The sequence below is a fragment of the Leptolyngbya sp. AS-A5 genome, assembly GCF_039962495.1.
Taxonomy (GTDB): Bacteria; Cyanobacteriota; Cyanobacteriia; order Leptolyngbyales; family Leptolyngbyaceae; genus Leptolyngbya.
Window position 1 is genome coordinate 115,343 of the sequence record NZ_JAMPLL010000009.1, and the last position, 57,183, is coordinate 172,525.

The window sequence follows — 57,183 nt, forward strand, 5'->3', positions numbered from 1 at the left end:
TTCGCCACAGTTTTCGCCACAGTGCCGAGCTTCGAGCCGTAAGCCATCGACGGATTCAGCCGCATCGACGGATTGGGAATTGCGATTGAGATACTCGATCGTGAATGCCTCTGGTGGCAGTCCCGCACAGTTGAGATAGATCAAATCAGAGAATGCAGAACGATTTTCGATGTTGATCGTGAAGGTAACGGAGCGACCAGGGCGCAATAGACAAGGCATTTCAGCCGTCGTCCCTGGATCGATCGTCACGTTTAGCGTTTCTTGCTGGGGCTGAATGGACGGGACTTCAAACTGAAGCGGATGGCGAATTGTTTTGTTGATGTGTTGCTCAGATTTGTAGGCGATCGTGTAGTGATAAATGCCCGGAGCCGCATGAGCGGGAATATCAAAGTTGAGCGTGATAGTTTTGATTTCTCCCGGTGCGATGGCAGTTGGCGATGTCGGTGAGAAGGAATGCCATTCCAGCAGGGAAAAGAAGCTAGGTTCGGTGACTTCTAGCCAATAGTGAATTGCTACGTATTTTGCATTTGGCGCTGTGTTAGCGATCGTGAAACTTTGACAGAACCGAATGCCTCGATCTGTCTCAATTCTTTGCATGTCAGAGCGCGTTTCAATTTGCATCAAGTGTTCTCTTCGACTCCAACCCGTTCCATATTGTGACGCAACTTATTCGCTTCTGAAAGCACTTCAAACAAAAAACATAAACCGTAGACCTATAGCGATCCCGTTTGAGTCGTGAACGCTAAAAGGAGTAGGAATAGGGAGTAGGGAGACATTTTCATTTAATGCAGCAGCGCTCTGTGGAAGGCTCTGAGAACCTTTGGCGAGATATCCGGCATGAAGTTAGGACAAGACGACGGAGTTTAAAGTTGGGCAATGAAAAAGCTAGATCGCGATCGCGCTGGATTAGCTCAAACGAGAACTTGAAGCAATCGCTTCGCTCCATGAAGTGACCGCCCAGAGTCGAACCAGGGTCGAACGTTCTCTATTTCTATTTATTCAAAGTAATTATTTCTGTTGAAGATGAACGAGGAGAATGCAAATAACAAGAAAAATTTGATTTTTGATAGAGTAAATTCGTTCTATCTCTGCGTCAAGAGGGAGGCAGACGAAGATTTTGGCGCGACTTCTCGTACTCGGTGAGGATTTCCTGATGTCGGGCATTCGGTAATCTAACAATCGTGGGCACTCTCAAAGCTTCCGCAAAATGATTAACTAAAGACAGTCAATCCTTAAGAGCTTGTTGTTACAATACTTTATAATTCTTGCCTCCGGTGTCGATCGATGAATGTAACCTCTCCTTCCTCTATTGCTGCTGAAGCGCCTCAACCTACGGACACTCTTCCCTTTATTCGCACCGAGAACGGCATGATCACATCGGAGTTAGCATTGGTTCCGAATCAAGCCGATATGACAACGCTGCGCTATGACCCTGATTTGATTGCAGCCTATTATCGGACGCGATCGCTCAAAGTTTGGCAGCGCACGCTGGGAATTTTTCTACCGTTTCTCTTCTTTGCAGCGCGGCTGTGGTGGGATCGCATTACCGGAAGAACGATTGAAAGTCAGCCCAAACAGGCGATACATCTGCGCGAGATGTTGACGAATTTAGGTCCTGCATTTATCAAAATTGGGCAGGCACTGTCTACGCGACCGGATTTAGTGCCGCCGACTTATCTGGAAGAATTAACCAAACTTCAAGATCAGCTTCCTCCATTTCCAAACGAAGTTGCATTCCAATTTATTCGCGAAGAGTTAGGCAAAACCCCGGATCAGATCTACGAAGAATTGAGTCCGATGCCGATCGCCGCTGCCTCTTTAGGTCAGGTCTACAAAGGCAAGCTGAAAACAGGCGAAACCGTTGCGGTCAAAGTTCAGCGTCCGGGACTGGCGCGAAGCATTGCTCTGGATATGTTCATTCTGCGGCGTTTGGCAGGGTGGGCGATGAAAAACATCAAGCAAATCCGGAGTAACTTGATTGCGATCGCTGATGAATTAGCGACTCGCATCTTTGAAGAAATGGACTACACCCATGAGGGACATAACGCCGAGCGATTCCAAGAACTCTACGGACACCTGCCAGAGATCTACGTTCCTAAGATCTACTGGGAATATACGGGACGGCGAGTTCTGACAATGGAATGGATTACCGGAAACAAGTTGACGCAACTCGAAGCGATCCGCGCTCAGGGCATTGATGCAACTCACCTGATTGATGTTGGGGTGCAATGTTCGCTCCGACAGCTTCTAGAGCATGGATTCTTTCACGCCGATCCACATCCTGGGAACTTACTGGCAATGCCCGATGGACGCTTAGCGTATCTCGATTTCGGCATGATGAGCCAGGTTGAACCTTATCAGCGATATGGACTGATTGAAGCGATCGTCCACCTGGTAAACCGGGATTTTGAGGGCTTAGCTCAAGATTATGTCAATCTGGGATTTCTATCGCCCACGATGGATCTGACTCCGATCATTCCGGCATTCGCGGAAGTATTCAACGAAGCATTAGGTGCTTCTGTTGCCGAAATCAACATCAAAAGCATCACCGATAAATTATCGGCGCTGATGTATGAATATCCTTTTCAAGTGCCTGCATTTTTCGCGTTAATTATCCGATCTCTGGTCACGCTTGAAGGAATTGCGATTAATGTCGATCCGAGTTTCAAAGTTCTCAGCAAAGCCTATCCTTATGTATCAAAGCGGCTCTTAACTGATCCGGCTCCAGAACTGCGGGCATCGCTGCGCGATCTCTTGTTCAAAGATGGAAGTTTTCGCTGGAATCGGTTAGAGAACTTGCTGAAGAATGCGCGAGACAATTCAGACTACAACTTAGATCAAGCGCTCGATCAGGCAGCTGATTATCTATTTAGCGATCGGGGTGAATTTATTCGCGCAAACTTAGTCGATGAAATTGCGAAAGCATTAGATTCACTGAGCCAAACCGCTTGGAAAACCCTGTCTTATGGTTTTCGCGAACGAGTGGGTTTAGCGGTCGAACGATCGCCTTTACCGCCTGAAAACCAAGCTACTTTAGACCATCTCAAGCGGGTGTGGAATATTCTGAGAGAAACACGCGGCTTCAATCAGACGAAAATGATTGCATTAATCCCGCGTTTATTAGCGAAACCTGAAACTCAGAAGATGGGGCAGCAAATCATCAGCGATCTGTCTCAGCGACTCGCAGCGCGATTGATTCGAGAAGTGTTACTCAAAGAAGAGGTAAGTCGTCCAGTGCAGCCCACCTCGGCTTTAACCGTAGTTCGATAACCTGAAAAAGCAATTAGCGTTCGGATTTCTGCCCATCCCGGCGACCCAGTTCATAAACACCGCAGCCCATACAGGCAAGCACTCCAACGCTAATTGCCCAACTTCTTCCCAAACCAATCTCCACCCCAAAATTGCACAGCGCCCCGATGCCCAAAAACGGGAAAATACTCAGAATCGAAGCATAAAACGCATTCTGAGCTTCTCGCGCCGATCGGGTGCGCTCAAACTCTTCGATCGATGAATAGAGCGATCGCTCCGCATAGTTAAACCAGCGATTCAGTTGCTCCATCACCCAATCGCTTGCAGGCGAGAACCCCAAATAGAGCGCCAATGCCCAGAGACAAGCGCCTGCTATCGCGCTTGGATCAACCGTGATCCTAAAGACAAGTAAATCGATCGACATCTTTGCAAAAGGACAAACGTTGTCCTCAAAGATAACGAATGCCTCGCGTAAAAATCAATCACTCACTCATCGGTGAATAAATCAGCCTGCAACTCAAATCCAGGTAAAACTGTTTCTCCAGATAATTGTGTCGGCAGGGATTTGACCTCTTTATCCTGACCTTGTCGATAAATTTCGACCTGCTGATCCTGTGGATTAAACAGCCAACCCAGCCGAACACCGCTATCGAGATATTCCTGCATCTTTTCTTGCAAATCGCTCAGACTATCGGTTCGAGAGCGCAGTTCAATCACAAAATCAGGCGCGATCGGCGGAAACTTTTGGCGTTGTTCTGGGGTGAGTGCCAGCCAGCGTGATCGTTCAACCCATGCTGCATCGGGCGAGCGCTCGCCCCCACCAGGGAGCCTAAACAATGTTGAGGAACTGAATACTTCTCCAAGATTTGTTTGGCGATTCCAGATTCCTAAATCGATGATATAGTTAGCCTCTCTCTTGCCACTATCTCCGCCAACCGGGGGCATAACGATTAACACTCCTTCCGTGTTCCGTTCAATGTTCAACTCAGGATTACGAATGCAGAGTTGATAAAACTGCTCATCACTGAGATGAACATGATCCAGATTCAACTTGAGGGGAAGCGACAGTTCCATCTTTTAACTCCCACTGCTGGCTTGAATACGCTCCTTCATTATTGCCTAAGGGGACAGACGATCGATGACCCATTGCCCATCGTGAAGCTGATAGCGTAGTCGATCGTGCAAGCGACTCGATCGCCCTTGCCAAAACTCAATCTCACGCGGAATCACTCGAAATCCTCCCCAGTGCGGCGGGCGCGGCACTTCTTGATTCTCGTATTCAAGCTTCAATGCCGCTAACTTTTGCTCTAACACCTCACGGTTCGGAATCACCTCGCTTTGCTCGGATGCCCAAGCTCCCAAGCGGCTATTGTGTGGACGACTAGAAAAATATCCATCCGATTCTTCCGGTGAAACCTTCTCGACCGCGCCCACAATTCGCACTTGGCGCTCTAACTCTGTCCACAGAAACACCAGTGCGGCTTGAGGATTGGTTTCTAGCTCTTTGCCCTTGGTGCTGTTGTAGTTCGTGAAAAAGGTAAAGCCCCGATCGTCCACCGCTTTAAGCAAGACAATTCGGGCATCGGGAATGCCGTCTTGCGATGCGGTCGCTACGGTCATCGCGTTGGGTTCGGGTAGTTCTGCCTTCACCGCTTGATCAAACCAGCGACGAAACTGCTCGAAAGGATTTGAATCAACATCTGTTTCGTTGAGCGTTTCTCTGGTGTAGTCTTTTCTGAGGTCTGCGATCGAGGAAGTAGCCATCGTTTTTATCTATCTTTGTCCTAATTGCATTCTTTGTCCTAATTGCATTGTATTAAAGACACAGAGTAGATTACTGAAGACTTGCACGATCGGAGGACGACAACGAATGACGCTGTTACTTGCTGGCGATATTGGGGGAACGAAAACGATTCTACGTCTGGTGGAAGCGGAAGCAGATCATATAGAAACCGCCCGAAACAACCGATTTGAGAAACGCTATTCCAGCCGTGAATTCCCAGATCTCGTACCAATGGTGCAGACGTTTCTCAAGCAAGCGCAAGAAGAAACCGGACAGACGTTTCAGCCGCAAAAAGCCTGTTTTGGCATCGCAGGGCCTGTGGTAGACAACACAAGCAAGGTTACTAATGTTGGCTGGACACTGGAAGCCGATCGTTTATCGGAACAGCTATCCATCCCACAGATTTCGCTAATCAATGATTTTGCGGCGGTTGGTTATGGGCTTTTAGCGCTAGATGAATCGGATTTGCAAACACTACAAGTTGGCAAGCGCGAACCGAGTGCGCCGATCGCGCTGATTGGTGCAGGCACAGGATTAGGGCAGGGATATCTGATTCACAACGGCAAAGAGTATCAAGTCTTTGGTTCAGAAGGTGGGCATACAGATTTCTCTGCACGCACCGAACTAGAGTTTCAACTATCGCACTATCTATTAGAGAAGCTTGATATCGAGCGAGTGTCCGCCGAGCGTATCGTTTCTGGACAGGGCATTGTGTCAATTTATCAGTTTCTGCGCGATCGCCACTTCGCAGCCGAATCTCCTGAAATTGCAAAGCTGATGCAGGTCTGGGAATCGGAAATCGGCAAGAGTGAGAAAACGGTTGATCCGGCAGCCGCAATCTCGCAAGCGGCACTGGAGAAGCGCGATCGGCTTTCAGAAAAAACGATGCAGATCTTCATTGAAGCCTACGGTGCAGAAGCAGGAAATCTGTCGCTGAAACTGCTTTCGTATGGCGGATTGTACATTGCAGGTGGAATTGCAGCAAAGATTTTGCCATTGATGGAAGAAGGCAGCTTTTTACGATCGTTTGCGCTAAAGGGCAGAATGCGATCGTTGATGGAACGGATTCCTGTTCAGGTTGTGTTGAATCCACAAGTTGGACTGATTGGAGCCGCGCTCTGTGCATCTCGCTTGTGATCATCTTGTGTGATCATCTTGATTGTGCAGAGGCTAATTTTGTGTAGAAACACGATAGAGCAAGCCTAGTCGATTTGTGAACGCATCGCGTTTCAGCCCTAACCCTAACCCTCTCCCTAGGGAGAGGGAACAAGAGACCTCTGGCTCCTTGATACTAAGCATCAAATTGTTCTTCAATTGAGCCAGTTCAACACCCGATCGCTACATCACGGGTTCAATCACAAACAAATTCGCCCCAATCGATCGCGCTTTCAGTAAAAACATTAGTCAACTTCCCTGTGTACGTATAGCTAAAGATGTGGTAGTTCACCATCTCATGAACTACAGGAATTATTTCGGGGCAGCGTTTAATGTTTGGGACTTCGCTAGCCATCGACTCAGTGATACGGATGCTGAATATTCACTCGGTCGCGATCTATCGAACAAACAGTACAATGGGCAGACTGAATAAAAATGCTTCTATTTCAGACCTGTTCTAGATCCTAGACGGAGTGGCATAGATTACCTATGTCAAAAATTTTCACAGATTGACTTATAAAGTAAAGAGGAATTCCCGATGCAATCTTTTCTCTCGATCGACGATCTCGAATGTATTTCACAAGAAACGCTCCGCTTAATGGAAGTTCGTCAAGACATTCAACAGCGATTAGAACAATACTGTGTTCGCCTAGAAGAACTCAAGCAGGGCTTTGACCAAAAAGGCATCCTCGAAAGTGATACTCAAGCGCAAGCAACTTACGAACAACTATCTACTGCTATCCGGCACTATCGCACGCAGATACAGCATGACTTACCGGAGCTATCTCGCCGCTTAATCGAAGCGCGTCAGTCTTTAGCGGACAATGGGGAAAGCACGGCTGACATTGACCTGATCAAACAAATCATCGAAGAGCGACGAGAAGAACAGGCGCAGCGCGAATACGAAGCGCAGATGAGTAAGCATCAAGCCGAAAGATTAACGCAGGAGCGGCATGAAACCGCAGAACAACTGCTCGATCGCATTCGCGAACAGACGAATTATTATGATGCGTCGTACTTAGCCATGGATGTCTATCACTACCGCGAAGATTTAAAAGGAGTCAATCGCTTAGATGAAGTCGTAGAGTTTTTGTATAACCGAGTTCAAGCACTCAGCGAGAAGCCGATTACGATTCAAGGGACTGCGATCCAGAGGCTTAAAATCATGGATGCTCATGCCCGTAAGCTTTGGTCGCAATCGCAATCTGAACCAAGACCAATTAGCGAAAAACGATCGAAGCCTGCGCCGTCTGACAGTGAATCCGACAGTGAAACTGAGGAAAAAGAATCCTACACCCATCTACGGGGAAAAGTAGTCGTGTTTGGCGGACACACAACGACGCGAACCTATGTAAAGGAGAAATTGCCCAAGGTTTATTTTGTCTGGTCTACCGTGGAAGATGGATTGCTGATTGTGGATCAAGCGGTGCAGCAGATTCAGACAGCCGATGTGGTCTTATTGCTCACCGATGATACAAGCCATGCGGTCACGCGCAAAGCCATGACCGAACTGCGACGATTGAAAAAGCAACCGATCGAACTCCATCATGAAGGTGTGAATACGATCGTGGAGAAAATCGCCTGGAAACTCATGTTTAAGTCTTGTTAGAGGATGCTTGTAATACTTAGCTGGAATACTTAGCAAATTCTTGTATCTGTCCTAGCCCAACTCGTCAAAGAATCGCTAATTTGGTATTGGTGTGATAGTCTAGTCGCCTGTTGACAGCCTTGCGTATGCTGCAATCTGGCATTCACAGATCGAGGATAGAGGCGCATGGCTGAGCCGTTAATTGAACTTAGAGAAGTCAGCAAAACGTTTGGGGAAAACAAAGTCCTCGATCGAGTGAATCTGACGATCTATCCGGGAGAAGCACTGGCGGTGATCGGCCCATCGGGGACGGGAAAATCAACAGTGTTGCGGATTATTGCAGGACTGCTGGCTCCCGATCAGGGAGAAATTCACGTCGGCGGCAAACGGCGCAAAGGATTAATCGAGGATGCTCCCGACCCCTTACTCATCAGCATGGTGTTTCAGCAAGCGGCGCTATTTGATTCACTCACCGTTGAAGAAAATGTCGGGTTTCTCCTGTATCAGCATTCCCGGCTGTCTCGTCGCCAGATTCGGCAACTGGTGGAGGAGCGCTTAGAGATGGTGGGACTGTCGGGAATCGGGCAGCGCTATCCAGCAGAGTTATCCGGCGGCATGAGAAAACGGGTGAGCTTTGCGCGAGCGATCATGGTGAACCCTGAGAATCCTGAAGATACGCCTGCTGTGCTACTTTATGATGAACCAACAGCGGGCCTTGATCCGATCGCTTCGACGGTGATTGAGGATCTGGTGCGAGTGCTGCAAGATCCGCAGCGGGGCTGTCAAAGTTATGTGATGGTGACACACCAAGAGAGTACAATCCGACGGACTGCCGATCGCGTATTATTTCTCCATCAGGGGCAGGTGCAGTGGGAAGGCAAGGTACATGAACTCGATACGACAGACGAGCCGTTAATTCGGCAGTTTTTGAGTGGCAGTGTGGATGGGCCGATTCAGGTATTAAGGTAGGAGTTATGCGATCGCGAACGGTTCGAGAAGGTTCAGTCGGGTTGATGATTTTAGCAGGCGTGGGTCTGTTTGGCGGCTTGGTGCTATGGATTAAGGGGCTGAATCCTGCGAATCAAAGTTTCACGGTCTATGCGGATTTTGCCGCAATTAATGGGGTGCAGACGGGGTCTGCGGTGCGCTACCGTGGCGTGAACGTGGGCAGAATTGAAAATATCGTTCCAGGGCCGAATGGGGTCGAGGTAAGGCTAGAGATTACACGGTCGGATCTCGCGATTCCGAAAGATTCAGACCTGAGCGTGAATCAAACAGGCTTACTCGGTGAAACGGTGCTAGATATTACGCCACGTCGAGCGATTCCTGAGACAGCGGTTTCGGCGGGGCCTCGCGATCGTAACTGCGATCGCGAACTAATTCTCTGCCAAAATTCCCGCATCAGAGGCGTAATTGGGATTAGCACCGATGAGTTGATTCGGGCGACGATTCGCTTTGCAGATACCTATAGCAATCCTCAATTTACTGGCAATATCAATACCCTGACGAAAAATAGCAGCGAGGCAGCCTCTGAGATTGCCCGACTCAGCCGCGAAGTCACCGGATTGGTGAGAACGGCACGAACTGAAGTGAGAACTTTTTCATCTACGGCACGATCGATCGCAAATACGGCAGATCAAGCCACGTTAACGATCGCGCAAATCAATGAGCTCATTACAGCGAATCGATCGACCTTGGTTTCGACGTTGGATAACTTGAGTGCGACAAGCACTGAACTCCGCGGCAGTGTAGCGCGGTTCAGTCCGTTGCTAAATCAAGTTGAGGGGAGCAATTTGCTCCGCAACTTAGAAACACTGTCAGCAAATGCGGCTCAAACTTCCGCAAATCTCCGGGATGTTTCAGCCACGCTGAACAATCCGACAACGGTGACTATGCTGCAACAGACTTTAGATTCTGCTAGAGCAACCTTTGAGAATACGCAAAAGATCACTTCAGATTTAGATGAGCTAACGGGCGATCCAAAGCTGCGCGATAATTTGAGGCGATTAATTAACGGATTAAGCGGCTTGGTGTCTTCGACGCAACAGCTCCAGCAACAAGCCGAGATTGCTCAGATTCTAGCTGCACCAACCGCACAGCCTGTACCCCCTCAATCCGCAGCAAAACCGATCGACACGGGTTCATCAACACCCTAGAACGCTGATCAAACTGTCTTGAAAGTTGACGATGAATTAGGGGACTTGTTCAAGACGATCAATCATTGTCGTCTTTATCAGACGATTGATTCTTGTCGTCGTCATCGTCTTTACCAGGCGATTGATTCTTGTCGTCGTCATCTTGGGCTTGATTCTTGTCGTCATCATCTTGGGCTTGATTCTGGTTTTGTTGCTGCTGATTGGCTGGTTGGTTCACGGCTTCCTGTGGCGCTTGCGATTCTGGTTTTTTCTCAGCTTCAGGTTGTCCGCAGCTTGTCAGTAAAACGCTCCCAGTCAGCAGTGAAGCACTGATCAGTAACGCTCCCAAAGTTTTCGTTCCTAAGCTTGTCATAATCACCATCTATTATTTAATCTTCTTTCAAGAATCTAGCGAACAGAAGTCCTAATAGCGTTCTAAATTTTCTATAGGTATGATTCTTCAACCTCAATGGATACTTCTGCTCGATCGCTAGAACCAGCGCTTCGGATACCCTTTTCCTGTAGCGAAATGGCTGAACGCCGCAGTACAACCAACCATGATCAGCGATCCGGCTAATACGGGAGTGAAGAGAAAGTCCCAAGATGCGCTATTCATCACGCCGACTAAGGCAACCGCGCCGCCCGGAGGATGGATCGTTTTGGTTAATTGCATCAGCTTGATAGCTGTAGCAACCGATAGCGCCATCACCCAAGGAGCCGTCCCAAAGTAGTGAACCGAGAGAATGCAGACGATCGCGCCAATACAGTTTCCTAAAATCACGTTGCGGGGTTGAGCAAGCGGACTGTCGGGGAGGGTGGAGAGAATGACGGCAGTTGCACCAAAGGGAGCCGCAATCAGCGGATGGTGAGTGTGTACTGAAAGATAAGCCAGCGTTGCAATACTGAGGAAACTTCCGAGCCAACAGAGCAGAATTTGACTGTAAGAGAACTGAGGTTGGTTGGTAGTTCCAAAGTGCTGTAAGAAATATCGCAGCGATCGTACCGTTGATCGAGATCGAGTCAAGGTTTCAGCGTGGCTTTCGGAAAAGAGCTTTCTCATAACAGCACTCAATAGTTGAACTAAAGTTGAACTATTGTCAGAATACCGTAACAATTATGCTCGAAACAGAGAAACTGTGCCTTTCACTACAGTTTTTTCTTATCAAGCCTATATGAGTTCGTCTACAGATTTGAGCAGGATTTCGATCAGTCCGCGCAAGAATTTGATTTCACTGCCGAGGATACACCTCCTAAAGTCTGAGTATTGCAGTGAATACGGGAGTGTTGGCAATGAAATTACAAATTGTGGATGCAGTTGATCTAAATCGAATTGCAGGCTTGGGGAGTTGTGCGAGTGCTGGCTATGGCAGTGGCGACAGTGGGAGACGATCTCATTAATTCTGTTTCTGTTCTGCAATGCTCATTGTCTCCCACCAGCGATTCAGCGGGAAGTAAACCACAGGTGCCCACAAGCTGCTGAGAATGGCAGAGCTCAGCGCAATAAATTGGTGATACGTCCAGATGTCGGAGAGCGATCGACCGCCTGAAACGCTAAATTGTAGCGCCGTGATCGTCTCCGAAACCACTGCCATCAAGAAAACAATCAGCGCCACTGAAATAAAATCTTCTTGGACATAGCGCTGCTTTTGCAGCTTTGCGGTCAGCGCCCCCACCACAATCAATCCAAGCGCATGAGTAGGATGGGATGAAGACATTCCATCTTGTAGTAACCCTAAAATTAATCCTGCCATCGCCCCTTGCCAGACGACGCGCTTAACACTCCATGCCACAACCCAAATTAAAAGCCAGTTCGGGCTAATTCCCGCTAATTCCATTCCAGGCAATCGTAGCGGGAGCAACAGCAGACATAACCAGACCGATCCCACCGTGATCGCGCCGTTGAGGAGTGGGCGAGCGATCGGATAGGTATCCGTGAATTTTGCGATCGCACGAAGAGTCATGGCGTAGGGCTGGGTAAGGCGGTTGGAGAAGGCGAAGCGGAAGATCCCTCAGGTGCAATCGTTGCCTCTGGCAAGGGTGATGCTGCGGGTTGTGGAGCAGGTTGAGAAGTTGCAAGGGCGGGTGTATGTGGATAAATGATTGCCCACTCTAAATAGTTGATTGGAGCAGCTAGCTCGATCGTGGCTTCAGGAGCAGGGCTTTTGGTGAGATCAACCGATTCCACTCGTCCAACTGGAATTCCTGCTGGAAACAACTGGCTAAACGAAGAAGTAGTAACCACATCGTCTTTGCGAACATCGGGGACTTTTTCAAAAAATTCCACCACTGCCCGATTTCCCGTTTTACCGCGCAGGTATCCCATAAATCGACTGCGGCTAATTACCACACCCACATGACTTGATGGATCGCTCAGCAGAAGAACGCGGCTTGTACTCGCGGTCGTCTGCGTCACTCGCCCAACAAGTCCTCCTGGACTCAGAACAACAGCCCCTTTTTTGACTCCATCATTTGTGCCGCGTCCAAGCGTCACTTGTTGCCACCAGTGGTCTGCGCTACGCCCGATCACAGGTGCCGGAATCCCTTTCACTGGCTTCGATCGAGCCAGTCCCAGTAATTCTTCTAATTTCTGATTTTTGCTCTCTAGCTCAATCAACCGCTGGCGCAGTTCGTTATTTTGAGCGGTGGCTAATTGTTCGGGTAAAACAGGCTTGGACTGAAATGGCCGGGTAAACCATTGATAGGTTTCCATCACAAAGCCAGCTTGAGTCTGCCGAACTAAGAGTGCCGTTCCTAGTCCCAGGGTAGCAAGAGTAAATGGGACTCCAAAGCGATCCCACCAGCGGCGCAATTCGTACATTCAGCATTCTCAAGGGATAGACTGCATAGCAAACTGAGTCTTACCAATGCAAGACTTTACACAATTTCCACGCTTTGATGCGCCCGATCAGGACAACTAGCGGGGCGGACGAGTGCTGAAGACGCGCTCTAATTGCTTAAAGTTTTCTAACACGCGACCTGTCCCCAGCACAACACAACTGAGCGGATCGGCGGCAACGTGAACCACAATTCCGGTTTCGTGACTGATTAGGGTATCTAGTCCTTTGAGCAATGCGCCACCCCCTGCCAGCATGATTCCTCGATCGATAATGTCTGCGGCAAGTTCCGGGGGGGTTCGCTCTAGCGTGCGCTTGACGGCATCGACAATCACCGAAAGCGGCTCTGACATACTCTCGCGAATTTCAGGTCCTTTAATCGTCACGGTTCGCGGCAGCCCAGACAGCAAGTGCAAGCCCCGGACTTCCATCACTTCTTCATCAGCAGCACTCGGGTAGGCAGAACCAATTTGAATTTTGATTTCTTCGGCGGTGCGTTCCCCGATCACCAGGTTGTGAACCTTTTTCATGTACTGAACGATCGCATCGCTCAATTCATCCCCTGCGACTCGTACCGACTCGCTCAAGACTGTTCCTTGCAAACTCAGAACCGCAACTTCAGTCGTGCCTCCACCGATATCGATGATCATGTTTCCGGTCGGTTCTGCTACGGGTAATCCCGCCCCGATCGCGGCAGCAACAGGTTCATCGATCAAATACACTTCACGCGCTCCGGCTTGTGAGGCTGCTTCCATGACCGCACGACGCTCGACTCCAGTGACTCCACTGGGAATACCGATCACAATGCGGGGCGAAACGAGCGCTTTGCCTTCGTGGACGCGCTGAATGAAGTGCTTCAGCATCAGCTCAGCCGTATCAAAGTCAGCAATTACACCGTCACGGAGGGGGCGCAGAGCGACTACGTTTCCGGGTGTGCGACCCAGCATGCGTTTGGCATCTTCACCTACGGCTAGTGGAACTTTATCGGTTTGGTCGATCGCGACAACGGACGGTTCAGATAAAACAATGCCTTTGCCAGATACGTAGACTAGGGTGTTAGCGGTACCGAGATCGATACCCATGTCCCGCGAGAGGGAGAAGCGACTGAAAAGACCCACTAGATTCCTGCCTCTTAAAGTGTAATGAGTATGCTGAAGATTGCAATGCTACGCAATGATGTCAGTCGATAGTGGATCTTATTATAGTTTCCACCCTGAGTCTAGGGGCATTTCCGAAGAATTACCTAGCCGTGAGATGAAATTCACCAAAAGCGATCAAGTCTTCGTTTAGGCAGCAAAATCGATTAACATAGAGGCGATCGGTAAATAGAGTACAGGTGAACTATGAGCTTAAATGTCGTGACGCTGGTTGGACGGGTTGGCGGGGAACCTGATGTCAAGTATTTTGAGTCGGGCAGCGTTAAATGTCGCTTGACGCTGGCGGTGAATCGACAAACAAAAAATAGTGACCAGCCCGATTGGTTTAATTTGGAGCTTTGGGGCAAGCAAGCGGATGTGGCAGCAAATTATGTTCGCAAAGGCAGCTTGATTGGAGTTAAAGGATCGCTGAAGCTGGATACCTGGACAGACAAAAACACGGGAGCCGCCCGATCGAGTCCTGTGGTTTTGGTTGATCGTTTGCAGCTTCTCGGCTCAAAGCGCGACAACGAAGGTGGAGATACTTCCGCTTACGAAGAAGATTTCTAGAATCTCTGGGCGGGGAGTCTTCCCCGCTAAATCCCTGGAGATCGTCCCGGTAATCGGTCTCGCAGTTCTCCTCTACGTTTGTCCATGCGCTCCGCAAATTTCTGCCGCTGCTCTATACTCAGCACATTTCGGATCTCTAACATGCTGTTGAACTGAGCATCTGCGACCTTGGCTCTCAGATCTTTGACTTGACGATATTTTTCTTGGATCTGAGCATCGGTTGCAGTTCCCGCCATCAGAGCGCGGAGTTCTTGCTGTGCTTGGCGAGCAGCGTTTCGATCGTTACTTAACTCATCCCGATAGCGCGATCGGATCTGCTGAATCTTGGTCATTTGATCGGCTGAAAGATTCAGTTCACGCATCAATCCTCCGTCGCCTCTACCGGGACGATCGCGCATTGAACGATCGGGAACTTGGGCAATCGTTTCGGTGAGACGATCTTGTCGGAAATCTACCGCCCGTAATACTGCTGCACTTCCAACTAATACTAAAACTGATGAAGTTGCAATCAGGGCAACACGACGCAACATAGTACTGAACTCCTAATTAGTAGAATCGACCAGCGCAAGGTAATCAGAATTGGTATCGCTAGTTCCGTCTAAAACCGTTGACCAGCTACTTTCCATAAAGGCTTCCAGGGTTGCAGCATCGGGTGAAGGCGATCGAACAGGTTGAGCAATCATCACACCAATAAAACTTGCTGCAATTCCCGCAGTAAATAAGATGAGCGGACGAGAAACGCGACGCTTTGGCAAAGATTGAATAATTCGATCTTCTAAATCCGGTGCTGCAGCAGGCGGTGAAGATCGATGCTGCCGAAGAAACTGAGCGAGATCCTCGTCATCTTGGGAAAATGGCTTCATAGTTGGACTCCTTGACGATCGAGAAATTGGCGCATTGCCCCACGTGCATGAAATAACCTTGATTTCACTGTACCAACCGGAATTTCTAAAATATCAGCGACTTCTTTTTGCGGCATTCCTTCCAAGTCATGCAGCACTAGAATCGTGCGATGGTCGAAGCTCAATTCCTTCAAGCCGCGCATGACAATATCTTCGTAGTGCATCTGCATCAGATCGGGGGCATCTTGCTGGGTGGGGGCGTGTTGGGTCAGGACTTCGAGGCGCGATCGGCTTTTTGCTGCCGCTTGGCGGTAATCGGATGCCACATTCCAGACAATTCGATACAGCCAAGTGGAGAACTGGGAATTTTGGCGAAACTTGGGTAAGCCTTTCCAAACCCGCAAGAATACTTCTTGAACCAAATCATCGATCGCGTGAGGGTCGCACAGTTGGTAGAGCAATGCCCGGACGCGATTTTGATAGCGTCTGTAGAGGCGGCGAAAGCTTTGAGTATTTCCCGCAATGCTGTCTTTGATCAGTTCGCGATCGCCCTGATCGGCAAAATTTGAGGGAGAATCGTCTGCTTGCACCGGGAATATAGAACCTATCCAAGAAATTTCTGCCGTAGTCACTGACCGAGTGCCATCTATTCAAGATACTGTTTAGACGGCAACGGGTTTAGAAAGGTTCAATTAACCATTGCTGACTCAAATTGAAATGAGTAATCTTGTACAAGAAATAGTTTTGGCAGGATTTTGGTCGCGGCGTATTGATGAGACCCATCACTTAGTTTATGCAGTATTTATGCAGTAGATGACGAGCCTTTAACCGTAATTTCTTGCCGATATTACTACGCCGATTGAGAAGTTCTAATAACTCTGCTGCTCGGATTGATTCAGATAGCATAGGATCGATGAGAAGAAATCACTCCTTTTGCTTATGTCTGCGTCGTCTCAAGTCGTTTTAATTACGGGTGCATCGGCGGGAATCGGAGCCGCACTCGCGCAAACGTTAGCCGATCGCTTGCCCAACGTCCGATTGATTCTGGCGGCTCGGAGCATCGATAAATTAGAAAAAATCGCCGATCGTATTCGTCAGTCTGGAGTTGAAGTTCTCGTTGTCGCAACGGACATGGGACAACCGGATCAGGTCAAGGCGCTGGCACAAACGGCGATCGACAAGTTTGGGCGCGTAGATGTACTGGTGAATAATGCGGGTTACGGACAGATGGGGCCTGTTGAGTTGATTCCGATCGAATCCGTTCAGCGACAGTTTCAGGTAAATGTGATCGGGGCGATCGGACTGATTCAAGCCTTAATTCCGGTGATGCGCGATCACGGCGGCGGCAAAATTATTAATGTCAGTTCGCTCGGAGGTCGGATTGCGTTTCCGTTTGGTGGATTGTATAGTGCTTCTAAGTTTGCGCTGGAATCGCTGAGTGACAGTCTGCGGCGAGAATTAGAGCCGTTTAACATTCGAGTCAGCGTGATCGAACCGGGACCGGTCAGCACAGAATTTTTTGATGTGGTCGAGCGTGAAGTTCATAGCACTATCCCCGATGGGAAAAATACACCCTATCGAGCCGCATTTGAGCAACTGAAAAACTTAGATAAAATTACAAAACGTCAGGCTTGGAGTTCAGAGCGGGTCGCGACTGTGATCGCGAAGGCGATCGTTGCCAAATCTCCCCGCTCTCGATACATCGCAGCCACTGCGGGCGGCTTGACTATATTTATGATGACAAAGGCACTTCCCACATGGATCGTCGATCGCTTTTGGCAAAGATTCTACGGCATCGATCGCGTTGCCAAGGAATGGAAAACTCGTCACCGTCAGCCCTCCCTGTAATGGATCTCCTCGAATATCAAGCCAAAGATTTGTTCCGCGAAGTCGGCATTCCGGTGCTGCCTTCGCAATGTATCGAGCGTCCGACCGATCTCAAAGCGCTGAAAATCCCGTATCCGATCGCGCTCAAATCTCAAGTCTATGTGGGTGAGCGTGGACGGGTTGGGGGGGTGCGGTTTGTGTCGAATACGATCGACGCGATCGCAGCGGCGTATTCAATTTTTAATCTGCCAATTATGGGGGAATATCCCAAAGTCTTGTTGGCAGAAGCAAAGTATGAGGCGCAGCAGGAGCTTTATCTCGCCGTTGTTCTCAATCAATCAATTCGACGACCTGTGATTCTGGGATCGACAAAAGGGGGAATCGATGTGCAAACGGCGATCGACGAAATGCAGCACGTCATCATTGATCAAGAATTCTCCTCGTTTTATGCGCGACGCTTAGCGCTGAAAATGGGACTACAAGGGAACCTCATTAACGCTTTCAGTGAGATTGTTGAGCGACTGTATCGCCTGTTCATCGACAAAGACTTAGATTTAGTTGAAATTAATCCACTCGGCGTAAGTGCGACAGGTGAGCTAATGGCACTCGACGGGAAAATCACCGTCAATGATGCCGCTTTGGGTCGTCATCCTGCGTTAGCTGCTCTCGATCCCCGTCCTCGCAAGTTTGGCATCGATCGCTTACCAGAGTCGTTAACGACGATCGATCCAGAGGGACAGATTGCGATTTTGTGCAACGGAGCCGCTTTGACAATGACAACGATGGATATGATCGCTCAAGCAGGCGGAAAATTACTGCACTATGTCAATATCGGCAGTGACACGCACCACAACTGGCAACCCGAAACGCTGTGCGATCGACTAGAGCAAGGTTTATCGTTGCTATCAAGAAATAAGCAAGTTAAAGCGATATTAATCAACATGGTGAGCGGAACGGTCAAGAGCGACCAAGTTGCAACCGCGATCGTTCGCTTTCTGCGTCCGCCTGCGCCGACAAGAGCCCTTAGTAACAAAGAAGATCTTAGAATCAGTCGGGGCGCTCCATCACCAAAGTTGGTTGTGCGGCTATTGGGTACGAACCTAACCGAAGCAAAAGAGCAACTCTCGGTCACTCCAGCCATTCTGATCGATGATTTGGATAGTGCGATCGCGCAGTTAATTGCTCTTGCGAAAAAACGAGAGAGTTAAGCGCTCTTATCTATTCTTAGCCAAAATATAATCAGGTAATTCTACTGATTTTTCTAGACAAAATTAAGTTGCATTTGTTGATTTTGGCAAATCTAAGGATTTCCAATCTCGCTGCGCCTTCTATAATTTGAGAAATAGCCAAAGTTTGCCTGTTCTAGCACTCGGCAAAAAGATAGATTCAAATTCAATTTGCTCACTGTTCGGTAAGTCTTACAAAAGACGAATACGTACCCGCTCGTTTCAACAATTTGGGCAGGTTGCATTCGTCGAAACTGACCGTTTATATTCCTAGCAAAAGGCTCACTTTGAACAGTAACCAACGTCATCCCTCGGAATGATTTATTTATCCCTTGCTTACCTACCTTCTTATGAATTTTACGCCAGCTAGCAAAGTCATTGTGCAGGGCATCCTAGAGCCATTGGGAAAACTCTATGCACCACTCATGCAGCAGTATGGCACACAAATTGTCGCAGGTGTGAGTCCGGGTCATGGTGGGCAGACGCTTGCAGGGATTCCAGTGTTCGATATGCTCGAACAGGCATTACCAAAGGTCGGTGGGGCAGATACAACAGTAATTTTTTCGCCACCTTATGCCGCGTTGGATGCAGCGCTCGAAGCAATCTCGGTTGGCATCCGTCAGATTGTTCTCGTCAGTCACGGAATCCCCCCACTTGATATGGTACATCTGATCCGCAAAGCTGAGGCAACTGAAACCTTGATTGTGGGTCCAAATAGTCCGGGTGTGATTGTACCGGGACAAGTGCTGCTAGGGATTCATCCGCCAGAGTTTTACCGACCGGGTGAGATCGGGCTTGTGAGCCGCAATGGAACGCTCACGTATGAAGTGGCTTGGACGCTGACACAGGCGGGGTATGGACAATCGATCGCAGTGAGCTTAGGAGGTGATCAGATCGCTGGTTCCACGTTTCCGCAGTGGCTTCAGATCTTGGACGAAGATGATCAGACTGATGTGATTGTGCTGGTTGGGGAAATTGGCGGGGACTTTGAAGAAACCGCAGCCCGATATATTGCAGAAGCGATCGACAAACCTGTGATTGCGTATGTAGCTGGTCGTAGCGCTCCCCGAAATCGCCGCATGGGACACGCGGGCGCAATTATTGATTTACAGGCTGCGAATGTTGGGCCTGATTTGGGAACCGCAGAAAGCAAGGTTGCAGCCTTTAAACGTGCAGGAATCCCAGTGGCTGAACGCCCTTCTGAGATTCCTGAAATCATGAAACGAATTTTGAAAACGCCTGTGCGAGAAGTAATCTAGCGAAATTATGCCTCGGTTGCTTTTGCCAGTTCCGCGGGTTTTACAAATCCCGCATAAGCCGCGAGTACAGCCGTTAGAGCGTTAAACCAAACGTTGTTACCGTAGATTGGCATCAGACCAAAGGTGGTATTAGTTGCAGGAATCAAGCCGAACAGCACGATCGCGGTGTAAGCGATTGCAAAACCTTGGTTATAGACAAGCGAACCGCTGAAGCTAGTTGCTGCGGCAAGTCCCAACAAACCAACAACGATATGCACTGCATTATGCACATAGTTGGTCGGGAACAATCCAAATAAGTGACCGTAACCATCCGAAGAAGACAGGCGAGGAATATAGACATCACCCGTTACAGGGGCACTTCCAGGTAGTGCCATGAATTGAGGAAGAAATCCAGCGATTCCGATCGTTAGAAAAGTAATGCCAAGAATGAGGGCAACTACCTTTTCTAGGTCTGCTAGGCTTTTGAAGGAGATTTTAAATTTGTCTTGCATGATAGTGTTGTGGGTTCGATGAGTAGTCGTAAGCAAAAATGTTGCTTATAGTTTTCATTGAACTATGTTCTACATGAAAGAAATCTGCCGAAAGACTATTACTTTCACAAAACCTGCTGAATACGAAAAAACTGCTTTCATCTGTCTCAAGCAGCATTCTGAATTTTTTCATTTCCGACATAATAGAGCGCAAATTGAAGGTTTGCTGGGCTATGAATGACGGGATTGAGTTACTGCGATCGCATCGAGATCGGCTATTTGAATTAATCGATCGATTTTCTGAAGCGACTGTATTAGTGGTCGGAGATTTGACGCTGGATGAATTTCTCAATGGGGAAGTCGAACGAGTATCACGGGAAGCTCCGGTGCTGATTCTGCGCCACGAAGAAACGCAGCAAATTCCGGGCGGCGGCGCGAATGCAATCTATAATTTTGCCCGATTGGGAGCGACAGTTAAAGCAGTGGGACTCCTCGGAAAAGACATTCAAGGGCAAGCACTAGCACAACTGTTAGAAGCAGCAGGAGTCGATATAGAAGGGGTTGTTTGGGAGGTCGATCGACCCACTGTAACCAAAACTCGAATTACAGGACACTCGCGCCAATCGGTCACTCAGCAGATTGTGAGAATTGATCGTAAATCGAATGCGTTACCCGCGCTTGAACTTCAGCAGCAGTTAGCCGCTTATATTCGCGATCAGATTGATCACGTTGATGCGATCGTCTGCTCTGATTACGGCGATGGGACGCTAACGCAACCGGTGATCGAAGCAGCATTAGAGCATTCAAGAACGATCATTGATTCGCAAAAGCAGATTCCGCGTTATCAGGATGCAATGATTTTTACGCCTAACTTACCCGAAGCAGAGTTAGCCGTTGGATATGCGATCAGTGATGCTGCATCGCTGTCTAGAGCAGGGCGAGATTTACTACGATTAACGCACGCGCAATACATTCTGATCACCCGTGGTGAACAAGGGATGACATTGTTCGATCGTTCCGGCAACGAACAGCATATTCCCGCTTTCAATCGCACAAAGGTTTTTGATGTGACTGGAGCCGGAGATACGGTGGTCGCTGCGTTAACACTCGGATTAATTGCAGGCGCAACGGTCTGGGAAGCAGTGGTGTTAGGCAATTTAGCAGCAAGTATTGTGGTGAGACGATTCGGAACGACAACGACAACGACAACGGAGATGAAAACGGCATTAGAAACGCTGATTGAGAGATCGGAGCTTGAAGTCGTAGCATTCAACAATTACTAAATCTCGCGTAATAAGGGAATATCGAAGCATCGTTTGGTGCAGTTGTGACTTGTTCGATCTTTTAACATCAATTCGCCTTATTAGGGTTAGAGGATTGTTGAAGGTTAGAGTTCTCATTCTCATTGGGGTCAAAAATTTCATCGTCAATCGCGCCTCGCACCGAAAAAGCTTGTTGCGGAATGGCGATCGAGATTCCTGCCGCATCCAGCGCTCGCTTTAATCGCTTCCGAAATTCGCGCCCCACATACCATTGCTGCAACGGTTGAGTTTTAATCCAAATTCGGATTGTGACTCCTTCATTGCTGATATTTTCAACTCCTAAGACTTGGGGTGTTTCTAATATTTTGGTTTGCCAGTTTGGATCGTGGCTAATGTCCTGTCCAACTTTTTCGATTAAGTGAATCGCCTGATCCACATCGGCATCAAACGCGATCGCAATCGATAAATCAACCCGCGACCAATCCTTTGAAAGATTCTCAACGATCGAAATTGCACTGTTTGGAATCGTAATTAATCGCCCTTCTGAATTGCGAATCTGCGTAATCCTTAAGCTAATTGATTCAACAAATCCCGTCATCGTTCCAACTTGGATCACATCTCCGACTGCGTACTGATCTTCCAACAGAATCAGAAATCCATTAATCACATCCTTAATTAAGTTCTGCGACGCTAAAGAGATGCCAAGTCCAATAATTCCCGCACCTGCTAACAATGGCAAAACTTGGATCCCAAGAATCGATAAGATTGTAATCAAACTAATGCTGACCCAAATCAGTGTAGATAACCCTTTGACAACGCGGGAGAAAGTCGAGACACGCAGCGCCACTCGTTGAGAAACATCCGGAGTAGATTGCTGGGGAATATCAAGCGCAATAAAGAGACGATCGATTAATAGTTCACTAAATCGAATCGCTAGATAGGTTAAAACAATAATTCCTAGTACCTTCAACGGAGTTGAAAGCACAAGCGGCTGAAGCGATCGCGTTTGCGGAAACAGCCCTAAAATCGTATATCCACCCGTTGCCCAAATGATGAGCTGCACAAGCTGAAGCGATCGACGGCGCACATCTTTCATGGTGCGTTGCTGACGATTTGCTAACTGTTGTTTCACCATCAACTGAGTGCGAGAACTCGCCATTTCAGGCGTATTGGGTGGCAATTCAGAGAGAGATAATGCTTCGCTGTGCTGGTGTCTTTGATGGCTTTGGAGGTAAGCTTGCAAACGAGAAACCAGCCAACTTAAAGCAACCATACCCAACAAAATCGCGCTCGCCTTCCCTGCCTGTTGTGCAATAAATTCAGGCTGCCGTTCGCGCTGTGCCTGAATCAGACCGTCCCGAATGATTTGCGTCAGACTTTCTGCATAAGTCGTCAGTTCTTGTCCTTGCAGTTGAGCATCCAGCGTGGTCACAGTCATGAGATACTGCCGATTCACCGTAATTATAGGCAGATTACTGCTGGTGTCGATCGTAGCGGTAACTTGCGGTGCAGCCGCGCTGGTTTGATTTGCGAGGCGCTGTAGCGTTGCTTCGATGCCTTGCACTCGGACTTGAAGCGCGCTGCTTTGGTTCGGCTGACTTGCTCCACTGTTGGCTGGAACCGCAATCTGAAACAGTTCTCGTCCATCTAGACGGACTGGAGCCGTTCTGACCTCGGTATTGCTAAATTGCGGGAGTTCCAGTTTTGGACTCGGTAGAACAGGATTCTGCGCTAGAGCCGAAGAACTCAACATCAGTAAGATGCTTAAGACAACCGTGAAGATAAACCTGCGCGATCGCAATTCACACCTCCTTTTGATTTATCAGTCGAGGATTCTAGCGAAGCGGCTGTAGCGATCATCTCTCCATTGCGGTAGAAGTGCAAAAACAAACGCCTCCTGAAGATCTTCAGGAGGCGTAAGATTTCAACCGATAGACCTAAACGGCGATGGGTTGACGTTGTTCTGTCCAGCGTCCGAGGGGTTTACCGACGATCGCGAGCTGCTTCATCAATTGATCAAACTGATCCGGGGTGAGCGATTGCGGCCCATCCGACAAGGCTTTCTTCGGATTCGGGTGAACTTCGATCATCAGCGAATCAGTTCCCGCAGCAACCGATGCCATCGCCATTGCAGGAACGTACTCAGCGCGTCCGGTTCCGTGACTTGGATCAATCATGATTGGCAGGTGGGTCAACGTTCTGAGAACGGGGATCGCTGCGAGGTCTAAAGTATTTCGGGCGTATTCGCGATCGAATGTCCGAATTCCGCGTTCGCACAGAATTACATTCGGGTTTCCGGCAGCAAGGATGTATTCTGCTGCCATCAGCCAGTCTTCGATCGTCGCTGCCATTCCCCGCTTGAGCAGAATCGGCTTGTCTTGAGCGCCAACTTTCTTCAACAGCGAGAAGTTTTGCATATTGCGTGCGCCGATCTGAATCACGTCAGCTACTTCTGCCAACGGTTCTAGATCTGCGGCATCCATTAATTCTGTAATAATCCCCAGTCCGGTCGCTTCACGTGCTGCTGCCAGCAAACCGAGTGCGCTTTCTCCGTGTCCTTGGAATGCATAGGGAGAAGTCCGGGGCTTGAATGCGCCACCTCTAAGGAATTGTGCGCCTGCTGCTTTGACTCGACGAGCAGTTTCAATGATCATCTCTTCGTTCTCGACCGAGCAAGGGCCTGCGACCGTGACGATCGGGTGATTCTCACCGATGTAAACGACACCATTCGGGGTTGAAATCGGAACTTCGCTGGCTTCACCGTGGCGATACTCGCGGCTTGCCCGCTTGAAGGGTTGCTCAACTCGTAAAACCTGCTCGATCCAATCGCTGGATTCTTGAATTTGGAGTGGCTCCATCTCAGCCGTGTCACCGACCAAGCCAATCACGACTTTATGCTTTCCAACGATCTTTTCGGGAGAGAGTCCCCAAGTCGAGAACTCTTCGGTGAGGCGGGCGATTTCGGCTTCCGGGGAGCCGACTTTCATAACCACAATCATGTTAAACGTTCCTGCTGAATGTGTTGATTCTTGTGCCGATCGAGCAGTGAACTGCCCGGATCAGTCTGCTGTCAATTAATCGTACCGTACTCGATCGAATCCCTAATTCTGGCTGCGTTTTTGGCGCTGCTGCTCGCGGGCTTCTTTCCAGGCTCCGGTCAGTCGTCCAAAGTTGGTCGAGAATTCGCTGGCTCCAACAATTCCACCGACGCGATCTTCGTCCCACGAGGCTGAGAGAATGCCGTAGGACAATCCAACCACCCCTAACCCAAAAAAGAGCATACTCACAAGCACAACCGCAGTATTCGGCAATTTGTAAATGCCTTGGGTCACGATGAAATAACTGACCACAAATGTAGCGATGCCCAACGTCGTCGGAACGCCGCAAAAGAAGGCCATCCGCCGCGCCATCCGCCGACTGACCACTTCAGGGACAGCGAGATCTTCGCGGCTGGGAGCGGGGGCCTGAGCCTTTTTCGGAGAAGATTTGGGGCGCTTCTCGATTAGAGCGGGCTTTGCTTCTTTTGCGGGAGTTTTCGCGGGTTCGGGCGCGGGTTTTGCGGATGACTTCGCTTTCTTGCGTCCTGGCTCGAATGGAAGTCGCTCTGAGTTGGGATCAGGGGCGTTATCGGGCATGGATTTAACCCCGGATACCAAGACGGGTAATCAGAGCACGATAGCGATCGGCATCACCTTTCTGGATGTAGGCAAGAAGGCGCTTGCGCTGACCAATCATTTTCAGCAGTCCGGTGCGGGAAGCGTGGTCTTTTTTGTTGCTTCTGAGGTGCAGGCTGAGCTTGTTGATGCGCTCGGTGAGCATTGCCACTTGCACGTCTGCCGATCCGGTGTCGGTTTCGTGAACTTGATATTGGCTAATAATTTCTTGTTTGCGTTCTTGTACCAGTGCCATTGAGAGTTTGTCCTGAATTGCGATGAATACGGCAGTTTTTAATATTATCACAGCAATTCGGGGGAGCGGTAAGGGAAATTTTGGGGAAATAGGGTCTTTCCCCGACTCCATTATTGACTCAACAGAACTTTGGCGCTGAAACTTGGCAGATCGAGCGCGACTCTCCCCTCATTCACTTCGATTTCGCTGCCATCGCTCCAGTCCTGCCAACAGCAATCGATCGGAAGATTCTCGATCGCATAGTTCTCATAAGTTTGGTCAGAGAAATTTGCGACCACGATCACCCTTTCGCCGTCATTGTTCCAGCGCACATACGCCAAAACTTTATCGTCTAGATGCTCGAAGAAAAATTCGATATTGTCAGTGCGGAGCGAGGATTTTTCGTGACGGAGGGCGATCGCTCGTTTGTAGAACTCAAACAAATCGCGATTGTGGTCGAGCAACGACCAATCTAATTGGTTCGGCTCCAGAGTTGTTTGCGTTTTGTGGGTGGCTTGTCCGAATTCATCACCCATCCAGATCATGGGAATACCCGGAGCAGTAAGCTGAAGAATCACGCCGAATTTGACGCGATCGAAAGCAGGCTGATCAAAAATGCCAACATCGCCCAGTTCAACAATCATGTGTTCGCGATCGTGTGTTGCTAGATAGTTAATCACTGAGGTTGCGCCAGCGTACCCTTGTTGACGAGCATCGATCGCTTTCTTGAGTTCCTCTAAATCGACCGATTGACCGATAAGCGCGTCTTTCAGGAAGTAGCGGAAGCTTTCATGCCAGCAAGCATCAAACACACCTTTGGGGCTGCAAACCTCACTGGTATCAGGAATATGCTCTGCAATCTGATAAAAAGGCTTATCTTTAATTTCAATTTGCTGAAATAACCAGCCAAAGAATTCATAGTTTGCGATTTGGCGCACGGCATCATAGCGAATACCATCAATGTGATACTCGCGAATCCAGAATTGCACTACATCGCGAACAAAATTCCAGGTCGGTCGAATGTTGCGATCGCTGTCGTAATTTTCGTAGCTCAGCTCAGGCCCCCAATAGTTTGCATCATCTTCGGGATAATGCCGATCGTGGTAGTACCAATAGTCACGATCGATCTTTAACAACGGGCTTTCTTCATTTGTGTGATTGAAAATGCAATCAATCAAAACGCGAATTCCGCGCCCGTGACATTCATCGATCAAGCGTTTAAAGTCTTCGGGTTTGCCGTAGCTGCTTTCAAGTGCGAAAAAGTGAAGCGGCATATAGCCCCAGCGATAGTCGCCATCGTATTCGGTAACGGGCATGAGGGCGATCGCATTAATGCCCAATTCGCTTAAATGATCGAGCTTGTCTAAGACCTGCTTAAACTTAGTGGGATCAGAGATATCAGTGCCTTTTCCGCAGAAATCTGCAATGTGCATTTCGTAGAGAATCACATCGCGATTTTCGGGAAGCGGTTGACGATCGTGTTGCCAGGTATATGTATCTGAAATGCGTTGTCCGTCTTTTACTCGTACAACTCCATTTTCTGTTTTACGATCCATCTCCGTCATGTATGGATCATTTGTCTCAACCCACTGTCCTTGCAAGGCGGGACTGTTTGATTTTACGCGCAGTTTGTATTGATATTGCCCATCTTCGAGATTGACTTTTACCCGAAAAAACCCATCTTCGCCCTTCTGCATTGGGATATCTTCTTGAGTGAAAGAACCAACGAGATGAACCGCTTCGTTGCGTGGGGCGAACACATTAAATTCGATCGGGCTACTCATAAAAATAAATGGTAAAACTGTTTTGTCTGAAAAGTATTACTGTTCTGAAACTGTTCGTACATCTGACTGCTGAAGGACTTTCGCCGACTTGCTAACTATCCCCAGATAGATCTTCTATCAACAGGCAGAGATCAAATAGTTCGCATCCATAGTAATATAGAAAGCCATTTGATCCTTGAATTTGTCCTTACGCTCCACGCCCGATCGTATCTAGACCTTAGTGGCTAAACTAATGAACGGCGAAGAAACTAATCGAGATCTGACGCTTCAGACTTCTACCGAAACCCCTCCAGAACGAAAACCTCCTCGTTGGCGACGATATTTGGTTCCTGCTTTAATTGGAGCTGCGATCGTCGGCGGATTGGGTTGGATTCTGTTTAATCGGCTGATTTTGCCGATCATGATTGCCAGTCAGATGAAACCGCAACCGACTCCGGTACCGCTTGCAAATCCGAAGGCAGCGACGATCGAAGATAGCTCTGACTATGCCGCCAGCCTCGATTCTCGTCAGTCGGTGACATTGCAGCCAAGGGTCTCCGGGCAAGTTGCAGCGATTTTTGTGCGACCCGGACAGCGAGTAGAGGCAGGGCAACCTTTGATTCAGATTGATTCCGCCGAGCAACGCGCCCAACTTGCGAGTCGGCAATCTGCAACACAAACCGCTCAAGCTGAGGTGGAATCGGCACGGGCAGATGTCGCTAGCGCGAGCGAAACCCTACGATCGCTTGATGCTCGACGCGCTACCGCCGAATCAAATGTGCAATTAGCGCAACAAGAATACACTCGCTTTGTGCAACTGCAAAAAGAAGGCGCAACCAGTCAGCAGGTCGTGGATCAGCGATTAAATGCGCTGCAAACGGCTCAAGCTGCCCTCAGAGAAGCCAGTGCGGATCTCGCTGCTCAACGTGCCGCCATTCAGCGGGCAGAAACGACCGTTGCTCGAAATCAGCGAGCCGTCGAACAGGCGCAAGCGAATACGGCTGAAGGCGCTGCCCAGTTACAAAATTTCACGATTACAGCACCGTTTGCAGGCACGATCGGGGACATTCCTGTGAAAGTGGGTGACACGGTGAGCAATACAACTCAACTACTCAACGTCACGCAAAACCAACAGTTAGAAATTCAGATTCAAATTCCTCTAGAGCGAGCTTCCGCGCTCAAGACGGGATTACCTGTCAAACTGCTAAACGAGAAAGACCAAGCGATCCAAACCGGACAAATTTCCTTTGTTGCACCGAACGTTGATCCGACGACGCAATCTGTACTGACGAAAGCGCGATTTGCCAATGTTGGAAATCTACGAACTTCGCAATTTGTCAGAGCGAGAGTGGTTTGGGCGACTCGTCCGGGTGTGCTAGTACCAACAACAGCAATTTCGCGCTTAGGCGGAAGAGATTTTCTGTTTGTCGCGGCTCCGTTTAATGCTTCAGGGTGTGAAGCGCCTGCTGCTCCTAGAGGAGGTGGAAAAATTGAAGTGACTCCCGATCAGTTAGTTGCAGCACAAAAGCCCATTCAGCTTGGCAGAATTATCGGTAACGAACAAGAAGTGCTAGAAGGAGCCACAGCCAACGATCGCATCGTAACTTCGGGAATTTTACAACTGCAAAACTGTGCGCCGATCGCAGATGCCGCACAGATTCAGCGTCCACCTTCACCTTAGTCAATGGCGCTAATTTATGATTTTCTCAATTTCCACGTTTTTCATTAAACGCCCTGTGTTTGCAACAGTGTGTTCAATCATGATCACGCTGCTGGGACTGGCTTGTATTCCGACCTTACCTGTAGCGCAGTACCCAGAAATTGCTCCGCCTCAAGTCAGTGTGACTTCGGCCTATGTGGGCGCAAATGCTGAAGTCGTCGAATCAACGGTCACGAATATTCTAGAGCGGCAACTGAACGGGATTAATGGTGTGAAATACATCAAATCCACTAGCGCCAACAATGGCGTGAGTCAGATTAATCTAACGTTTGACTTGGGGCGCGATCAGGATTTAGCTGCGGTGGATGTGCAAAACCGAGTGTCCACGGTGCAGTCGCGTTTACCTGCCCCTGTGGTGCAAACTGGAGTTCAAGTTGCTAAAACGAACAATAATTTTCTGTTAGCGATCGGGCTGTATTCCGAGCGAGACGAGGCGAAAAATCAGGATCTCTATGACGATCTTTACCTCAGTAACTATGCAGATTTGTATCTAGCAGATGCAGTTCGCCGGATTAAAGGTGTCGGTGAAGTTCAGATCTTTGGTGAGCGAACTTATGCACTGCGTCTCTGGCTTGATCCAGAGCGATTAGCTAGTCGAACACTCACGCCTCAAGATGTGATTGCTGCACTGCAACAGCAAAACATCCAGGTAGGAGCCGGACAAATCGGACAAGCTCCCGCAGCTCCAGGACAGCAGTATCAGTATTCGATCACTGCACAAGGACGACTCAAAGACACTGAGGAATTCAACAATCTAGTTATTAAAACTGCGGGGACTGGAACTTTAGTGCGGCTGAGAGATGTCGGTCGTGCAGAGCTTGGAGCCGAGAACTATGGTTCTTTGCTGAGATTTACAACCGAAGATCGGGTGACCCACCGAGGCGTAGGATTGGGCGTGAACCAACAGTTTGGCAGTAATGCGCTCGATGTTGCAAAAGCGGTCAAAGAGGAAATGCAAAATCTTTCGGCAAGCTTTCCGCCGGGACTGAAATATGAGATTGCATTTGACACCACAACCTTTATTGAAGCCGGTGCAAGAGAAGTTATCCGATCGCTGTTTGAAGCCATCATTCTAGTGGTGTTGATTCTATTTCTGTTTCTACAAGATTGGCGAGCTTCGTTTATTACCTCGATCGTGATTCCGATCGCATTTCTCGGTACGTTTATCTTTGTGAAACTGCTGGGATTCTCGATTAACACGCTCACATTGTTTGGATTAACACTGGCAACGGGATTAGTTGTAGATGATGCGATCGTAATCATTGAAGACATTACCCGACGGATTCAGGAGGAAGGACAGCGACCTTTAGAAGCTGCGATCGCATCGATGAACACATTGTTTGGTGTGGTGATTGCAACTTCATTGGTGTTGATCACTGTGTTTGTGCCTGTAGCTTTCTTTCCGGGAACAACCGGACAGCTTTATCGACAGTTCGCATTAACGATCGCATTTTCAGTTATAGTTTCAACTTTCAATGCGGTGACCTTTACGCCAATGCTGTCGGCATTGTTGCTCAGGCCCGGACAAACCAAAAGCAACAATTGGTTTTTCCGGCGAGTGAATTGGATCATTGATAAAACTCGTGAAAGTTATGGACGAAACCTCGATCGGGCGGTACGTCGAAAAGGATTGATTCTGGCACTGTTCGCAGGAGCATTGACGCTGACGTACTTTGTCTATAACTTTGTGCCTCAAGCGTTCATTCCAGATGAAGACCAAGGTGTGTTTATCACCATTGTTCAAGCCCCTGAAGGAGTTTCACTCAACTACACCGAGAAAGTTCTAGAACAAGCTGAGGAAATTCTGAAAGCACAGCCAGAAGTTGCTAACATCTTCGCGGTGGGTGGATTTAGCTTTAGTGGAGCAACACCGAACAATGGCTTGATTTTTACCACCCTCAAACCTTGGGAAGAAAGAACCGGAGCGAATCAATCACTAGAAGCTATCATTGGTGGCTTTTTCCCTCGACCAACCGGACTGTTTCCAAAAATGGCAGCTATTCAAGAAGCGGTAGTTCTGCCGTTTAACTTACCTGCGGTTCCGGGTATCGGTAACTTTGGTGGCTTTGAGTTTCACTTACAAGATCGCACGGGTTTAGGCTTTCCGGCTCTCGGTGAGACGCTAGGTAACTTTATGCAGCGTGCCTCTACTTATCCTTCGCCACAAAGTCCGAAAGTGTCTGGCTTGCGCCCGAACTTCAATGGCAATACACCGCAGATTGCCATTGAAGTCGATCGCGATCGGGCGAATCAACTCAATGTCTCGATTCAAGATATCTTCAGTACACTGCAAATCTTTCTCGGTTCTGCTTACATTAATGACTTTAACCAGTTCAACCGAGCGTATCGCGTGTATGTACAAGCTGACCAACAGTTTCGATCGAATCCTGAAGACATCAAGCGATTGTATGTTCGCAGTGCGGGTGCAAATGGTGAACCCGGACGCATGATTCCGCTAGGGAACTTAGTTAGAGTGAGCCAAAAGAATGGCCCTTCGATCATTACGCACTACAATCTGTTCCGCTCAGTGGAAATCAACGGCGCATCCGCACCGGGGTCAAGCTCAGGACAAGCAATTCAGGCAATGGAAGCGGTTGCAAAAGAAGCCTTACCCAAAGGGTTTGGGTTCGAGTGGTCAGGACTATCCCTCGAAGAAATTGAGTCAGGCGGTGCAGCACTCTTTATCTTTGGATTAGCGATCGTCTTTGTGTTCTTGACGCTTGCGGCACAGTACGAGAACTATGTTGATCCCTTTATCATTCTGCTGACTGTACCCTTGGCAATTTTAGGTGCATTACTGGCAGTGTTACTGCGGGGAAGCTCGAATGATGTTTACACTCAAATCGGCTTTGTCATGCTGATTGGGATGGCAAGTAAAAACTCGATTTTGATTGTGGAGTTTGCCAACGAAGAACGAGATCGCGGCAAAGGGATTGCGAGTGCAGTGATTGCCGCAGGGCAGGAACGACTGCGACCAATTCTGATGACCGCGATCGCAACGGCAATCGGGGCTGTGCCGCTTGTGATTGCGACGGGTCCTGGTGCAACAGCTCGACAATCCCTCGGAACTGCGATCGTCGGGGGGATGGCGGTGTCAACCTTCCTCAGCTTGTTTATTGTTCCAGTGCTGTACATTGTGATCAAGTCGTTTGAGGATCGGATTAAACGACCCTTGAGAACTGTGACGGTGAATGGCAGGACAGATCAGACTGTGGATGGTCATCTAAATGGTCATCCACACGATGCAACGAGCCGGGAAACTGCGGGGCAATTGAGCGATCAAGATAAGCACCCTTGAGGACAGCATTATCGAGAAGCAACTCGCAAAAATCTGGGCATTGCATAATAGAGGAAGAAATTGGGATCAGTTTTAATGCAATGCCCAGAATGTCAATCGACTCATATCCGTAAGAACGGAAAGGGAAGAGGTAGACAAAGTTACATCCGTTTCAGGTGTAAGCATCAATTCATTGATGGCTAATTTCGCTGCTGCTAGAGCAAATAATCGACAATTGCCAGACGATCTCAACGATCGCATTTTCGCTCGATCAACTCTCCGTTCTAGCGATCTCACTGCTCAACTTCAACTCGTTCGCCGACTGAAGCCATCGGTTGAACGTGAATGAGTGAAGCATGATCACATTTCATCATTACGGCATTTTGGCAACTTAAAAGTTTCGCAGCTTCACGGGCGGAACTGACTTCTCATTTTTTTGCAGCGGAACCCCTCTTCTCGCCGCTTCCACAAATCGGCTGACGCGAATTGGATCGATCGAATTCTCTCGCTTGCCCTGCCGCTTCAGCGAGCTTGACACAATTACACCATCTGCGACCTGCATCATTTGCGGCACATTTTCCCAATCTGCGCCGCTCCCCACAAATACAGGAGTTCCTTCAGCCGCATCCCGCGCTAATTCCAAGTCCTCTAGGTTAGGTGGATCGCCCGTTGCCCAGCCAGACAGAATCACTGCATCGGCTAATCCACGCTCGATCGTATCTTGTACCGCTGTGGTCAAATTCACCGATCCTAACGGACGAGCGTGTTTCACCAAAACATCTGCAAAAATTTTCACATCGCTGCCCAACTCGCGACGGTAGCGCATCAATTCATGAGCACGTCCTTCGATCAAGCCCTGATCCGTTGCCATAATGCCTGTCCAGACGTTGACGCGGATAAACTGCGCCTGCACACAAGAGGCAATTGCCAACGCACTCTGAGCATCATTCCGCAGCACATTGATCCCGATCGGCAACGTGATCATTTGCTGCAAGCGCTGAATAATCACAGTCATGGCGCTGACCACTGCCGGATCGACGTGATCTTTGGGAAACGGGGCATCAAAGAAATTTTCCACAATAATCCCGTCTACGCCGCCAGCGGCGAGGGCAGTCGCCTCTTGTTCGGCACGATCAAGAACGGTCTTCAAACTACCGCCCCAGCGCGGAGAAGTCGGCAGGGGCAGGAGATGAACCACCCCAATGATGGGGGTTTGGGTTTTGAATATTTGTTTTAAGTCCACAGCGCCTACGGGATCGGCTTTCTAAGCAACGTCAATATAGGAAATGATAACGCGATTCTGTAGGCGAAATGAAGGAAACTGGAAGGAGGAATTTGAAAAAACAGTTATGTTGCTGCATTTATCGACTTGGCAAGAAGTAGAGACGTATTTGACGCGATCGACGGGCATCATTGTTCCGATCGGTTCGACTGAGCAACATGGGCCGACGGGATTGATCGGAACGGATGCGATTTGTGCGGAGGCGATCGCCAAAGGGGTCGGGCAGTCGAGCGATGCCTTAGTTGCGCCAACGATCAATGTGGGAATGGCGCTGCATCACCTGGCGTTCCCCGGCAGCATGAGTTTACGGCCGAGTACGATGATTCTGGTGATTCGGGATTACGTTTCCGGTTTGGCGAAAGCGGGATTTCGCAAATTTTTCTTTATTAACGGACACGGGGGAAATGTTGCAACGTTAAAAGCGGCATTTTCAGAAACGTATGATTATCTATCGGATTCAGGAATTTCGCGCAGTGTTCAGTGTGTGGTGAGTAATTGGTATATGTGCGGCTCGGTGTATAAGCTGGCAAAAGAGTTATACGGGGATCAAGAGGGATCTCATGCAACGCCGAGTGAAGTTGCACTAACTCAGTATGTTTATCCCGAAGCGATTAAATCTGCGCCGTTGAGTGAGCCTGTGGCGAAGGGGCATCGAATTTATGGCGCGATCGATTTTCGCAATCACTACCCTGACGGACGCATGGGGTCGAATCCTGCACTTGCCACTCCCGAACACGGTAAACAATTCTATGAGTTGGCAGTCAAAGAAATTAGCAGTTCATATTTAGAGTTTTTAGCAACGGACTAACTTTTGGGCGGCCAGTCTTCATCTAACACAGAGTCGAGAGAATAAGGACAGTCGATCGAAAACGTCGGCTCAACCCAGGCATTGATATCCGCAATTTCGTGCAGGATCATTTCGTCAAAATGCTGTTAACGCGATTGAGCAAATCTTCCATGGGCATTGGCGGCAGTACAACGGTCGCGATCGCTTCGAGCAGCGGCGTATTTTCGGGCTGATGATTGATGACCACAATCGCAACTTTTTCCCGGAATCGCTTTAAGGGTGAAAGCTGCTCGATCGTGGATTGATCCAAGTCCAAAGCATGAAGCAAGAGTAAATCGATGCTTTGGGTATCGAGCTTTTGTAGGACATCTTGCCACGATCGCGCAATCATGCCGCGAAATCCAGCCGTTTGAAAGTATTGCATCACGGCTTGTAGCCAGTCTGAGCGCTTAGCTTCGGGAGAGCGCAACTTAGCAGAGTTGATCGCCAACACGAACGGTCGCCAAGCAAAGCCTGCTGCCACTTGAATCACTTGCAGCAGTGCGGAAGATTCTGCGCTTTCGTCAACGGGTGCTAAGCAAGGAAACACAGTTAATCCAGGCACTTGATTCGCGGCTTGTGCTGTCACCGGATCGAGCGTGACCAAGGGTAGCGAAGCTAGAAAACTACAGTCTCCTAATAGCTTCAGGTAGCCAATGGGGTCAGAGACCGCCGCATCGAGTAGCACGATATTCGGCTTCCAGACCTGTGCGAGCAGTTCGGCTTGCTCTAGATCGTCTGCTTCGACTACGCGGTAATTCTGGCTGTGCAGCAAAGCATTCAGATCAATCCCTGATCGATTTCCCAACCGATGCAGTTCCCCGTAGCGGGTTGGACTCAGCCGCAAAATCACGATGCTTTGGGGCAGTGGCTCCACGATCGGCGGCACCGATACCTCATCGGGCGTGAGTTGGTTGAGGACTTGCTGAAGCGCTTTCTGCACGATCGGCAATGCTACAAATCCATCGGCTTGATTGCGGTAGGCTTGATCGCGATCGCCACGAGTTCCCGTCACAATCACCGGAATCTCTCGCGTTTCAGGCTCAGCTTTCAGCAGCGTCAGCACGTCCCAACCGGAGAGCGTCGGCAACAGCGGATTGATAAACATTGCACAAGGCTGTAAACGACGGGCTTTTTCGATCGCTTCGGTTCCCGATCGCGCAATCACCACGCGGTATCCTAGCTCGGCAAGCTGTTCTGAAAGCAGTTCGATCGACTTCACTACGGCTTCGACGACTAGAACGAGGCGATTGCTGCTCGATTTCGGGCGAGAAACAGCAATGCGATCGGTGGGATGCGGATGAGTGGGCGGCAGCAGAAGCGTAAATTCGCTGCCCTGATCCTCCTTAGACACAAACGAGACATCGCCACCGTGCAGCCGTGCTAAACGCTGCGTCAGCACTAATCCCAATCCAGCTCCTTCAAATCGACGAGTCATCGGATTCTCAAGCTGCTGAAACTTCTGGAAAATTAAATGCTGCTTTTCAGAAGGAATCCCAATTCCGGTATCCCAGACGGTAAAAGCAATCCAGCCTTCCCAACGACTTACTTTTAAGCCAATTTTGCCAGAAATATCGGTGAACTTTAACGCATTCGACAACAAGTGCACCAGCATTTGACGCAGGCGCAATTCATCTGCAACTAAGGCTTCCAGTCCTGGCTCAATTTCTAGGGTGCATGCTGGCAAAGCTCCGATCGCGTCGAGAACTGTTCTAGTTTCTGGTTTCTCTTCTTCTAAACAGACTTGCTGCGCTTGCTCGATTACTCGATCGCACAGAGACTTCAGGCTGACAGAATAAAAGGTCAGTTCGAGTTGTCCAGTTTCAATCCGCGTCAAGTCGAGAATATCGTTGACGATCGCCATCAGATGCCGCCCACTGCGGTGAATCAGTTGGGCATAGCGAATCTGGCGTTCGTTCAGCGTTCCAGAAAGCTGGTCTTTGAGCAAACTCGATAAGCCGAGAACGGCGGTGAGTGGGGTTCTGAGTTCGTGACTGATACAGGCAAGAAATTCGTCTTTCAGACGATTGAGCTGAATCAGGTCGGCATTTTTGGCTGCGAGTTCTCGCGAAAGCTGCTGTTGTTCCGTGATGTCTTGCGCCAGCACCAGCCAAACACTCTCTTGCGTCGGCCCTTGGGAACGATCGGAGTGCGCTGTCCCTTGCTCAAAGGCTGCCAGTCGAAACGCTGAATCAGAATCTACCGCTGGAATATGCTGGTGTGAGAACAGTTCCCCAAGCGGAATTTTGGCAAACTGTAACACGCGCTCTTGTCCATTTTTTAGCGGACAAACGCAAATACAGGTATTTGGTGCAGAGCCTTTTTGGCAAAGGTTAGCCGTCACAGAGGCAACCACGGGTGCGCTACGGGTTGAGGATTGGACAGCAGGCGCGGCAAGCTCTAAGATCGTGGCTGCATCTCGCTGCACCCAGTTTGGATCGAGGATATCTCCCAGTTGCTCTGCCCACACTTTGTTTTGAGCAATCACCTCTCCAGTTTGGGTTTGCAGCATCAAGGGCAACGGTAGGTGATCCAGAAATTGCATTAACGTTGCGTTTGAGTCAGGTTCAGCGACTGCATCAAAGCGTATAGAGCAATCAACGAGTTCATAGCCAAGTTTGGCAGTCTGAGTTTGAATTTGCTGCTGAAGCTGATTCATTGTAGGTGAGAGCTTCAGGCGCGATCGTTCCAGTTCTGCACAGGTTTCGGCTTTGGCGCGATGCCAGAGGGATTCAGAGGAAACCTTCGGCTTAATCGGCTCGGATTGCAAAAATTCTGACCAGGTGCGTAACACCACGCTATCGACTAATCCGAGAAACTGATGCGCTGCGTTCACCGCTGCCCAATACCGAATCGGACTCGAAAATTCAAGTCCAAGTAAATCCGTCGTGTCCACGATCGTCGGTAGCGGCTCGATCAAAAATTCAAGGTCGCACTCTTCCGCCTGTCCGACCCGAGATAGCAACGCATACGCATGAATTACGCCGATCGGAGACTGCCGCTCATCCACGAACACCAAGCGGTCAGCGTGATATCGCCCCAGCAGTTCGATTACTTCAGCCGAAGTTGCCGACTGCAAACAAACGGGGGCAGGCTCGATGAAATCATGAATCGAGGCTGGATAGATCACCATCGCTTTATCCTGACCGATTCGGCAGAAGATTGCAAATCAGCGTTGTCCTTGATTTTAATCGCTGATCAAGGTCTGATTACGGTTTATCGAGCTGCAAAAGCACTAACTGAAATGGAATTTATATGAGGTTGAGTGCTCACACTCAACTGAAGCGAATTTAAATTTATTTAAGCCTAAATCATGACACAGTGGGAAACCTATATATGAGAGAAAAAGCTTTATGTAATTATAATTAACGGAGCGCCAAACGCTTCAATCTAAATTAGACCTTTGATAAAAGTCTGTGCCCTAACTCTGGCACTTTCTCTTCAACATTTTTGTAGGAAGAATCTTAGAATACGATTTAGCTCCCTTCATTCCATTCAGGTTTTTCGTTTTGACAGTTCCTGTTTCTTCGATCGTGCGTCCGCAGCTTTCGATCGGTGTGTACCTCGATTCCCCTGATCTGACTCGGCTAGTCGAGCAGTCACTTTTAGGCGAGATGCTACAAGACCGCTATGCTTTGTCGATCGCGCAGTCCGAAGCCGATTTTTTCCAACTGATTGAGCACCAAAAACAGCAGCTAGATTGTCTGATTTTAGAGGACGGGCAGAACTTAATGTCTGTCCTAGAGTGGCTCCATACAGCGGCGACCTTGCTTCCGGTTGTGATTGTTCAACCTGAACCACGGCAGATTGACCACAAACTCGCCTTTCTCTACCACACCGCTAAGATCTGGGTGTCACTCGCAGACCTTGATCGCCTCGATATCTCGATTGCTCAAGCGATCGAAGCGTTTTTAGCGTTGTCCCCGATGTGTCAGCTTCCTGACCCGATTACGACCCCGGATTTTACTCGCGATCTGCTCGCGCAGAACTTTCTAATGATGCAACAGCGCCGACTGACCGACAAACTCAAAGAGCGATTAGGCTACTTAGGAATCTACTACAAACGCAGTCCAAAAGTCTTTCTCAAAAACCTACCTCCCAATGAGCAGGCGGAATTTCTAGAGCAGCTTCGGATCGAGTATCGCGTCATTATCTTGAGTTATTTCCAGGACGAGCACGATCTGAATCAACGGATCGACAATTTTGTCAATGCGGCGTTTTTTGCAGATGTGCCTGTGTCGCACATCGTTGAGATCCATATGGAGCTGATGGACGAATTTGCAAAACAGCTAAAATTAGAAGGAAGAAGCGAAGAAATTCTCCTCGATTATCGGCTCACCTTGATTGATACGATCGCCCATCTTTGCGAGATGTACCGTCGCTCAATTCCGCGTGAATCTTAACTTAGAATTCGGATTCTTCAGCCCATCGTGAGCGCTACGCTAGTGTTCATCGCGATCGATTAAAATATGAGTCCTTTGAAAAAAACCTACGTCTTGAAGCTGTATGTTGCCGGCAATACACCAAACTCGGTTCGTGCACTAAAGATGCTGAATAATATTCTTGAAAAGGAGTTTCAAGGTGTTTATGCGCTGAAAGTCATTGATGTGTTAAAGAATCCGCAGTTAGCCGAAGAAGACAAAATTCTTGCAACACCCACATTGGCGAAAATTCTACCCCCACCTGTGCGTAAAATTATTGGAGATTTGTCCGATCGAGAAAAAGTTTTAATTGGACTGGATTTGCTTTATGAAGAATTACGCGAAGAAGAAATTGATGCAGAATAAAACAGCCTGACAACACTGAATCAAACTTTTTAGTTGCAAGTTTTGTGGTAAATAGATGAATCAGTCCCGTTTTAATTCTTTTCATAATTAATAAGGAGCTTGCTCCGTTTGTGTGACATTCTAACCCTATGACTTCGAGCAACCCGATCGAACAACGTAACCCTCCGCAGCTTACCGGTGTCCAGAAAATCCGCACGATGATTGAAGGCTTTGACGATATTAGTCATGGCGGTTTACCGATTGGTCGGACAACTTTAGTAAGCGGCACTTCTGGCACTGGAAAAACGCTGATTGCAGTTCAATTTATTTACAACGGTATTACTCAGTTTGATGAAGCAGGCGTATTCGTCACGTTTGAAGAATCGCCCGCAGATATTATCAAAAATGCCTTTAGCTTCGGCTGGGATCTTCAAAAATTTATTGATGAAGGAAAGCTGTTTATTCTCGATGCTTCTCCCGATCCAGAGGGTCAAGATGTCGTTGGAAATTTTGATTTATCTGCTTTGATCGAACGCATTCAATATGCGATTCGTAAATACAAAGCGAGGCGGGTGTCGATCGATTCAGTGACGGCTGTGTTTCAACAGTATGATGCAGCATCGGTGGTGCGGCGCGAGATTTTTCGCCTAGTGGCGCGGCTCAAACAAGTGGGCGCAACGACGGTTATGACCACAGAGCGCATCGAGGAGTATGGTCAGGTGGCGCGGTTTGGAGTAGAGGAGTTCGTTTCGGATAACGTTGCGATCGTGCGAAATGTGCTGGAAGGCGAACGGCGTAGAAGAACGATCGAGATTCTGAAGCTGCGTGGCACGACGCATATGAAAGGAGAGTATCCGTTCACGATTACGAATCAGGGAATTAATATCTTTCCGTTGGGCGCGATGCGTTTGACTCAGCGATCGTCGAATGTGCGCGTCTCTTCAGGTGTAAAAACGCTCGACGAAATGTGCGGCGGCGGCTTTTTCAAAGATTCGATCATTCTGGCAACGGGTGCAACCGGAACCGGAAAAACGCTGCTGGTGAGCAAGTTTTTACAAGAGGCTTGTACCAGGGGAGATCGGGCGATTCTGTTTGCTTACGAAGAGTCTCGCGCTCAATTATCGAGAAACGCCTACTCTTGGGGCATTGACTTTGAGGAGCTAGAGCAAAAGGGCTTATTGAAAATTATTTGCGCGTATCCGGAGTCGGCAGGACTTGAGGATCACTTGCAGATTATTAAATCTGAAATTGCAGAATTCAAGCCGTCTCGAATTGCGATCGATTCGCTTTCGGCGCTGGCAAGAGGGGTGAGTAATAATGCGTTTCGTCAGTTTGTGATTGGGGTGACTGGATTCGCAAAGCAAGAAGAGATTACAGGTTTCTTCACGAACACTACCGATCAATTTATGGGGTCACATTCGATCACGGATTCGCATATCTCGACGATTACCGACACGATTATCATGCTGCAATATGTAGAAATTCGGGGAGAAATGTCGAGAGCGCTGAATGTGTTTAAGATGCGCGGATCTTGGCACGATAAAGGAATCCGGGAGTATACAATCAGCGATCAAGGGCCTGAGATTAAGGATTCGTTCCGCAATTTTGAGCGCATTATTAGTGGGTCGCCGACTCGGGTTGCGATCGATGAGAAGAGCGATCTGTCTCGGATTACAAAAGGGTTGCGAAGCGAGGATAAGAGTTAACGATCGTCGCCCACAAGGCATGAAACAAAAAAGCGAGGAGATCAATCTCCTCGCTTTTTCATATCAATCAAATCCTTACTTTCCGCCTGCCATTTGTGCGGCGACTTCTGCAGCGAAGTCGGTTTCTTCCTTCTCGATACCTTCACCCAAGACAAAGCGAACAAAGCGACGAATCCGGATATTTTCGCCGAGTTGCGCGATGTTCTGTTTCACCAATTCTTCAACGGTGATATTCGGATCTTTGATGTAAGGAGTGGGCAACAAGCACATTTCATTCAAGCGCTTATCGATCCGACCTTGAACGATCTTTTCCTTAATGTTGTCGGGCTTGCCAGCGATATCATCTTTGCCCATCTCGATCGATTTTTCCCGCTCAACAATTTCTGCCGGGATATCTTCAACGCGGACATACTCTACATTCGCGCTTGCGGCAATCTGCTTGGCAATATTCCGAACTAGCTCTTTGAACGCATCGTTGCGCGCCACAAAGTCCGTTTGGCAGTTCACTTCTACTAAAACACCGATCCGTCCGCCGATGTGAATATAGCTGTCAACCAGACCTTCAGCCGTGATTTTGCCTTCTTTCTTGCCCGCCGACGCAATACCCTTCTTGCGAAGCCAATCGATCGACTTTTCCATGTCGCCGCCGTTTTCGGTCAGCGCTTTCTTACAATCCATCATCCCTGCGCCCGTCTTTTCGCGCAGTTCTTTCACCGCTTTTGCTGAAATGTCTGCCATTTGCCTCAGTTCCCAATGTCTTTAGAGAGGATGGAGGAGAAATATTCTCCTCCACATTGTCCTATGATTCTGCGCTTTCTTCGTCGTCCGAAACTTCAGTTTCGTCGTACTCGTACTCTTCTTCTGCGCCTTCGTAGTCGTACTCTTCCTCGGCTTCGAGTTGACCATGACGACCTTCGTAGATTGCATCCGCTAAGCGTCCGACGATCAGCTTGATTGATCGAATCGCGTCATCGTTTGCCGGAATCGGGACATCAACGGTATCAGGGTCACAGTTGGTATCGAGGAGCGCCACGATCGGAATGTTCAACTTCAGGCATTCTTGAACTGCGTTATACTCCCGACGCTGATCGACCATGATGATCACATCAGGCAGCTTCCGCATATTCTTGATACCGCCCAGATATTTCTGGAGTCGCTCCAATTCCCGACGCAGCACCGATGCTTCTTTCTTCGGCAGCAGATCGAGTCCGCCTGTTTCTTCTCGGCGCTCTAGATCTTTGAGGCGCTCAACGCGGGTTTTGATCGTTGCCCAGTTGGTGAGCATTCCACCTAGCCAGCGCTGGTTGACGTAATATGCGCCGCAGCGACTTGCTTCTTGAGCAATAATGCCCGCAGCTTGACGCTTTGTGCCGATGAATAAGAATTTTTTCCCTTGTTCTGATGCAGTCCGCACATAGTTATATGCGCCGTCCATCAATTGAGCGGTTTGCACCAGGTCAATGATGTGTACACCGTTACGAGCGGTGTAGATGTAGGGACTCATTTTGGGGTTCCATCTGCGGGTCTGATGCCCAAAGTGGACTCCCGACTCAAGTAGTTGAGCCAACGAAACAACTGGCATGAATTGATCTCCTAGTTCGGGTTTATCGTCCATTCAGAAAGCAGCGATTCGTTAGAATGCACCACCCGAAATCCTGAATGTGAGAGTTTTAACAGCTTATCTAGGGTAACACATGAACGGGTTTGATAACCTGGAGGCAGTTTGGGTTTCTAAGGATGGTTGAATGCTTCAGGTTCCGACACAGATAGATGTGCTGATTACGGTTTTGGGAGGAGTGTTAAGCGCGATCGCGGCGTTTCGGGTTCCACGCCGGGAACTCGATCGCGTTCCGCTATCTGGGCTGACATTGCTGTGGATTGTCTATGTGCTGGCTGGCTGGGGGCTTGCTGCTTCGCGGGTGGCGTTTGGCATTTGGGTCTGTGCGGCGCTGGCGGCGCTGGCAGTAGCGGTTGGGTCATCGCTTCAGTTGGGTAGAAGCGGGCTAGTGGTGCTGAGTTTGGCGGGCGTGAGTGCGATCGCAGGAGTGCTGCTGCGGGATCAAAACGCAGAGTTGGCGCGGTGGAGTGCGGCGGGGTTGGTAGCGACAGGCATTTGGCTGTGGGCGGTTGGGGGAGCGAAGTATCGGATGGAACGAGCAGGATTTCGCCGATCGTCTGTGATGCGGACGTTAACGATAATTGGCTGGGAGGGCTTGTGGGTGGGATGGTTGATCAACAAATTTATCGTGCCGCAGGTGGGAACCTGGTTAACGTAGGTCGATCGTGCTCCCGTAGGATTCGCCGAATCGTCCCTGCACTGTAGGTGAATATCGGGGCGATCGTCGTTAGATTGCTATCCAAATCGATAGCCAAATCCGCGAACGGTTGTAATGTATAGCGGTGTACTTGGATCAAGTTCTAGCTTCTCGCGCAACCAGCGAATATGCACATCTACGGTTTTAGAATCACCTAGATAGCTTATTCCCCAAACTTGTTCTAACAGTTGTTCTCGCGAGAGCACGCGGCGCGGGTTGTTCATGAACAGTTCTAGCAGGGAGAATTCTTTGGGGGATAGATTGATCTCCTGTCCCCGCACGAAAACGCGATACTCTTGCAGATACAGTGTGATCTCTTCGTATTGCAAAATCGCCTGTGTTTCGGGTTGGTCTTGCGATCGACGGCGCAGCAATGCTCGACAGCGTGCAATCAGTTCTCTCAGTCCAAACGGCTTGGTGAGATAGTCATCTGCACCGACTTCTAGACCGACAACAATATCAGTTTCACTGGCGCGGGCACTTAGTATCAAAATTGGAACTGTGTTTCCTCGCTGACGCAGAATTTGACATAAATCAAGTCCACTTAAGCGAGGCAGCATGAGATCGAGGATGATGAGTTCGATCGCCGGATCTTCGGGCTTTAGGGATTCAATAATATCAAGTGCGTGCTGTCCATCTCTGGCTGTCAAGACTCGATATCCTTCTTGAGTCAGGGCTGAAGTGAGCGATTCGAGAATGACAGTTTCATCGTCAATCACTAAGATAGAGGCTTGATAAAAACTAGGCGTAATGGATAATCCAGGCGATCGCATAAGTGAGCCAATAACAGCGATCGAGCAAACTGCTCAGAGTTGTCAATCGGTGGAAATTTGAAGAACATTCACAATAAAAAGTAATCTGGAATTGTTGGCGAACAAACCCTTCAATACAATAAACAAACTCGCGATGCTCAAGGTTAATCTGAATTTAAAACTAGATTAAGCTTTAATTGTTCGGAATCATCGAATTTAATGGTTTGATTGTGCTAGAAACACACAATTTGTAATAATCTGTGCTTCACTTGGGAGATTGTTGCTCAGGGCTGAGATAGTTGTGATAGCGGACTTCAAGCTGGTTGATCGATAAATTCTGTGTCCAGTATTCGGTCAGTGCATGACCAAACGCCCAAGCAACCCGATCCGGAGTGGCTGTGTTATCTACAATCAAGTTCCACAGTGATTTAAGGTCAAGTGGAGTTTTAGGTTGTAGCAGTGTGTAGAGATCGTAAGCCATCTGTAGTTTGCCAATGACGATCGGCAATTGTTCGATCGGAATGCGTTCGGCTAAGAGAAATGCAAGCGTAGGTGAACCTGTTGTGATTTCTGAGATGAATCGCAGGATGGGACTTTTTAGAAAGGTAGTTAGACCTTGAGTAGTGGTCATCTGGAAGGTGTAGCGATCGATAATCTTTGCTGCTGCGGCGCTTCGAGCATCGATGTTTCGCATGAATCGAGCAAGCCGGGCTTGTTTAGCGGGATCGATCGTGTTGAGAATCGACATCGATAGGGCATCTACTCCCCAAGGTTCACGATTGTTTCCAAGGGTCACAAGCGGCAGCACAAATGAGCAAACGTGACCTAATACTTCTTGACGGTAAGCAACTGCTTCACGAATTGAGATTTCTTTTGGTCGATCGCCGAATTGCCAGTTGTATGGCGGATTCCATTCGCGAATTGGACGTAAGCGATCAACTTGAGTGACGACCGCAATGGTTGGTAATGAGAGCGATCGTAGTTCACTCAGAAAGTCTAAGTCCATCTGTAAGGCTGGATCGAGTGCAGGTGTGATTAGCAACACTAAATCCGTGTTTCTGGCATAGTCTAATACTCGATCACGTAGTTCAGGACGCTCGACTTGTTCGTACCCGGGTGTGTCCCAGAGTGTAAGTGTATCTCCGGTTTCTGTTTGCCACTGATAGTCTTGAATCTGATCGGTTGAAGGGAGCGCATCAACTTGGGCTTGAGCTTCAACAAACAAAGTATTGATCACACTGCTTTTTCCGGCTCCGGTGCGACCCACTAACAATAGGCTGACAGGTTTTTGTTCGACGACATCCGTTGGATTTGCTTGAGCAATGATGTCTCGTAGGGTTTGAAACTTAGGTGTAGCAGGTTGCCCGATCGTTGTTAATGCTGGGGGAGTTGTGCCACTGTAAAGCGCGATCGCTTGTCGAGCTAAGTTTCGTAATGCGGCTTCTCGCAATAGCTGACTGAGATTTCCGAGTAGTTCTTGTGTAGCTTGATTGCCGCTACGCTGTGTGACGGTTTTAGTGACTGCTACGGCTGGATTTAGTAACCATTGTGCCCAACCCCAAGCCTTCCAAAGTTTTCGGGCGGAGGGTTCAAGTTTTTGATAGATCTCGTAAGCTTGTACTGCTTGTCCTACCGTGACTTGATTTAGCACAGGGGATAGTTGGCGCATCCATTGATCTAAGTCATCGACTGTTCCGCGCAACAATGTGTAGGCTTGCGGAACATAGATGTTTAATAAGGGTTTCTGAGCTTCTGGGTAGTAGACTGATGCGATCGCTCGAATCATGCCCAAACAGCGCTGCCAAAAAGTATTCCAGTCTTCCCAGAGCGGCGAATCAGATTGTGCTTCCGTCAAAATCTTTTGGACTTCGGCTTCAACTTTTCGAGTAACTTCAGTTGCGGGTGAATCCGTTAACTCGGTTGCTTCCTCGGATAGTTCGGCAACAATGGCTTCAACTTGCTGTAAGGCGGGTTGTGTCCATTTAACTAACAACCATCGCCAAGCGAAGAAGATTAATCCGACGATCGCCCAAATCCAGCTAATGCCCCAAGCTTGAATTTGCAAGCCTGCGGCAACAAGTAGAAATCCGACCACAAGCGTGATCGGAAGGGCCAACACAATCCATTGCCAAATCCGCAATCGCACCATAAGAGGACACCAACGTTTGTCTTCTTCAGTGTACAAAAGTGTACAAATTTGGGCGAGTTTTAGAGACTTAGTGAACGATCGTTAATCTTCTTCTCGATAGCCAAATTCAGCCAATCGTACCCGCGATTGTCGCCATTTCGGCAGCACTTTCACAAATAACTCTAGATGCACTTTGCCCTCGATCAGTTTTTGCATCTGTTCGCGAGCCGCAGTACCGATCGTTTTAATCATGCTGCCTCCTTTTCCTAAAAGAATTGCTTTTTGTGAAGGACGCTCGACGTTAATTGCGGCAAAAACTCGTGTCAGCTTCGGCTCCTCGACAACTCTTTCGATCGCGATCGCGACTGAATGCGGCACTTCTTCACGGGTCAAAAGTAGAATTTGCTCTCGGATGAGTTCGCCCATGATGAAGCGCTCTGGCTGATCGGTGACTAAATCGGGCGGATAGTAGTATGGCCCCGGTTCTAGCTTTTCGATGATAGCGGTTTGCAGTGCTTCCATGTGATCGCCTTGAAGCGCTGAGAATTTCGCGATCGTCCAGCCTCTATTTTCTGCTAATTCCCGATACTGTCTATCTAAAGCATCATCAGACTGCTGATCTGATTTGTTTAAACCCAAAATCACAGGTGTTTCCGTTTGCTCCAACAGTTCGGCAACATAGCGATCGCCGCCACCTAGCTCGACTGAGCAATCCACCACAAATAAGACCACATCAACCGCATCGATCGCGCCCTTAGCATTTCTGACTAACACCTGTCCGAGTTGATGATGCGGTTTATGAATTCCGGGGGTGTCTACGAAAATAATCTGAGCCTCAGGCGTGGTGAGAATGCCGCGTAACCGATTGCGCGTGGTTTGTGCGACTGGGGAGGTGATTGCAATCTTTTGACCCACCAGGAAATTCATAATCGTGGACTTGCCAACATTGGGACGACCAATGATGCCGACAAAGCCCGATCGATAATCTTCGGGTGCGGTGGGAATCGTGAAAATGTCTGTTTCTTCTGACATTCCTAAATCTATTCTGTAATCTTGGATACTGTTGGTTTCGATCGTACTAAACTCACAGCTTATTCAGTGTATGAGATTATGGCTGAAGTCAAACGAATCGGAATTTTAACGAGTATCGGCTACTGGAGCTTGATGCGATGCAGACAGTACACTGGTGGTGAAGACTGCGCGTGAACTCGGAATTTATTTGGGAGACTGATGACGGTTATCTTGACGAACGACGATGGCATTGATGCGCCGGGAATTCGGGCATTGTTAAGTGCGGTAAATGGAACCGGAGTGTTGGTTGCACCGAGCGGTCACTATTCCGGCTGTGGTCATCAAGTGACAACGACTCAACCGATTCGAGTGGAAAAACGCAGCGATCGAGAATATGCGATCGCTGGCACTCCTGCGGATTGTAGTCGCATTGCTCTAAACTATCTTTTTCCTGATACAAAACTGGTTTTATCTGGTATTAACGCAGGTGGAAATATGGGCGTTGATGTTTATATCTCTGGAACGGTTGCAGCCATTCGAGAAGCAGCATTTCATCGCGTTCCAGGGATTGCCATTTCGCAATATAAGAAAGGTAAGATTCCGGTGGATTGGAATCGATCGACTAATCTCGCCGCGAAAGTTTTGCAGGAATTGAGCGATCGTTCCTATGAGCCGGGATTCTACTGGAATGTGAATCTTCCCTATGTTGAGCCGGATGCGCCTGATCCGAAAATTGTCTTCTGCGAACCTTGCACACAACCGCTTCCGAGTGATTTTCGCATTGAGGGCGATGATTTTTACTACTGTGGTAACTATGGGGCACGAAAGCGCGATCGAGGTTCTGATGTGGATGTTTGCTTATCGGGTCAGATTGCGATTACACAGTTAAAGGTTTGATTGTTCATTGTTTTCTTCTGCAAGTTGCAGCACTTCCTGATACAGTCGATCGCTCACTCTAAGGTTTGCTTGCTGAATCAAAGCATTTCCAATCGGGCGAACTGAAGTAATTATGGCTTGACGCTTGGCAGCAAGTAAAACACCCATGATCCCGGTAATTCATAGACCTTGGCGTTTTGCTTCAAGCCGTCCGAGGCGTTCGTCGATCAGAATTTGAGTCGCCTGAAGTTCTAATGCAAGCACAATTGCGTTTGCTTCTCCAGGATCGAGATTACGATTGTTTTCCAAAACTAAAACTTTCTGCTGATCAGTGGTAGAACGAACTTCTAACCAAGTCGCAGTTTGAATCGTCTGAGTAACAGGGTGATCAATGCCATTGGCGAGTAGTTCTTGATGAACAACATCAGGGATGACGATCGCGCCAAAAAGCTGTGGAAGCAAATGAATGTAATTCACTACAATCAGATTTGCAATTGGCGACGTATCGCTAACGATGATCACAGTAACCCTAGCTCTTGCAGATTCTTAACATCTTCGTGCAAGTCTTCAACATCATAGTGAATACAAAGGTCACGGCTTGCAAGAAGGGCTTGAAATTCAAGTTGAGTCATGCCCAGAATTTGTGCAGCTTTGCCAAGCGTGAGCTTCTCGCGCTGAAATAGCATCAGAATCAATTCCTGTAGCAGTTCAACTTCGGATAGTCCAGAAGCTTTAATTAATTCGTCAGGGATGAGAAGACTCATAAAAGATGTGAAGAACCTGAACAGGACATCTTCTGCTAGGATTAAACGCAGCAGATTTTTGAAATTATAGCTCTCACCTAGAAGTTAGACGAATCTCTAAGCAAGTGCGATCGCACTTGCCAAATGCTTCTCTAAAGTTGTTTGCGGTAATGCGCCTTGTAAATGGCTCCAAGGCAACACGCGATCGAGTTCCCAGCGATCGAACACATAATGATTCAAATCTGGTAACTGTCCTTTCAGTTCCTTAAATGCTCGCCGATAGCTGCCGAGTGAATCTCCATAGTTACGGACGAGTTCTAAAAACTTAGAAAGTCGGCGATCACCTCGCGATAAGATTGCTTGAATCACAGACCAGTTGTAGCTTTCAGGACGAAAATCAATGCCTTGCGATCGGAGTTGTTTTTGCAGGAATTGTAGGCGTTTTTCGGATTGCGGATTCACACCAAACCATTGAAACGGAGTGTGTGATTTCGGCACAAAGGTACTGCATCCGAGTGTCAGCCGCAAACCTGGAGCCGCTTTTTTCAGCGATCGCATCATTGCAACGGTTTGTTCTAAATCTTCTTGCTCTTCGCCGGGAAGTCCCACCATGCCGTAAAGCTTCAGCGCACTTAACCCGCCTGCTTTGGCGTTGATTGCAGCTTGGGTAATTTCATCAGTTGACAGCTTTTTATTGATAATCTGCCGGATGCGATCGCTGCCACTTTCAACAGCGATCGTGATGGACTTCGCATCGTGTTTCACCAATGTTTGTGTAAGCTTTTCGGTCACAGTATTGGTTCGTACCGAAGATAAGCTTAATCGCACTTGATCAAACTGGGGTTGATTAAGATAGTCCAGTAAGCTCTCAAACTCTGGATGCTGTGTCACCGATGCACCCAGTAAGCCTAATCGATCGGTGTACTTCAAGCCCTGTTCGATCGCTGGAATCAATGAAGCTTCAACATCTGCAATCCGAAACGGTAAGGTGAGATAACTTGCTAAACAGAAGCGGCACATCTCCGGACAACTCCGTACCACTTCGACCATAAAGATATTTTCCCAAGCCGCTTTCTCGGTCACAACAGTCGAAGCAGAAAGCGTATTGCCGCGATAGGTTTGCTTCTGAACTTGAGCGGGAACAGTCGAATCAGTCGGAACAATTGCCGCGATCGCACCCTCTGCACTTTCGTAAGTCACTTCATACAAGCTTGGAACATAGATTCCCGGTACTTGTGCTAGATGCCTTAGTTGTGTGGCGCGATCGGCGTGACGAACTTCTTGATACGCATTGATAAACGCATCCAGCAGAATTTCTCCATCTCCAAGTAAGAACACATCAAAGAAATCTGCAAAGGGTTCAGGATTCGCGGTGAGTACCGGGCCGCCACCGAAGACGATCGGATGCTCATCCGTGCGATCGCGGCTCCAAATCGGAATGTCTAATGATTCCAACAGTCCCAAAATATTGACATAATCCAATTCCCAGGACATCGAAAAGCCCAATAGCTCTGGTTCAGACGGCAAAGATTCATGCACATCCGTAAACAATCGCGCCACATCGAGATCCGATCGTGCTGCCAGCGTTGCCCAAACGACTTGATATCCGAGTGACGTAATTCCGACACTGTATTCGTTTGGAAAAGCAAAGATAAGCGGAACTGCGTCTGCGATCGGTGTTGCAGGCATGAACAATAGGCGTTCGGACGAGAAAGGAGAAGTCACTGGAAAACGATCAAACTCAAATAAGTTGCGCTCCTTCAGCCTAGCACTCGAATGTTGATGCCGTGGGCGGAACTTTAGCGCGATCGCTGATATTCCTGCCAAGCCTGTATCAAATTTCCCTGCATCAATCCAGCAACAGCATTCAACGTATGCAGTTCTTTGAGTTTCGGATCAAGCGCGATCGCAGAATTAATTGCCTTTTGTGCTGCATGAGGACGAAAATCATACAAATTGACAAAAGCAAGATAAGCGTAGGCGATCGGATTTCTGGCATCGAGTTGAGTCACACGCTCAAAAGCGTTGATCGCGGGTTGTACCCGCCGTTTCAAAACATTCGCTAAAGCTAATCCATAAGCGAACTCTAGATTATTCGGTTCCTGTTGTAGTCGGTATTCTAGAATCTGTCTCGCTTGTGTAACGTAATCTTGATTCGGATCGTATTGATTCAGTTGTCCAACTTTTGCAAAGATACGATCGAGCGCCTTAATTCCCTGTGGCATGGTCGCAGCGAGGGCGCGGAGTTGAGTCACGGCATCCACTTCGGGCGATTCGATCGTAGCGGTTGGAGCGATGGTTAAACGCACATCAGGACTGTCGATCGCGTAAGTCGCTTGGGTCTCGCGATTGAGATAGGCAACCGTGAGGGTGTAAACGCCTTCAGTATTCGGAGCCGGTAATGCAGCAATGCTCTCTGTGACTTGGAAAGCAGCGTTATCAGAGTTTGCGGGAGAATGGAGCGTACCGAGCGCGAGCGCGTGATCGTGAAACCATCGCTCTCTAGGCTTTTTAGTGGTATCGTCCGCAATTCGCGTCCAAGTCAGCAACACAGAGCCAGAGCGTAACTGCTTCCAAGAACCTGACCAACGGTAGGTAATCGGCATCGGCTTTCCGGGAGCGGCTTGGTTGGGAATGCGAATTTGTTCGAGTTTGACTTGCTCGGCGGGTTGAGGAGAGTGCGCGACGCGCACGGGTGCGATCAAGCGACGATACAATTCGAGTTTGCTGTTGTCGGGCAGTTCCCAGGACTTGTGCAGCAGGAAATCTGGCCTATGGGCAATCGCTCGGCTGACCGCAGTGTAAGCTTCTGGACGACGAATTGATCCGGCATCGCCTGTTTTTGTCACATACCAGGAGAGCGATCGCGCATCCAGTTCAACCTGCTTTCGATCAGCTCCGACCTGCCGCCCATACACTTGATAATTTCTTAAGATGCCAGCGTAATTCAGATTGTGCTGATTCAATTCTGGGAGCGACGGCAAAACCCCGATCGTACTTTGCAAATATGGTTCTGCACTAATCACTTCATTCACGACATCCGCTTGATGCCAATTACTCGAAAGCACTGCATGACGAGCGTGAGCTGTTTGCAGAAATCGAGGACTGTATTGCATCGGTAATAAATTCGCGATCATAAAAATGGTTGAAAGCACGATCGCGCCCCAGCGAAAAATACGTAAGCGATCGGGAAATAACAGCAATCCTTGTGCGAGTAAAATCGCCAACACAGGTAGCAAGGGTGCGATATAGCGATCGTCTTTGTTCACATTTGCAGAACAAAGAATGTACGCGCCAATCAAAAAGATCAATAACCAGCGAACCGACTGCAACCAAGCGTGATGAATCTCGCGGCGGTATCCCCGTCTGCCCAGACCACCATAATCCGCGATTTTCAGCCATCGCCCGTCGATCCATTCCCACTGTTCTTGGATCACCGATCGCTTCCAGTACAGCAACAATCCCACCAAGCCCACGACGAATAGCGGTACAGAAACTAAAGCGGGTAGAGCCTTGAAGTAATAAATCCAAGCCTCCAGAGTGGTCAACGGTGGATCGCCTTCTGCGATCGCGCTATCTACAGTTGCGCGTTTTCCTGCCGTAAGAGTAATCAGCCAATTCGTTCGATACCAGGGCAAACAGACTAGAGCCGCAATGATGAGACCTAAGACTAATTGCAGCAATCGCTGCCATGCTTTTTTTCTGATTGCGAGAATGCTAAGCCAAACGATCGGTGTAAACAGAAAAAAGAGTGCAGGTTGTTTTGTCAGAAACGCAAGTCCTAATGAAATTCCAAATGCAACCGCATAGAACCACGATCGTAAGGATTGAATCTTTGGAAATGAAAAAGATTGTACGATCGCAAACGATTGCGTAATGGGTACAGAAGCAGCTTGATCACTGCTCGCCGACAAATGATGAGATTTAGGTGTGATTGTTTCTGTTGCCCAGAGTGTCAGACAAAAAAACGTCAGCGTAACGATCGCGACCAGTGGAAAATCGATCAAATAATCTAACCGAACTACATATAATCCAGGCAATATTAGACACAATGCCAACGACCAGACCGCAACTTGAACACTGAATAATCGAACCGCTAATCCATAAACTGATGCAAGTAGAATTGCACTGTATAGCAAATTAACGAGCGTCGATCGATCTTGTCCAGAACCGAATGAATGAATAAATGGTGCAGTAGTTAAATACACAAGTGGTGGCATTTTAGAAGAAAGCAACCAAACGCTTGTCCACCAAGCCTGAGAAAACCAATCCGGCTGCTGAAAAGCCCGCCAAAAGTTCATTGCGCCCGTTAGATATTCGGCTTGATCCCAGGCAGGAATCGATCGATCAACGGCAAACCAAATGCGATCGATCGCCGCCCCAATCGCCCAAGCGATTACCACGACCCAGAAGCCTTTTACCCACTTTTGCTCTTGCTGCTTTGCAATCACTCCCGTCAATCCCAGTTCACTAAAGTCACGGAAATTTGTAGTTCATTTGTCACGGAAATTTGTAGTTCATTTTGATATGCGGAATCCCCGCTTCTTCAAACTCCTCACCTTCCGTAACAAATCCTAATTGCTGATAGAACGCAACGACCGAGGTTTGAGCATGAATGCGTAAATCAGAGATATTTTTATCAGCCAGAAATTCTAGAGCAGTTTCTACAGTTTTTCTACCAATTCCCTGATTTCTGAAGGTCGCTAAAACTGCAAGTCGCTCCAATTTTGCGTTTTTTGCATCCAGAAGTCGAATCCGCGCCGTTGCGATAGCTTGCTCTCCCCAATACGCTAGAAAATGCGTCGCGGCTTGATCCCGCCCATCAAATTCCAGCGCTGCATCGACTCCTTGTTCCTCCTGAAAAACCCGTGTCCGAATCGCGACGATATCGCTGTAATCGCGCTCAAACGATGCGACTTTAATGACGAGAGAATTGGCTTGCATGAATAATGTTTGAGCGACAACCTGAGCAATGCAGACTTAAAAGATACTAATTGATCTGGGGCGAATTTCGTCAAGATGGCTGACTCCAAAGGCGGGAATCCGAATGCGGAGAATGCCTGAGATAAGCTGTAGTTGTTAGCAAGTTTGAATTCTCCACAGATGGAGTGATTGCAATGCAAGTCGGTTTAAAGTGTGCGCTGAGTGATGCTCATCTAGATGCTGCTCAATCAAGTAGCCAACGACAACTTTCGATCGCAATTGAAGCGCTCCCCAGTTCCTCCGGTCGCACAGTGCCGCTTAATCTCTGTCTGGTACTCGATCAAAGCGGTTCGATGGAAGGACGATCGCTCTCAACCGTCAAGCAAGCCGCAGAACGATTAATCGATCGCTTGTCACCGGGAGATCGGCTGTCGATCGTCACGTTCAACCACAAAGCCAAAGTTCTCCTGCCAAATCAAATCGTCGAGGATCCAAACCGTCTTAAAGCAGCATTAAATCGGCTCGAAGCCGCAGGCGGAACGGCGATCGACGAGGGCATTCGATTGGGCATCGAAGAAACTGCTAAAGGTAAAAGAGAAGCCATTTCGCAACTGTTTGTCCTCACCGATGGCGAAAACGAGCATGGCGATAACGATCGCTGCCTCAAGCTGGCTCAAGTTGCCACCAATCAAGGTTTATCGATCAATTCCCTTGGGTTTGGCGACTCTTGGAATCAAGATGTTTTAGAAAAGATTGCCGATGCGGGTGGTGGGGCGCTCTCGTACATTCAGGAACCCGAACAAGCGGTAACAGAATTCGGACGACTGTTTGATCGCATTCAATCGATCGGACTTACCAATGCGTTTCTGCACCTCACGCTGGCTCCTGGAACTCGGCTTGCAGAACTTAAACCGATCGCTCAAGTTGCTCCGGAGACGATCGAACTTTTGGTACAGCAAGAAGGAAATTTAGCGATCGTCCGATTAGGCGACTTGATGACCAATGCGCCCCGTGTAATTCTGGCAAATCTTTATGTCAATCAGTTACCCGAAGGGAAAAACACGATCGCCGAAGTTCAGATTAGATACGATGATCCCGCAGCAAGACAGAGCGGATTCGCGTCTGAAACCTTCCCCGTCGAAATCGCTTCGCAAGCACAATATCAACCCAAACTTGATCCAGAAGTTCAGCAGAATATCTTGACACTTGCGAAATACCGCCAAACCCAAATCGCCGAAACGAAATTACAGCAGGGTGATCGTCAAGGTGCTGTCACAATGCTGCAAACGGCAGCAAAAACCGCGCTTCAACTGGGCGATCGCAATGCCGCAACCGTTTTGCAAAATAACGCAACTCAGTTAAATGCAGGCGGAGAACTATCGGAAGCCGATCGCAAAAAAACGCGATTAGTCTCGAAAACTATCTTGCGGGTGGCAGATTCTGAGTAGGCGTGGCAAATTCAACCGTCGGTAAAGCGCAGATTTTCCTAGCCATTGCGGGATCAGAATAGTTAGACGTTTTCCAAGTTGCGGGAGAACCAACACCATCAGTGTAGGTGATGGTGTTGGTTCTGCAATTCACATCCGCATATTGAAACTGAAACACACCACTACAAGCCGAACCGCCGTCTTTTGTCATCGTTTGCAGCACAATCAGTTGGCGAATATTTTTATCGGAGCGATCGGGCTTTTCGCTTCGCGCCACGATAAATTCTGGATCAGCATAAAAAACACAACCATCGCGGCTCTGACGCATCAGCAAATTGTATTTTTTAGCCACAAATTCATACGTCTCCACATCGGGTAGCGCCGCTATTGCTACACCCTGACCCAACACTGCAAGCGCCACCGCTACCGTCGCCACCGTTTTCATACCCATCTCCCTTAAAATCAATTTGAACGATTCTGACAGATCAAAATTTCTAAATCGAGAGCGAATCGCGGCAAAAACAATATCGATCTCCCGTTACCCTCTACAATGATTTAACGTAGATCCCCGAAAAATCCCGTGAATAGTGTTCGTACCGTTTCTGATACCAAGCGATCGTTTTACAATCTGCACACCCGTCCGGTGAATTCGATTTTCCGGCGAGTGGTGGAAGAACTGATGGTCGAAATGCACCTGCTTGCCGTCAACACGGACTTCCGCTACGACCCCTTCTATGCGCTGGGTGTGGTGACGACGTTCGATCGCTTTATGCAGGGATATCGCCCTGAAGCTGACAAAGAATCGATTTTCAGCTCGCTCTGTCGCGCCCTCGAATCCGATCCGCAGCAGTATCGCAACGATGCCCAGCACCTACTTTCTGCCGCATCGCAAAATCCTTGGGAGAACCTTGTAATTCCCGACAAGGCGGGTGAGTTTCGCGAGGTGCTAGCCGCGATCGCATCAAATCCGAAGTTCAAATACAGCCGTTTATTTGCGGTTGGTTTGTACACGGTTCTCGAAACGGCTAGCCCCGATTCGGTCAAGGATACTGCCAAACTAACTGAAGCCTTAAAACAAGTCGGTCAAGCCTTGAACGTGTCGCAAGACAAGATGCAAAAAGATTTGGAACTGTACCGCAGCAATCTGGAGAAAATGACGCAGATTCAAGCGGTGATTGCAGATGCGCTGGCTGCCGATCGCAAGAAACGCGAGGAACGCGCCCAAGCAAAAACTGTCGAACCCTCGAAAGACGAGGCAGCTACTGAGCCTTAAACTGAATTTTGATTGGCTGTATTCCTGGATTGTGTCGGGAAATCCAAACGATGGTAGAGACAAGTCGGTGACTTGTCTCTATTTATTTTTGCAGGAATCGCGATCGCTCCAAATGATCGAACGGTAGCGATCGCAACACATCTATAGGATCAAATTCGCCTACAAGTAGAACCGACCCGAATTTGATACATCCCATGACTATCCCAGAAATCACACAAAAACTCCTAGCCGCAAAAAAGGAAAAGGGGTTGAGCTTCGCCGATCTAGAAGCCATGCTCGGACGCGACGAAGTTTGGATTGCGTCCCTGTTTTACCGCCAAGCGACGGCTTCTGAGGATGAAGCCTCAAAGCTATTACACGCTTTGGGATTGAGTCAGGATCTTGCTTCAGAACTCACTCAATCGTCTGTGAAAGGTTTAGGCCCTGTTGTTCCGACTGACCCGTTGATTTATCGCTTTTACGAGATCATGCAGGTCTACGGAATGCCGATCAAAGAAGTCATTCATGAAAAATTCGGGGATGGCATCATGAGCGCGATCGATTTCACCCTCGACATCGAGAAAATCGAAGATCCGAAGGGCGATCGCGTCCTTTTGACCATGAATGGTAAATTCCTGCCCTACAAGAAGTGGTAGATTTCTGGAGCGTTCAGCGGAAACTCATCTACACTGGTCACAGTCAATGATCCCGTTGTATTCGTTGAGATGCCGATGCACGCTCCTCATTCTCTCAATTGTGCCTGTCCGGTCCACGATCCCCAAACCAAGCAACGTCAGCTTTTATCTGCGCTGATTGTGGTAGGCAGCTTTGCCGGAGTTGAAGGCGCGATCGGCTTATCGAGTCACAGTCTCGCGCTGGTGGCGGAGGCAGGACATTTAGTGTCTGATTGTTTTGCGCTGGTGTTGGCATTATTAGCGACGCGGATGGCTCAGGCTCCGATGCAGTGGGGCTGGATCGGCGAGAATACCGTTACCATCAAACCGAGTCGCTCGCCGGAAACTTGGGCAGCTTTGCTAAACGGAGTTGGACTGATCGTAGTGTCGCTGTGGATTATGTGGGAAGCGATCGCCCGGTTTCAAACAACATCACCTGAGATCTCTAGCTTACCGATGCTAATTACTGCGATCGTTGGTTTAGCGGTGAATGGTATTAATATTGCAATCTTGCATCA

The 57,183-nt window shown here is 48.6% G+C and carries 55 protein-coding genes and 2 pseudogenes (2 of these 57 only partly in view); 25 read left to right on the forward strand and 32 right to left on the reverse strand.

Annotation, left to right across the window (positions count from 1 at the left end; translation table 11 throughout):
• Window positions 1-621: the 5' end (the start) of a hypothetical protein gene (locus tag NC980_RS13115; protein WP_190376990.1), read on the reverse strand. 1,578 nt of this gene lie to the left of the window's left edge; only the first 621 of its 2,199 coding nucleotides appear in the window; its start codon is at window positions 619-621; its stop codon lies beyond the left edge, outside the window.
• Between the two features lie 663 nt (window positions 622-1,284).
• On the opposite strand from NC980_RS13115, the gene NC980_RS13120 reads away from it, so the two are divergent.
• Window positions 1,285-3,270 carry an AarF/ABC1/UbiB kinase family protein gene (locus NC980_RS13120; protein WP_190376991.1) on the forward strand — a complete coding sequence of 662 codons (1,986 nt, stop codon included), beginning with the start codon at window positions 1,285-1,287 and terminating at the stop codon, window positions 3,268-3,270.
• Window positions 3,271-3,283: 13 nt separating this feature from the next.
• On the opposite strand, the gene NC980_RS13125 is transcribed toward NC980_RS13120, so the two are convergent.
• The 3 genes from NC980_RS13125 to pdxH form a co-directional block, all read right to left on the reverse strand.
• Entirely contained in the window at window positions 3,284-3,673 is a 390-nt protein-coding gene (locus tag NC980_RS13125) for a hypothetical protein (RefSeq protein WP_190376992.1), read from the reverse strand.
• A gap of 62 nt (window positions 3,674-3,735) precedes the next feature.
• Window positions 3,736-4,323: a Uma2 family endonuclease gene (locus tag NC980_RS13130; protein ID WP_190376993.1), complete on the reverse strand. Its 588-nt coding sequence runs from the start codon at window positions 4,321-4,323 to the stop codon at window positions 3,736-3,738.
• A gap of 45 nt (window positions 4,324-4,368) precedes the next feature.
• Window positions 4,369-5,013 carry a pyridoxamine 5'-phosphate oxidase gene (gene pdxH, locus NC980_RS13135; protein WP_190376994.1) on the reverse strand — a complete coding sequence of 215 codons (645 nt, stop codon included), beginning with the start codon at window positions 5,011-5,013 and terminating at the stop codon, window positions 4,369-4,371.
• A gap of 106 nt (window positions 5,014-5,119) precedes the next feature.
• Between pdxH and NC980_RS13140 the strand changes: the two genes are divergently transcribed.
• The 4 genes from NC980_RS13140 to NC980_RS13155 all read left to right on the forward strand — a co-directional run bounded on the left by NC980_RS13140 (window position 5,120) and on the right by NC980_RS13155 (window position 9,931).
• Window positions 5,120-6,169 (forward strand): glucokinase, encoded by a 1,050-nt coding sequence (locus NC980_RS13140; RefSeq protein WP_190376995.1) that lies wholly within the window; start codon window positions 5,120-5,122, stop codon window positions 6,167-6,169.
• Window positions 6,170-6,725: 556 nt separating this feature from the next.
• Window positions 6,726-7,796 carry a hypothetical protein gene (locus NC980_RS13145; RefSeq protein ID WP_190376996.1) on the forward strand — a complete coding sequence of 357 codons (1,071 nt, stop codon included), beginning with the start codon at window positions 6,726-6,728 and terminating at the stop codon, window positions 7,794-7,796.
• Window positions 7,797-7,961: 165 nt separating this feature from the next.
• Window positions 7,962-8,744, forward strand: coding sequence for an ATP-binding cassette domain-containing protein (locus tag NC980_RS13150; protein WP_190376997.1), 783 nt, complete (start codon window positions 7,962-7,964; stop codon window positions 8,742-8,744).
• Between the two features lie 5 nt (window positions 8,745-8,749).
• The gene (locus NC980_RS13155) at window positions 8,750-9,931 is read left to right on the forward strand and encodes an MlaD family protein (protein ID WP_190376998.1); all 1,182 of its coding nucleotides are present in this window, start codon (window positions 8,750-8,752) and stop codon (window positions 9,929-9,931) included.
• A gap of 58 nt (window positions 9,932-9,989) precedes the next feature.
• On the opposite strand, the gene NC980_RS13160 is transcribed toward NC980_RS13155, so the two are convergent.
• The 5 genes from NC980_RS13160 to NC980_RS13180 form a co-directional block, all read right to left on the reverse strand.
• Window positions 9,990-10,283 carry a hypothetical protein gene (locus tag NC980_RS13160; protein WP_348253933.1) on the reverse strand — a complete coding sequence of 98 codons (294 nt, stop codon included), beginning with the start codon at window positions 10,281-10,283 and terminating at the stop codon, window positions 9,990-9,992.
• Window positions 10,284-10,400: 117 nt separating this feature from the next.
• Window positions 10,401-10,970, reverse strand: coding sequence for an HPP family protein (locus NC980_RS13165; RefSeq protein WP_190377000.1), 570 nt, complete (start codon window positions 10,968-10,970; stop codon window positions 10,401-10,403).
• A 334-nt stretch (window positions 10,971-11,304) separates the two neighbouring features.
• Window positions 11,305-11,871, reverse strand: a complete 567-nt coding sequence (mreD, locus tag NC980_RS13170; RefSeq protein ID WP_190377001.1) for a rod shape-determining protein MreD — start codon at window positions 11,869-11,871, stop codon at window positions 11,305-11,307.
• Entirely contained in the window at window positions 11,868-12,728 is an 861-nt protein-coding gene (gene mreC / locus NC980_RS13175) for a rod shape-determining protein MreC (RefSeq protein ID WP_190377002.1), read from the reverse strand. The genes mreD and mreC overlap by 4 nt, the downstream gene beginning before the upstream one ends.
• A 96-nt stretch (window positions 12,729-12,824) precedes the next feature.
• On the reverse strand, window positions 12,825-13,826 hold the full coding sequence (locus NC980_RS13180; RefSeq protein ID WP_190377003.1) for a rod shape-determining protein: 1,002 nt from the start codon (window positions 13,824-13,826) through the stop codon (window positions 12,825-12,827).
• 261 nt (window positions 13,827-14,087) lie between these two features.
• Between NC980_RS13180 and NC980_RS13185 the strand changes: the two genes are divergently transcribed.
• A complete protein-coding gene (locus NC980_RS13185; protein WP_190377004.1) occupies window positions 14,088-14,450 on the forward strand; it encodes a single-stranded DNA-binding protein in 363 nt (120 codons plus the stop codon).
• A 26-nt stretch (window positions 14,451-14,476) separates the two neighbouring features.
• Here the strand turns inward: NC980_RS13185 and NC980_RS13190 are convergent, their stop codons facing one another.
• The 3 genes from NC980_RS13190 to NC980_RS13200 are packed head-to-tail and all read right to left on the reverse strand — an operon-like array spanning window position 14,477 to window position 15,882.
• Entirely contained in the window at window positions 14,477-14,980 is a 504-nt protein-coding gene (locus NC980_RS13190; protein ID WP_190377005.1) for a Spy/CpxP family protein refolding chaperone, read from the reverse strand.
• A 12-nt stretch (window positions 14,981-14,992) separates the two neighbouring features.
• A complete protein-coding gene (locus tag NC980_RS13195; protein ID WP_190377006.1) occupies window positions 14,993-15,313 on the reverse strand; it encodes a hypothetical protein in 321 nt (106 codons plus the stop codon).
• Entirely contained in the window at window positions 15,310-15,882 is a 573-nt protein-coding gene (locus NC980_RS13200; RefSeq protein ID WP_190377054.1) for a sigma-70 family RNA polymerase sigma factor, read from the reverse strand. The genes NC980_RS13195 and NC980_RS13200 overlap by 4 nt, the downstream gene beginning before the upstream one ends.
• Window positions 15,883-16,021: 139 nt before the next feature.
• On the opposite strand from NC980_RS13200, the pseudogene NC980_RS13205 reads away from it, so the two are divergent.
• The 4 genes and pseudogenes from NC980_RS13205 to NC980_RS13220 form a co-directional block, all read left to right on the forward strand.
• Window positions 16,022-16,155 (forward strand): annotated as a pseudogene (locus tag NC980_RS13205) (type II toxin-antitoxin system YoeB family toxin); the annotation flags it as partial.
• A gap of 76 nt (window positions 16,156-16,231) precedes the next feature.
• A complete protein-coding gene (locus tag NC980_RS13210; RefSeq protein WP_190377007.1) occupies window positions 16,232-17,140 on the forward strand; it encodes an SDR family oxidoreductase in 909 nt (302 codons plus the stop codon).
• Window positions 17,140-18,327: a succinate--CoA ligase subunit beta gene (locus NC980_RS13215; RefSeq protein WP_190377055.1), complete on the forward strand. Its 1,188-nt coding sequence runs from the start codon at window positions 17,140-17,142 to the stop codon at window positions 18,325-18,327. Before NC980_RS13210 ends, NC980_RS13215 begins: the two co-directional genes overlap by 1 nt.
• 368 nt (window positions 18,328-18,695) lie before the next feature.
• Window positions 18,696-19,604, forward strand: a complete 909-nt coding sequence (locus NC980_RS13220; RefSeq protein WP_190377008.1) for a CoA-binding protein — start codon at window positions 18,696-18,698, stop codon at window positions 19,602-19,604.
• 5 nt (window positions 19,605-19,609) lie between these two features.
• Here NC980_RS13220 and NC980_RS13225 read toward each other — a convergent pair whose 3' ends face one another.
• Complete coding sequence (locus NC980_RS13225; protein WP_190377009.1) at window positions 19,610-20,095, reverse strand: DUF4383 domain-containing protein; 486 nt, start codon at window positions 20,093-20,095, stop codon at window positions 19,610-19,612.
• A gap of 212 nt (window positions 20,096-20,307) precedes the next feature.
• Between NC980_RS13225 and NC980_RS13230 the strand changes: the two genes are divergently transcribed.
• The gene (locus NC980_RS13230) at window positions 20,308-21,357 is read left to right on the forward strand and encodes a PfkB family carbohydrate kinase (protein ID WP_190377010.1); all 1,050 of its coding nucleotides are present in this window, start codon (window positions 20,308-20,310) and stop codon (window positions 21,355-21,357) included.
• A 67-nt stretch (window positions 21,358-21,424) separates the two neighbouring features.
• On the opposite strand, the gene NC980_RS13235 is transcribed toward NC980_RS13230, so the two are convergent.
• The 5 genes from NC980_RS13235 to NC980_RS13255 form a co-directional block, all read right to left on the reverse strand.
• A complete protein-coding gene (locus tag NC980_RS13235) occupies window positions 21,425-23,089 on the reverse strand; it encodes a mechanosensitive ion channel family protein (RefSeq protein WP_190377011.1) in 1,665 nt (554 codons plus the stop codon).
• Window positions 23,090-23,273: 184 nt separating this feature from the next.
• The gene (gene aroF, locus NC980_RS13240) at window positions 23,274-24,335 is read right to left on the reverse strand and encodes a 3-deoxy-7-phosphoheptulonate synthase (RefSeq protein ID WP_190377012.1); all 1,062 of its coding nucleotides are present in this window, start codon (window positions 24,333-24,335) and stop codon (window positions 23,274-23,276) included.
• Between the two features lie 102 nt (window positions 24,336-24,437).
• Window positions 24,438-24,971 (reverse strand): PAM68 family protein, encoded by a 534-nt coding sequence (locus tag NC980_RS13245; RefSeq protein WP_190377013.1) that lies wholly within the window; start codon window positions 24,969-24,971, stop codon window positions 24,438-24,440.
• A 4-nt stretch (window positions 24,972-24,975) separates the two neighbouring features.
• Window positions 24,976-25,245, reverse strand: a complete 270-nt coding sequence (rpsO, locus tag NC980_RS13250; protein WP_190377056.1) for a 30S ribosomal protein S15 — start codon at window positions 25,243-25,245, stop codon at window positions 24,976-24,978.
• A gap of 110 nt (window positions 25,246-25,355) precedes the next feature.
• Window positions 25,356-27,008, reverse strand: coding sequence for an alpha-amylase family glycosyl hydrolase (locus NC980_RS13255; RefSeq protein WP_190377014.1), 1,653 nt, complete (start codon window positions 27,006-27,008; stop codon window positions 25,356-25,358).
• 232 nt (window positions 27,009-27,240) lie between these two features.
• On the opposite strand from NC980_RS13255, the gene NC980_RS13260 reads away from it, so the two are divergent.
• From NC980_RS13260 to NC980_RS13275, 4 genes and pseudogenes are all read left to right on the forward strand, one after another.
• Window positions 27,241-28,668: an efflux RND transporter periplasmic adaptor subunit gene (locus NC980_RS13260; RefSeq protein WP_190377015.1), complete on the forward strand. Its 1,428-nt coding sequence runs from the start codon at window positions 27,241-27,243 to the stop codon at window positions 28,666-28,668.
• 16 nt (window positions 28,669-28,684) lie between these two features.
• On the forward strand, window positions 28,685-32,005 hold the full coding sequence (locus tag NC980_RS13265) for an efflux RND transporter permease subunit (protein ID WP_190377016.1): 3,321 nt from the start codon (window positions 28,685-28,687) through the stop codon (window positions 32,003-32,005).
• 75 nt (window positions 32,006-32,080) lie between these two features.
• A pseudogene (locus tag NC980_RS13270) lies at window positions 32,081-32,182 on the forward strand (IS1 family transposase); the annotation flags it as partial.
• Window positions 32,181-32,333, forward strand: a complete 153-nt coding sequence (locus NC980_RS13275; RefSeq protein ID WP_190377018.1) for a hypothetical protein — start codon at window positions 32,181-32,183, stop codon at window positions 32,331-32,333. The pseudogene NC980_RS13270 and the gene NC980_RS13275, both read left to right, overlap by 2 nt.
• Window positions 32,334-32,375: 42 nt before the next feature.
• On the opposite strand, the gene btpA is transcribed toward NC980_RS13275, so the two are convergent.
• Window positions 32,376-33,227, reverse strand: a complete 852-nt coding sequence (gene btpA / locus NC980_RS13280; RefSeq protein WP_190377019.1) for a photosystem I biogenesis protein BtpA — start codon at window positions 33,225-33,227, stop codon at window positions 32,376-32,378.
• Window positions 33,228-33,333: 106 nt separating this feature from the next.
• Here btpA and NC980_RS13285 point away from each other — a divergent pair, with 106 nt between their 5' ends.
• Window positions 33,334-34,074 (forward strand): creatininase family protein, encoded by a 741-nt coding sequence (locus tag NC980_RS13285; RefSeq protein ID WP_190377020.1) that lies wholly within the window; start codon window positions 33,334-33,336, stop codon window positions 34,072-34,074.
• A gap of 106 nt (window positions 34,075-34,180) precedes the next feature.
• Here NC980_RS13285 and NC980_RS13290 read toward each other — a convergent pair whose 3' ends face one another.
• Complete coding sequence (locus NC980_RS13290; protein ID WP_190377021.1) at window positions 34,181-37,225, reverse strand: ATP-binding protein; 3,045 nt, start codon at window positions 37,223-37,225, stop codon at window positions 34,181-34,183.
• A 376-nt stretch (window positions 37,226-37,601) separates the two neighbouring features.
• Between NC980_RS13290 and NC980_RS13295 the strand changes: the two genes are divergently transcribed.
• From NC980_RS13295 to kaiC, 3 genes are all read left to right on the forward strand, one after another.
• Complete coding sequence (locus tag NC980_RS13295) at window positions 37,602-38,495, forward strand: circadian clock protein KaiA (protein WP_242026919.1); 894 nt, start codon at window positions 37,602-37,604, stop codon at window positions 38,493-38,495.
• A 66-nt stretch (window positions 38,496-38,561) separates the two neighbouring features.
• Window positions 38,562-38,879, forward strand: coding sequence for a circadian clock protein KaiB (gene kaiB, locus NC980_RS13300; RefSeq protein ID WP_190377022.1), 318 nt, complete (start codon window positions 38,562-38,564; stop codon window positions 38,877-38,879).
• A gap of 128 nt (window positions 38,880-39,007) precedes the next feature.
• Complete coding sequence (gene kaiC / locus NC980_RS13305; protein ID WP_190377023.1) at window positions 39,008-40,564, forward strand: circadian clock protein KaiC; 1,557 nt, start codon at window positions 39,008-39,010, stop codon at window positions 40,562-40,564.
• A 75-nt stretch (window positions 40,565-40,639) separates the two neighbouring features.
• Here kaiC and tsf read toward each other — a convergent pair whose 3' ends face one another.
• Entirely contained in the window at window positions 40,640-41,302 is a 663-nt protein-coding gene (tsf, locus tag NC980_RS13310) for a translation elongation factor Ts (RefSeq protein WP_190377024.1), read from the reverse strand.
• Window positions 41,303-41,363: 61 nt separating this feature from the next.
• Complete coding sequence (rpsB, locus tag NC980_RS13315) at window positions 41,364-42,146, reverse strand: 30S ribosomal protein S2 (RefSeq protein WP_190377025.1); 783 nt, start codon at window positions 42,144-42,146, stop codon at window positions 41,364-41,366.
• Between the two features lie 163 nt (window positions 42,147-42,309).
• Here rpsB and NC980_RS13320 point away from each other — a divergent pair, with 163 nt between their 5' ends.
• Window positions 42,310-42,840, forward strand: a complete 531-nt coding sequence (locus NC980_RS13320; protein WP_190377026.1) for a hypothetical protein — start codon at window positions 42,310-42,312, stop codon at window positions 42,838-42,840.
• Window positions 42,841-42,917: 77 nt separating this feature from the next.
• On the opposite strand, the gene NC980_RS13325 is transcribed toward NC980_RS13320, so the two are convergent.
• The 3 genes from NC980_RS13325 to era form a co-directional block, all read right to left on the reverse strand.
• Window positions 42,918-43,652, reverse strand: a complete 735-nt coding sequence (locus NC980_RS13325) for a response regulator transcription factor (RefSeq protein WP_190377027.1) — start codon at window positions 43,650-43,652, stop codon at window positions 42,918-42,920.
• 244 nt (window positions 43,653-43,896) lie between these two features.
• Window positions 43,897-45,780, reverse strand: coding sequence for a GTPase (locus tag NC980_RS13330; protein ID WP_190377028.1), 1,884 nt, complete (start codon window positions 45,778-45,780; stop codon window positions 43,897-43,899).
• Between the two features lie 81 nt (window positions 45,781-45,861).
• Window positions 45,862-46,791, reverse strand: coding sequence for a GTPase Era (era, locus tag NC980_RS13335; RefSeq protein ID WP_190377029.1), 930 nt, complete (start codon window positions 46,789-46,791; stop codon window positions 45,862-45,864).
• Window positions 46,792-46,989: 198 nt separating this feature from the next.
• On the opposite strand from era, the gene surE reads away from it, so the two are divergent.
• Complete coding sequence (surE, locus tag NC980_RS13340; protein ID WP_190377030.1) at window positions 46,990-47,667, forward strand: 5'/3'-nucleotidase SurE; 678 nt, start codon at window positions 46,990-46,992, stop codon at window positions 47,665-47,667.
• Here the strand turns inward: surE and NC980_RS13345 are convergent.
• The 6 genes from NC980_RS13345 to NC980_RS13370 all read right to left on the reverse strand — a co-directional run bounded on the left by NC980_RS13345 (window position 47,656) and on the right by NC980_RS13370 (window position 53,333).
• Complete coding sequence (locus NC980_RS13345; RefSeq protein WP_199298531.1) at window positions 47,656-47,814, reverse strand: DUF3368 domain-containing protein; 159 nt, start codon at window positions 47,812-47,814, stop codon at window positions 47,656-47,658. The two genes, surE and NC980_RS13345, sit on opposite strands and share 12 nt — an antisense overlap.
• A 12-nt stretch (window positions 47,815-47,826) precedes the next feature.
• Window positions 47,827-48,168 carry a DUF3368 domain-containing protein gene (locus tag NC980_RS13350; protein WP_199298532.1) on the reverse strand — a complete coding sequence of 114 codons (342 nt, stop codon included), beginning with the start codon at window positions 48,166-48,168 and terminating at the stop codon, window positions 47,827-47,829.
• Complete coding sequence (locus NC980_RS13355; protein WP_190377031.1) at window positions 48,165-48,410, reverse strand: UPF0175 family protein; 246 nt, start codon at window positions 48,408-48,410, stop codon at window positions 48,165-48,167. The genes NC980_RS13350 and NC980_RS13355 overlap by 4 nt, the downstream gene beginning before the upstream one ends.
• 96 nt (window positions 48,411-48,506) lie before the next feature.
• Window positions 48,507-50,078 carry a radical SAM protein gene (locus NC980_RS13360; RefSeq protein WP_190377058.1) on the reverse strand — a complete coding sequence of 524 codons (1,572 nt, stop codon included), beginning with the start codon at window positions 50,076-50,078 and terminating at the stop codon, window positions 48,507-48,509.
• A 110-nt stretch (window positions 50,079-50,188) separates the two neighbouring features.
• The gene (locus NC980_RS13365) at window positions 50,189-52,840 is read right to left on the reverse strand and encodes a phospholipid carrier-dependent glycosyltransferase (protein WP_347272611.1); all 2,652 of its coding nucleotides are present in this window, start codon (window positions 52,838-52,840) and stop codon (window positions 50,189-50,191) included.
• A 49-nt stretch (window positions 52,841-52,889) separates the two neighbouring features.
• On the reverse strand, window positions 52,890-53,333 hold the full coding sequence (locus NC980_RS13370) for a GNAT family N-acetyltransferase (RefSeq protein ID WP_190377032.1): 444 nt from the start codon (window positions 53,331-53,333) through the stop codon (window positions 52,890-52,892).
• A 173-nt stretch (window positions 53,334-53,506) separates the two neighbouring features.
• On the opposite strand from NC980_RS13370, the gene NC980_RS13375 reads away from it, so the two are divergent.
• The gene (locus NC980_RS13375; protein ID WP_190377033.1) at window positions 53,507-54,760 is read left to right on the forward strand and encodes a VWA domain-containing protein; all 1,254 of its coding nucleotides are present in this window, start codon (window positions 53,507-53,509) and stop codon (window positions 54,758-54,760) included.
• On the opposite strand, the gene NC980_RS13380 is transcribed toward NC980_RS13375, so the two are convergent.
• Window positions 54,732-55,184, reverse strand: a complete 453-nt coding sequence (locus NC980_RS13380) for a hypothetical protein (RefSeq protein ID WP_190377034.1) — start codon at window positions 55,182-55,184, stop codon at window positions 54,732-54,734. The genes NC980_RS13375 and NC980_RS13380 overlap by 29 nt on opposite strands.
• A gap of 135 nt (window positions 55,185-55,319) precedes the next feature.
• Between NC980_RS13380 and psb29 the strand changes: the two genes are divergently transcribed.
• The 3 genes from psb29 to NC980_RS13395 form a co-directional block, all read left to right on the forward strand.
• Complete coding sequence (gene psb29, locus NC980_RS13385) at window positions 55,320-56,012, forward strand: photosystem II biogenesis protein Psp29 (protein WP_190377035.1); 693 nt, start codon at window positions 55,320-55,322, stop codon at window positions 56,010-56,012.
• Between the two features lie 194 nt (window positions 56,013-56,206).
• A complete protein-coding gene (cynS, locus tag NC980_RS13390; RefSeq protein WP_190377036.1) occupies window positions 56,207-56,647 on the forward strand; it encodes a cyanase in 441 nt (146 codons plus the stop codon).
• A gap of 75 nt (window positions 56,648-56,722) precedes the next feature.
• Window positions 56,723-57,183, forward strand: partial view of a cation diffusion facilitator family transporter gene (locus tag NC980_RS13395; RefSeq protein WP_190377037.1) — the 5' portion only. It continues 217 nt past the right edge of the window; the window shows 461 of its 678 coding nt (coding positions 1-461); the start codon lies at window positions 56,723-56,725; its stop codon lies off the right edge, out of view.

Bases quoted from the DNA above. Each gene is read 5' to 3' on its own strand.
- NC980_RS13120 (WP_190376991.1), top strand. From the start codon at position 1,285: ATGAATGTAACCTCTCCTTCCTCTATTGCTGCTGAAGCGCCTCAACCT.
- NC980_RS13125 (WP_190376992.1), bottom strand. From the start codon at position 3,673: ATGTCGATCGATTTACTTGTCTTTAGGATCACGGTTGATCCAAGCGCG.
- NC980_RS13130 (WP_190376993.1), bottom strand. From the start codon at position 4,323: ATGGAACTGTCGCTTCCCCTCAAGTTGAATCTGGATCATGTTCATCTC.
- pdxH (WP_190376994.1), bottom strand. From the start codon at position 5,013: ATGGCTACTTCCTCGATCGCAGACCTCAGAAAAGACTACACCAGAGAA.
- NC980_RS13140 (WP_190376995.1), top strand. From the start codon at position 5,120: ATGACGCTGTTACTTGCTGGCGATATTGGGGGAACGAAAACGATTCTA.
- NC980_RS13145 (WP_190376996.1), top strand. From the start codon at position 6,726: ATGCAATCTTTTCTCTCGATCGACGATCTCGAATGTATTTCACAAGAA.
- NC980_RS13150 (WP_190376997.1), top strand. From the start codon at position 7,962: ATGGCTGAGCCGTTAATTGAACTTAGAGAAGTCAGCAAAACGTTTGGG.
- NC980_RS13155 (WP_190376998.1), top strand. From the start codon at position 8,750: ATGCGATCGCGAACGGTTCGAGAAGGTTCAGTCGGGTTGATGATTTTA.
- NC980_RS13160 (WP_348253933.1), bottom strand. From the start codon at position 10,283: ATGACAAGCTTAGGAACGAAAACTTTGGGAGCGTTACTGATCAGTGCT.
- NC980_RS13165 (WP_190377000.1), bottom strand. From the start codon at position 10,970: ATGAGAAAGCTCTTTTCCGAAAGCCACGCTGAAACCTTGACTCGATCT.
- mreD (WP_190377001.1), bottom strand. From the start codon at position 11,871: ATGACTCTTCGTGCGATCGCAAAATTCACGGATACCTATCCGATCGCT.
- mreC (WP_190377002.1), bottom strand. From the start codon at position 12,728: ATGTACGAATTGCGCCGCTGGTGGGATCGCTTTGGAGTCCCATTTACT.
- NC980_RS13180 (WP_190377003.1), bottom strand. From the start codon at position 13,826: ATGGGTATCGATCTCGGTACCGCTAACACCCTAGTCTACGTATCTGGC.
- NC980_RS13185 (WP_190377004.1), top strand. From the start codon at position 14,088: ATGAGCTTAAATGTCGTGACGCTGGTTGGACGGGTTGGCGGGGAACCT.
- NC980_RS13190 (WP_190377005.1), bottom strand. From the start codon at position 14,980: ATGTTGCGTCGTGTTGCCCTGATTGCAACTTCATCAGTTTTAGTATTA.
- NC980_RS13195 (WP_190377006.1), bottom strand. From the start codon at position 15,313: ATGAAGCCATTTTCCCAAGATGACGAGGATCTCGCTCAGTTTCTTCGG.
- NC980_RS13210 (WP_190377007.1), top strand. From the start codon at position 16,232: ATGTCTGCGTCGTCTCAAGTCGTTTTAATTACGGGTGCATCGGCGGGA.
- NC980_RS13215 (WP_190377055.1), top strand. From the start codon at position 17,140: ATGGATCTCCTCGAATATCAAGCCAAAGATTTGTTCCGCGAAGTCGGC.
- NC980_RS13220 (WP_190377008.1), top strand. From the start codon at position 18,696: ATGAATTTTACGCCAGCTAGCAAAGTCATTGTGCAGGGCATCCTAGAG.
- NC980_RS13225 (WP_190377009.1), bottom strand. From the start codon at position 20,095: ATGCAAGACAAATTTAAAATCTCCTTCAAAAGCCTAGCAGACCTAGAA.
- NC980_RS13230 (WP_190377010.1), top strand. From the start codon at position 20,308: ATGAATGACGGGATTGAGTTACTGCGATCGCATCGAGATCGGCTATTT.
- NC980_RS13235 (WP_190377011.1), bottom strand. From the start codon at position 23,089: ATGTTGAGTTCTTCGGCTCTAGCGCAGAATCCTGTTCTACCGAGTCCA.
- aroF (WP_190377012.1), bottom strand. From the start codon at position 24,335: ATGATTGTGGTTATGAAAGTCGGCTCCCCGGAAGCCGAAATCGCCCGC.
- NC980_RS13245 (WP_190377013.1), bottom strand. From the start codon at position 24,971: ATGCCCGATAACGCCCCTGATCCCAACTCAGAGCGACTTCCATTCGAG.
- rpsO (WP_190377056.1), bottom strand. From the start codon at position 25,245: ATGGCACTGGTACAAGAACGCAAACAAGAAATTATTAGCCAATATCAA.
- NC980_RS13255 (WP_190377014.1), bottom strand. From the start codon at position 27,008: ATGAGTAGCCCGATCGAATTTAATGTGTTCGCCCCACGCAACGAAGCG.
- NC980_RS13260 (WP_190377015.1), top strand. From the start codon at position 27,241: ATGAACGGCGAAGAAACTAATCGAGATCTGACGCTTCAGACTTCTACC.
- NC980_RS13265 (WP_190377016.1), top strand. From the start codon at position 28,685: ATGATTTTCTCAATTTCCACGTTTTTCATTAAACGCCCTGTGTTTGCA.
- NC980_RS13275 (WP_190377018.1), top strand. From the start codon at position 32,181: ATGGCTAATTTCGCTGCTGCTAGAGCAAATAATCGACAATTGCCAGAC.
- NC980_RS13285 (WP_190377020.1), top strand. From the start codon at position 33,334: ATGTTGCTGCATTTATCGACTTGGCAAGAAGTAGAGACGTATTTGACG.
- NC980_RS13290 (WP_190377021.1), bottom strand. From the start codon at position 37,225: ATGGTGATCTATCCAGCCTCGATTCATGATTTCATCGAGCCTGCCCCC.
- kaiB (WP_190377022.1), top strand. From the start codon at position 38,562: ATGAGTCCTTTGAAAAAAACCTACGTCTTGAAGCTGTATGTTGCCGGC.
- kaiC (WP_190377023.1), top strand. From the start codon at position 39,008: ATGACTTCGAGCAACCCGATCGAACAACGTAACCCTCCGCAGCTTACC.
- tsf (WP_190377024.1), bottom strand. From the start codon at position 41,302: ATGGCAGACATTTCAGCAAAAGCGGTGAAAGAACTGCGCGAAAAGACG.
- rpsB (WP_190377025.1), bottom strand. From the start codon at position 42,146: ATGCCAGTTGTTTCGTTGGCTCAACTACTTGAGTCGGGAGTCCACTTT.
- NC980_RS13320 (WP_190377026.1), top strand. From the start codon at position 42,310: ATGCTTCAGGTTCCGACACAGATAGATGTGCTGATTACGGTTTTGGGA.
- NC980_RS13325 (WP_190377027.1), bottom strand. From the start codon at position 43,652: ATGCGATCGCCTGGATTATCCATTACGCCTAGTTTTTATCAAGCCTCT.
- NC980_RS13330 (WP_190377028.1), bottom strand. From the start codon at position 45,780: ATGGTGCGATTGCGGATTTGGCAATGGATTGTGTTGGCCCTTCCGATC.
- era (WP_190377029.1), bottom strand. From the start codon at position 46,791: ATGTCAGAAGAAACAGACATTTTCACGATTCCCACCGCACCCGAAGAT.
- surE (WP_190377030.1), top strand. From the start codon at position 46,990: ATGACGGTTATCTTGACGAACGACGATGGCATTGATGCGCCGGGAATT.
- NC980_RS13345 (WP_199298531.1), bottom strand. From the start codon at position 47,814: ATGGGTGTTTTACTTGCTGCCAAGCGTCAAGCCATAATTACTTCAGTT.
- NC980_RS13355 (WP_190377031.1), bottom strand. From the start codon at position 48,410: ATGAGTCTTCTCATCCCTGACGAATTAATTAAAGCTTCTGGACTATCC.
- NC980_RS13360 (WP_190377058.1), bottom strand. From the start codon at position 50,078: ATGCCTGCAACACCGATCGCAGACGCAGTTCCGCTTATCTTTGCTTTT.
- NC980_RS13370 (WP_190377032.1), bottom strand. From the start codon at position 53,333: ATGCAAGCCAATTCTCTCGTCATTAAAGTCGCATCGTTTGAGCGCGAT.
- NC980_RS13375 (WP_190377033.1), top strand. From the start codon at position 53,507: ATGCAAGTCGGTTTAAAGTGTGCGCTGAGTGATGCTCATCTAGATGCT.
- NC980_RS13380 (WP_190377034.1), bottom strand. From the start codon at position 55,184: ATGAAAACGGTGGCGACGGTAGCGGTGGCGCTTGCAGTGTTGGGTCAG.
- cynS (WP_190377036.1), top strand. From the start codon at position 56,207: ATGACTATCCCAGAAATCACACAAAAACTCCTAGCCGCAAAAAAGGAA.